Origin of the sequence: Clostridium sp., from assembly GCF_036643715.1 — a bacterium.
In the GTDB taxonomy this organism is placed as follows: domain Bacteria; phylum Bacillota; class Clostridia; order Clostridiales; family Clostridiaceae; genus Clostridium.
This window is the reverse complement of record NZ_JAVXRL010000015.1, coordinates 1-53,586: the sequence shown is the minus strand read 5'-3', so window position 1 is coordinate 53,586 and position 53,586 is coordinate 1. Positions and strand designations below refer to the sequence as shown.

Here is a 53,586-nt window from a genome sequence, read left to right as displayed (position 1 = left end):
CCCATAACGGAGTTAAGCATAGCTGCAATCATTTCGACTGGATAGTACCTCATTAAGTATGCTGTTTGATAACCTACAACACCGTAGGCCGCAGCATGACTTTTGTTAAAAGCATATGAGGCAAAATCCATCATCATATCATATATCTTATTCGCTGCTTCTTCAGAAATGCCATTCCTTAAACATCCTGGCACTTCTACATTTCCATTTTCATCTTCTATTCCATAGATGAAATTCTTTCTTTCCTCTTCCATGACCTTATGTTTTTTCTTTGACATAGCTCTTCTAACAAGGTCACTTCTTCCCATTGAATATCCTGCTAATTTCCTAACTATTTCCATTACTTGTTCCTGGTAAACCATTACTCCATAGGTAACATTTAGGATATCTTCAAGTTCTGGAGTTGCGTACTCCACCTTCTCTGGGTTTCTTTTTCTTTCTATATATCTTGGTATTTCAGCCATTGGACCTGGTCTATAAAGCGAAATACCCGCAATTATATCTTCTAATGAGTCAGGTTTAAGTTCCTTCATGAAGGATACCATCCCCGCTGATTCTAATTGGAATACACCAGCAGTTCTACCTTCCCCAATCATTTTATAAACTTCTTTATCGTTAATATCAATTTTATCTAAATCAATATCTACACCTCTGTTATATTTGATCATTTTAATTGCATCATTCATAACAGTTAAAGTTCTAAGTCCTAAGAAGTCCATCTTTAATAGTCCAAGCTCCTCTAATGTAGTCATACCGAATTGAGTTACAATCATTTCTTCATTTTTTTGAAGTGGTACATACTCTACTAAAGGCTTTGAAGCAATAACTACACCAGCTGCATGGGTTGATGAGTGCCTTGGTAATCCTTCTAAGTCACGGCTTACATCAATAAGATTTTTAACTCTGTCCTCATTGTCGTAAGCTTCCTTAAGCTCTGGATTAAGGTCTAATGCCTTTTCTATAGTTACTCCAAGCATCGTAGGTATCATCTTAGCTATTCTATCAACCTCTGCATATGAATAGTTCATCGCCCTTCCTACGTCTCTTATACAGGCTCTCGCTGCCATTGTTCCAAAAGTTATTATCTGAGATACATTATCTTCTCCATACTTTTCAACAACATAATCAATTACTTCCTGTCTTCTTTCATAACAAAAATCGGAATCTATCTATTACTACCCTTTCTTTCGAAATACTTTAACACTACTTTATGTAGTGGGTATAGACTATATCTTCACCCACCGACCTCTACGGTTTGGGCTGCCCCGCTTCGCTCATTTTATAATTTAATGAGCTACGTGCCTTCGCACTAGTCGTTGAACGTTTCCCTATTGAGGACTTCGCTGCTAATAACCCAATCTATTAATTTTTTAAACCATCACACTTAAGCTTATTTCATCTTTATGTTGTGGTACTAATAGCTTAAGGGCTTCCTAGCAATTCAAGGCTCTTTAAGTATATTATTTCTAATATACACGACTATAATTTAGTTTTTCAACCTAAACCTTAATCTGGCATACTTACTCTTTCTGGATTTAAGAATCTTTCAAAAAGTAAACTATATTTTATTGGATCAATCTTTGTTATTCCAAGAGTGAAAGCAACAATTGATCCTGCAGCTGATCCTCTTCCTGGTCCCGTTGGTATTCCATTCTCATTTGAGTACCTTATAAAATCCCAAACAATTAAAAAATAATCAACATATCCCATTTGACCAATTACAGAAAGCTCATATTCAAGCCTATCAATTAGAACTTTAGCCTCCTCATCAGTATCACCTAAAGCGACTATACTGTCATAATCATATTCACTGCTAACAAAGTCCTTAAATACGGGATATCTTTCAATAAGTCCCATAAAACAAGTATCTCTAAGGTAAATGAAAGGGTCAGTCCCCTCAGGTAACGGGAATTTTGGAAGCTTTGATACGTGAAACTCATAATCAAAGTTACATTCCTCTGCTATCTTCACAGTATTTTCTAAAGCTTCAGGAATATATGAAAACATATCATACATTTCTTCTCCTGACTTTAAATAAAACTGATCTGATGGATATCGTCTTCTATCGCTATCATCAACTGTTTTACCAGTTTGAATACACATTAAAATATCATGTGATTTAGAATCTTTTTGATCTATATAGTGGACATCATTTGTGGCAATTAGAGGTATTCCAGTCTCTTTAGATAATTTTATATTTAATTCATTAACTTTTCTTTGCTCCTCCATACCATGATTTTGAAGCTCTAAGTAAAAGCCATCTTTAAATATATCCTTATAAATTAGTGCAACCTCTTTTGCCTTTTCATAGTTATCATTAAGTAATGCTCTTTGAACTTCTCCACCAAGACAAGCACTTGATGCAATAATACCATCGCTATGTTTTCTTAAAAACTCATGATCTATTCTAGGTTTATAATAAAATCCATCAATAGATGCTTCTGATACAATCTTCATTAAGTTCTCATATCCAGTTTCATTTTTAACTAATAAAACTAAGTGATTTGTTGTATTATCTTTATCAACATTTTTTATGTGCATTGACTTAGCTGCAACATAAACTTCACATCCAAGAATAGGCTTAATACCTTCTTCTTTAGCTGCTCTATAGAAATCAACACAGCCATACATAACACCATGATCTGTTATAGCCATGCTTTCCATCCCAAGTTCTTTTGCCTTCTTAAGAAGTTTCTTAATCTTACCCGATCCATCTAGCAAGCTATACTCTGTATGCAAATGCAAGTGGCAAAATTTCTTCTCTTTCAATGAACCACATCCCTTCTATTAAAAGAGAAAGGTCATTAGTATGTACCTGACCTTATCTCTTCTGCTATTTTTTCAATTTTTCTTAATCTATGATTAACTCCTGATTTTCCAACAGGAGGATCTAGTATCTCTCCAAGTTCCTTTAAGGATTCCTCAGGATACTGTAATCTAAGCTCTGCAATTTCTTGAAGATTTTTTGGTAATCTTTGAAGTCCTATGCTTGATTTTATAAGTTTTATACTTTCAACTTGTCTTACTGCTGCATTAACTGTTTTTGAAAGATTTGCAGTCTCGCAGTTAACAAGTCTATTAACGTTGTTTCTCATTTCTTTTTTTATTCTTATATTTTCTAATTCAAGAAGACAAGTATGAGCACCTAATATATTAAGTAAATCTACTATTTGTTCTCCTTCTTTTATATAAATTATAAAACTATTTTTTCTTTGAATAACTTTAGAATTAAGTCCACAACTATTTATAAGATCACATAAATCATTTGCATACTCTTCACTATGAGTTACAAATTCTAAGTGATAAGTTTTCTCTGGGTTACTTATGCTCCCACCACCTAAGAAAGCTCCTCTAATGTAGGCTCTCTTTGATTCATCAGTACTTACACCTTCTGGATCTATTGAATAATTTAAACTCATAACTCCATCAACTTCTCTAAGTATTCCTGTTTCTTCAAGAAGTCCTCTAACACCCATTTCTTCATCTATAACAACCATATATATATTGTTTTTCTTTAATGAATTACTTTTTTTAACCATTAATTTAGAATGGATATTAAAATGCTCTTTTAGTAATGTAAATATAAGTCTTGCACTTGCAGGATTTTCTGTTGTAATTCTAAATGCTAATCCTTTTCCCGTAAAAGCAATAGTTCCACTAACTTTCATTATCCCTGAAATTTCTGCTAATGCTTCTTCTTTGCTAATGCTACTATATCTACAAATTTCTCCTTTAACTTTTGATGAAAACGACATTTATTGCTCTCCTTTTTATATACAATTATTAAAAGATATATCTCACTATATACATTATAAAATTATATCATAAATCTTCATAAATAATCACAATTCTACAGGTATATAATATATAATATATCTAGAATTTTAGGAAATATATTCTCAAGTTCTAATACTAAAGAAAATTTTATAAATTACAAAGGAGTATTTTTTTATGAAAGCATATTTATTCCCTATAAAAGTGGCACTCTTACTTTTTCCATTGTTAGCTGCTTTAATATCTCTACCTTATGCAGTTCACGATTATAGAAAGTACGGTAAAATAAATAAATTAAAGACATTCTTATTCTTTAGTTTTGTATTTTACATTATCACTGCATTCTTTATGACACTTTTGCCACTTCCAATTGTAGATAAACCGAGAATACCAGCTGGTCATTATATTCAATTAGTGCCCTTTACTTTTGTAAGTGATTTTTTGAGAAATACTAGTTTTGTTTTATCAAATCCTAGTAGTTACTTACATATTTTCTCTGAAGGTGCATTCATGCAAGTATTATTTAATGCAATCTTACTTTTACCACTTGGAGTTTACCTTAGGTATTACTTTAAGAGAAGTTTAAAGCAAACTATAATTATAACTTTCTTAGTTTCATTGTTCTTTGAAATTACTCAATTAACAGGAATATATGGAATTTATAAATATCCTTATAGACTATTTGATGTAGATGACCTTATGCTAAATACTTTAAGTGGCATTATAGGATATTATGTAACACCAATTTTTACATATATATTACCCGATATAAATAAAGTTAAATCCACACAATTTTCAGAAGGAACATACTCCCCTTATCTTAAACGAATTATAGCTTTTGTTATTGACTGGACTATATGCTCATTTTTCTTATTTTCAAATACTATATTTGTATTTATAATAGTAACTTTTGTTTACTTTATATTAATTCCTTACTTAACAAATGGATTTACAATAGGTAAGCGTTTATTAAAAATGAGATTAGAGGGCCATTCTAACCGATTAAGATTTATAGATGTATTTAAAAGATATTCTCTATTGATGTATGGTTATTTCCTTACAAACAACATATTATCAGATGCTAGTACTTATCTTGCTAATATAGAAAAATACGACTTTTTAATTTTAATTGGGTTCTTACAACTTATACTAAATTTATTTGTATTCATACATGTTGTATCACATATAATTAAGCATGACCCTGTACTATTACATGATAAAGTAAGTGGAATTATGGATATTGACATAAAATAATAATATTATTAATATAAAAAAAGAGTGGATTATTAAAAAATCCACTCTTTTACTAATTATTCTCTTTATCTTTTTCTCTCTTTTGCTTCTTTTCACTTTTGTCTCTTTCTTTAATACGTTGTGAAAGATACATATACTCAATTATCTTTCTTCTATCATAAAGAAGCTTCTTCTCCATAATAGTTTCAACTAATACTTGAGCTAAATAATCAGAATCATGCTTAATAGTTCCTTTACTTACTTTAACAAGATTCTTTTCAACTATTTCAATTCCAAATTCCTTAAGTTTACTTCTATCTATAGTAACTACATCAGAACTCTTCTCTTTATATTTACTTCTCATATCCTTACTTATACTTCCATTGTTTGCAATAACACAGTCCACTATATCCTTGCCACCATACTTTTTAAGCACTTTTATATGATCATAAACTTTAAAATTATCAGTTTCACCTGGTTGAGTCATTACATTTGAAATATATATTTTATATGCACTACTCTTTTTAATTTCACTTACTATACCTTTAACTAAAAGATTTGGGATAACACTAGTATATAAGCTTCCAGGTCCCATAACTATAGCATCCGCATCCTTAATAGCTTTAAGTGCTTCTTCTAACGGCTTAGCATCTTCTGGTACAATCATAAGCCTTTTAATTCGTGACTTTTGATTTAATGCTTCTTCTGGAATATCAGACTCTCCAGCAACTACATTGCCATTTTCAAGTTGAGCCATAAGCTTCATATCATCTAAAGTGACTGGGAGTACTTTACCTGTTACAGCAAGAACTGAACTCATCTTCTGAACAGCACCAACAAAATTATCTGAAACCCCATCCATTGCTGCTAAAAATAAATTCCCAAAACTTTGACCTTTAAGTCTTCCTTCTGTAAATCTATATTGAAGTAAGTCCTCCATTAAAGGCTCAGTATCAGCTAATGCTAAAATACAGTTTCTTATATCACCTGGAGGTAACATACCAAGATCCTCTCTTAATGCTCCAGATCCACCACCATCATCTCCAACAGTAACAATAGCTGTTATATTTGATGTATAGTACTTAAGACCTCTAAGCATAGTTGATAAGCCTGTTCCACCCCCAATTACAACAATTTTAGGACCTTTAACTAAAAGTCTCTTTTCTGTTATAAGAGTCTCAATCTTTCTACTATCTAAAGACATCTTTAAATATCCTTTATTCATAAGTGCTATTACTGACTTTATTCCTTCTGTAATTGAAATATATATCACAAAAACTCCAGTAACGTTTAAACAAATATAAAATAGCTTATAGTAAATATCATAAACTCTGTGAGTAACAAGTTCAGTAAAACCAAAGGCAATTAAAAGAACCCCAAATAGCCCGAAGGCCATCCATCTTTTAACCTTTATCCCAGGCTTCAACCAGTCAGACAGCCTCATAGCTTCTTTTCTCCCTTATTGACATCTTCTGATATGTCTCTATGTTCGATTCCAGCTTTATAGCCCTCTTCAAGTAATAATTCATATATCTTATTTGCTATTGCAACAGATCTATGTCTTCCCCCTGTACAACCGATTGATATTATAAGCTGTCTCTTTCCTTCTTTACTGTAATTTGGTATTAAAAACTTAAGCATGTCTGTTAATCTCTCTAAGAAACCAACTGTTTCTGTTTGCTCTAAAACGTACTTTTTAACTGGTTCATCATTACCTGAATACTGTTTAAGTTCTGGTATATAGAAAGGATTTGGAATAAATCTAACATCAAATACTAAATCTGAATCAACTGGTATACCATATTTAAATCCAAAACTTAATACTGTTATTGATAATTCTTTATCTGGTTCCTCACTTGTACCATAATAACTATTCATCTTTTCTCTTAAATCTTTAATTGCATATTTAGATGTATCAATTATTACATCTGCTCTATCTTTAACTTCTCTTAATTTGTTTCTTTCTTCAGTTATTCCAGTAAGCACACGCGCTTTTGGTGCTAATGGATGACTTCTTCTAGCTTCTTTAAATCTTCTAACTAACACTTCATTAGAAGCTTCTAAGAATAGTATTTCATACTTGAAGTCATTGTTCTTTAAATAAACTAAGCTCTCAAATAAGTCATCAAAGAATACTCCACCTCTTATATCTATAACAATTGCTACTTTTTCTATACTTCCATTATTACAAGCTTCTGCAAACTTAGGTATTAATTGTGGTGGTAAGTTATCTACACAAAAGTATCCTAAATCTTCTAAACTTCTAGTTGCTTCTGTTTTTCCTGCTCCTGATAGTCCTGTAACTATAACAAATCTCATAATTTGCGCCTCCTTTTAAAGCTTAATTTATACTATTATATCATAATAAATTTAAATGGCGCTATGATTTATGCATACCGCCAAAATATATCTATATTACTAATTATCTCTTAACTTAATTGCATCTTTTAAAAGAGAAACAAACTCTCTATTATCCTTTTCTTTTCCTATGGATACTCTAATAAATCCTGGCATATTAAGTAAAAATCCCGGCCTTATTATGAAACCTTTTGATAATAAATATTCATGTATTACTCTATCATCTCCATTAACATCAACCATTATAAAATTAGCCTGTGATTCTAAATATTTAAGTCCCATATTATCAAATTCACTTTTTAAATATTCTCTCTGAATACTATTTTGTCTTATTACAAATTCAGTATGCTCATAATCCTTAATTGAAATAACACATGCTTTCTGTGCATAAAGATTACAATCAAAAGCATTTATTACTCTATTAATATATGATACAAATTCCACATTTGCTATACCGTAACCTATCCTTAAAGATGCTAATCCATATGCTTTAGAGAAAGTTTTTAATAAAACTATATTATCATATTTCTTCATAAGCTCTAAAGTATTTGGAAAGTCTTCTCTTGAAACAAATTCTTCGTAAGCTTCATCCATAACTATCATTACATGACTTGGTATCTTATTTATAATTGATTCAAATTCTTTTTCTGTAAATATAGTTCCAGTTGGATTGTTTGGATTGCAAAACCAAATAACTTTTGTTTTATCTGTTATTTGGTTTACCATCTCTTCTATGTCAAGCTTGCCTTCTTTTAATGGAACTAATATTGGAGTTCCCCCCATCAAAATAGTATTTGATTCATATCTTGGGAAGGTAATATCACCCATAATGCTTTCATCACCTTTATCTAACATAGTTAAACAAATATCTTTAATTAACGAATCTGATCCTGCCCCACAGAATACCATCTCTTCTTTAACATTAAATTTATTTGCTATTGCTCTCTTTAGATCATAAGATGATGCATCAGGATATAATCCTGTATCATTTAATATTTCATTTATAGCCTTTAAAGCTTTAGGCGAAGCACCATAAGGGTTTTCATTTGATGCAAGCTTTACTACTCTGTCTATTCCATACTCCCTCTTTACTTCATCTATAGGCTTTCCTGCTATATACGGTGCAAGGCTTTTTATCTCTTTTCTTATTGCTCTCTTCATAAATTCTACTTCCTATACTGGAAGCGCCCCCTTTTTAATTAATATATATTTCTTCTTAGCTTATCATTAATACTGCTACTAAGTGCTGAATAAGCAAATGCTGCAATAACAACAAGACCAAGACCTATGTACAAGCCAACTTTCCCAACAAAAATAGTTAATGCTGCTGTCGCAAAACATGCAAGTGCCATAAATAAATAATGAACCCCAAAGTCTATTGCTACCTTCTTTTTTCTCCTCACTTGTTTTACCTTTCCTTCTGTCATTGCAGGTATAAGTGAAATATTCTCATTTATTCCAACTAAAAATGCTAAAACTAGAAATACTGCTCCCCCACCAATTGTTAATACATATAACATATAATTCCCCCATTCCCTTTTTTTATAATATAATTATATCACCTTTATAAAAAACTGTAATACTAATTTATATATCAGTGTATAAAAAAATAGCCTGCATTAAAGCAGACTATTTATAAAATTCTTACTTTTCTTCACCTATTATTCTTACTTCAGTGTGAAGTTCTACGCCAAATTGGCTTTTAACTTCATCTTGTACGTGATGAATAACATCTAAAATATCTTGAGCTGTTGCTCCACCTTTATTAATAACAAAGCCTGAATGTTTGTTTGATACAGCTGCGCCTCCAACTGAGTAACCTTTAAGCCCTGCATCTTGTATTAGCTTTCCTGCAAAATATCCTTCTGGTCTCTTAAATGTACTTCCTGCTGATGGATATTCTAGAGGTTGTTTTGATTCTCTCTTATAAGTTAAATCATCAACTCTAGCTTTTATCTTTTCATGTTCTCCATTTGGCAACTTAAATGTTGCACTTAAAACTATAGCTTTCTCAGTCATAACTCTTGATGTTCTATATCCTAACTGTAATTCTTCTTTTGAATAAGTTATTATTTCTCCATCTTCAGTTAAAACTTCTGCACTTTCTATAACATCTGCAATTTCTCCATTATATGCTCCAGCATTCATAAATACTGCACCACCAATTGAGCCTGGTATACCACATGCAAATTCTAATCCAGTCAAATCATTTTCTAAAGCTGCTTTTGAAGCATCTTTTAAAAGTACTCCTGTATCTGCAATAACTCTGTCATCTTCTACTTTAATATTTTTAAGCTCAGTAAGTTTAATTACTACGCCTCTTATTCCACCATCTTTAACAAGCAGATTAGAACCATTTCCTATTATAAAATATGGAACTTCATTTTCCTTGCAAATTTTTAATGTTTTAACTACTTGTTCTTTAGTTTCTGGTATAAGTAGTAAATCTACAGGGCCACCTACTTTAAAATATATATGCTCGCTCATCTTTGCGTTAACTTCTATTTGATTTTTTGAATATATGTCTTTGAATAATTCGCTATATTTATTCATTCATGAAAACTCCTTGAAATATATTTTTTACAATTATTTAGTATATTCTAAATTGGAAATTAAAACAAGCCTTATAAGTTTACATTTCCATTACTTTTACTCTTTTTTAACACCATTGAAATATTCTAGTATACTTTTTGCTGATTTTCTATCAATACTTGGTGTCTCTAATAATTCTTCTAATGTAGCTCGTTTTACCTTATCTACACTTCCAAATTTTATCAAGAGTTCTTTTCTTCTTCTCTCACCGATATAAGGTATATCATCTAATATAGAATGTAATGTTCTCTTATCACGAAGTGATCTGTGATAAGTGATTGCAAACCTATGGACCTCATCTTGAATACGTCTTATTAACTGCATCAAGTTAGAACCTCTGTTTATTATAATTTCTTCATTATTATATATTATTCCTCTAGTTTGATGCTTGTCATCTTTAACAAGACCACAAACAGGTATTTCTATACCTAGCTTTTTTAGAACTTCTAGTGCAATATTTACCTGTCCTTTTCCACCATCCATCATTATCAAATCAGGAAAATTAGAAAATTTACCATTAGAAAATACTAGTTCTCTCTCCTGTATCTCTTTGATTTCTCTGAGCCCATGAGAGAATCTTCTTTCTAATATTTCTCTCATACTATCATAATCATTAGCACCTTTTACAGTTTTTATTCTAAATCTTCTATAATTACTGTTTTTTGCTTTACCATCTTCAAATACAATCATACTTCCTACAGAGTCTACCCCCTGAATATTTGATATATCATAAGCTTCAATTCTATGTGGTAACTCCTCAAGTGATAACATGTTAGTTAGTTCCATTAATGCTATATTATTTATCTCTTTTTCCATAACTATCTTTTCTTTAAACTGTTCTAAAGTTATTTTGGCATTTTCTCGAACCATTTCTAACATACTTTTCTTATCACCTTTTTGAGGTATCTTTAAAGTAACTTTTGATTCCCTCTTAACAGATAAGAACTCTTCAAGAACTTCTTTATCTGATACTTTTGGTATATAAATAGTTTTTCCTATCTTAGTTGCTCCTCCATAAAAGTTTACAATAAATTTAGAGATTACATCAGCAGTATCTTCTAATACTGTATTCTCTATCATAAAATGTTCTCTTCCTGTAATCTTTCCACTTCTTAAAAAGAATATTTGTATGCAACTATCTTTCTCATCACTATATATATTTATGAAATCTTCATCCTCATCTGTTACTTTAAACATCTTTTGCTTTTGAACTAATGCATCTATTGCTAAAATTTTATCTCTATAAGAAGCTGCCTTCTCAAATTCTAAGTTCATAGATGCCTCTTCCATCTGCCTTTTAAGTTCTCTATTAACATCTTTATCCTTACCATTTAGTATATCAATAACTGAATTTATCATCTTCCAATAATCTTCTTTAGCTACGTAACCACCACAAGGTCCATTACATTTACCTATATGAAAATTAAGACATGGTCTTGTAGGTTTCCCACCTTCAATAATTGACTTTTTACAAGTTCTAATTGGAAATACTTTTCTTATTAAGTTAATAGTTTCATATACAGCTCCGCCATCTGTATAAGGACCAAAGTACTTATTTCCATCCCTTGCAAAGTTTCTTGTAACAAATACCCTTGGAAAATCTTCATTTGTTGTTATCTTAATAAAAGGATAAAACTTATCATCCTTTAATGCTATATTATATTTAGGACTATACTTTTTTATTAGATTACATTCTAATATTAAAGCTTCCATCTCCGAGTCTGTAACTATATATTCAAATTCAGCAATATTTCTAACCATCGCTCTTACTTTTTCTGAATGGTTTTTAGATTTTCTAAAATATTGTCTTACTCTATTTTTTAAATTCTTTGCTTTACCAACATATATTATCTCACCTAAGGAGTTCTTCATTAAATATACTCCTGGCTTTTCTGGTAATATTTTAAGTTGATATTCAAAATCAAACATCCCTTAAACCCCTCCTATTCTTTTGTATATACCCTCATTTTATAATTATATCACTTATTTCCCATATTTTTAGTATCATTTTTAAATATTTTATAGGAAGATCCTCTTTCTTTTTTAGCTTCATACATAGCTATATCTGCTTCTTTTATAATATTTGAAGCATCTTGTTTAATATCATAAAACCTACTTATACCAACACTTGTAGTTACATTGTACTTAACATTATAAATTAAAAATGGCTCTTTAAAAAGTTCTATTATTTCTTCCCCGTAAATATTTAAATTATTTCCATCTTTTAATATTTTAATAAGTAAGAACTCGTCTCCTCCAGTTCTAAAAGCTCTAATCCCTTTGTAATCTAACTTTTTTAATCTATTTGCAACTTCAATAAGAACATAATCCCCTGCTTCATGCCCTAATGTATCATTTATATTCTTGAATTTATCGATATCAAGAAGTGCAATAGCTACTTCTTTATTTATTAAATCTATATCTTCTTTTATATATTTATTAAAACTAAGTCTATTCTCTATTGATGTTAATTCATCAGTAATAGCCTGTTTATGTAGCTCTTTATTTCGTTCTATTGTTTTGTTTAACATTACTTTAAATTTAAATAGAAGCATCTCGAAATTTCCTGTAAGTACTGCAATCTCATTAATATTACTTTCTGGCCACTTAATATTTCTCTTACTCTCAGTCTCTTTAGATGCATCACTAATTACATATACAAGATCTTCTATTTCTAATATCAGCTTCCTACCTACAAAGTACGCACATACTGCAAGAATAGATGTAATTATAATAACTATTTTAGTCTGTATCAATCTTTCCGCTAATATTTCATTCATGTATCTTTTTATGTTTTCATTAGGTAATTCCATTACAACTTTATAATAGGCTTCTACTTCACTATTATTATTTCTTCCTACTAAAACAAAGTTCAATGTAAATGGAATTATTACAAGTACTGCTAATATATAAAATATAACTTCTTTAAGTACTATCTTACCCTTTCTTCTTTCATTGAACGCTTTGCTTGATGAGACATAAAACAAAAGTAAATCTGCCATTAATGCATCTAATATAATATTTGATACTCTATCTATTGTTTGCAATTCAGATAACACATCTGTTTTATATATTATTGAAGCTATAAAATACATTATTAGCGCATATATAATCGCTCTCATAGTTACTCTAATTTTCCCATTTAATACTTTACCCAATCCCCATATAAATAATATTTCTAATATATATCCAACATAATAAAACCTTGTATATCCAATTATCATCGTAGTCACTGCTATTGTAAGTATTGTTGCTAATGCATATATAATTCCATAAAACTCCAGAACTAATATAATAAATATTGATGCTAACGAAAAAAATGTGTTATATATATTGAATTTATAAAAATATGTTATTACTGATAATATAATTAATATAAGTAAAAAAACTAATTTTCTTTTAGTTTGATGTCCATCGAATTGTATCTTTTCATACATCATCTTCACCTCTAAAAAATATTTCCTTCTTTTAGTATTTACTTACATATAATTATTTATTTAGTTATATATGAAAACCTCCTAATACAAAAATATATTAGGAGGTTTATCAATTATAAGAAATTCAAATTATTTTAATGCTGCATTTATAACTTTTCCAGCAACTGTTGCTGCTTTTCCAGCTCCATATCCACCATTTTCTACAATTACAGCTACTGCAATCTTTGGATCATTTGCTGGTGCAAAACTTATAAACCATGAATGTGGAGTTGCAGGTGATCCATTAGGAAGGTTATGATCAGCTGTTCCTGTTTTACCAGCTGCGCCTGTTCCTGCAAAATAGCTCCATGTACCACTTTTAATATTTTTATCAACTAATGCCTTCATATATGATTTTATTGTTGCTGCATCATCTTCTGACATTGCTCTTTGATATTCTTTTGGTTTTTGAACTTCTATTGTATTTCCATCTTTATCTATAACTTTACTAACAAGATTTGGTTGCATAATAACTCCGTTATTTGCAACAGCACTTGCAACTAATGCCATTTGCATTGGTGTTGCCATTACTGTACTTTGACCTATTGCAGATCTTGCAATATCTCCGCTATATGTTAATTCAGGGAAAGTGCTTTTATCAATTACGAATCCATTTGATGGCACTTGCTCATTAAATCCAAACTGCTCCGCAGATTTCTTTAACTTAGAGTTACCAAGATCCATACCAAGTGTTCCGTACACTACGTTACTTGATACAATAAATGCTTTTTCTAAATCTATATTTCCATTTGCTTCGTTAGTTGAGTTATTTAAATCCTTATCCCCTGGGAACTTTAACTTTCCAGTATCATTGAAAGTCTTATTTTCAACTCCTGGAATATTATCAAGCGCACTTGCTGTTGTTACAACTTTAAATACTGACCCTGGAGGATATTGTCCTTGAATTGCTTTATTAAGGAATCTACTGTCCCCACCATTTCCTTCATTAGCTTTTTTCATTTCTGCTGCTAAATCATTAGGATTATATGTTGGTTTTGAAACCATAGCTAATACATTTCCTGTTTTAGGATCCATTGCAACAACGGCTCCTTTATTATCTCCTAATGCATCATAGGCAACCTTTTGAAGCTTGTTATCTAAAGTAGTAACAACTCCATTACCAATTTTATCTTTATCTTCTTTTCTATCAAAGAAGGCTGATTTTAAATTATCTATACTAGGATCATCCATTAGCTTCTTAAAACTAGCTGTCATATTTGATGTAGTTGTAAGCTCTTTATCATAAGCAGCTTCAAGACCAGTTATCCCAAATCTGCTATCAACGAATCCTAGTGGTGGTGCATAAACTGCACCTTCTGGATATACTCTCTTTTGAGTATTATTCTTTTCTCTAACACTCTTTGCTAGTACATCATTGTTTATGTCATAGATTGTTCCTCTTAATACTTTGTTTCTTGCTGCCCATGACCTTTGATTTCCTGGCTTTGCAGCTATCTCCGGAGCCTTAAAAACTTGGAAATATGCTATATATGTGATTAGGGCTATTAAGCAAAATAAGAAAACTATCATTACTTTTTTTACACTATTTTTTATGTCGTCCTTCATCTTAGCCCTCCTCTGATACTTTTTGCAATATTCCTAATGCAAAGAACATAGTTAACATTGATGAACCACCATAACTTATAAGTGGTAATGTTATACCTGTTAAAGGAATTACAGCAAATATTCCACCTATTATAACAAGAACTTGACATGCTATCATGGCACTAAATCCAACTGCTGTAAGTTGTGAGAATTCATCATCTGTAACAAATGCAGTTCTTATACATCTGTAAAATAAAAGGAAGTATATTATCATTATTCCTATTCCAAATACCATTCCAAATTCTTCGCAAATTATTGCAAATATGAAGTCAGATGTATTTATAGGGACAAATCCCGGATACCCCTGTCCAAGCCCAGAACCCATCATTCCACCTGATGAAATTGCATATAATCCTTGTACTAACTGATAACTTTGATCTTGAGTATATTCCCAAGGATTTCTCCATATAAGAACTCTTTCTCTTACATGACCAAATAGTTTATATGCTGCAACAGCTCCAACTGATGATAAACCTAAACATGCTAAAACATATCTAGCTTTTGTAGTTGCTATATAAAGCATTGTTACTGAAATACCAAAGAATATAAGTGCTGATCCTAGGTCTTTTTGAAGTACCATACAACCTAAACTGTACATTACAACTAGACCTGGTTGTATAAGACTTTTAAAACTTCCTTTTGAATTGTTTCCACTACTATACTCTCTAAGTGATGCTGATAAATACAATACTAACGCTATTTTACCAAACTCTGATGGTTGGAAACTTACCGGTCCAAACACAACCCAGTTTTTTGCACCATTAAGCTCTGTACCAATTAAAAGAGCCATAGGCATAAATGCTAATACTAAAATCATATATATATTTTTATACTTAGCAAAACTTTTAAAGTCCGGGAATACTTTAAGTACAACCATAAATACAACTATACTGACTAAAAACCAAACAAGTTGCTTCTCTGCAACTTTTGGATCAATTCTATATAGCATGGCTATCCCAATTACTACTAATATGCATGAAAATGTAAGTATAAACTTATCACCATCTGGGTAGAATTTCCTCACAACAAAATGTGCAATACCAATAACTACACATAATATTAACCCAAAGTATAGGGCATTCTTATCCATAGGAGTTTTTAGAATAGCTAAATTAGTGAACAGAGCAAGACATAGTATGTATGTAAGTACAAGCATTATGCTCTCTTTTTTCTTCTTTCTCATTTAATCACCTCATCGCTATTTAAGATAATACTTTAAATACTACAGTACCTATAGCTATTTGATCTTTAGCAAACAACTTAACTCTACCGCTTATTTTTTGGCCATTTAAAAATGTCCCATTAGTACTTCCTAAATCTTCTAATATTAATGTATTATTTTTTACCATTATCTTAGCATGATTACCTGATGCATATTGATCAGTTAATACTATTGAATTATTGCCTCGTCTACCTATTGTAGCCTCATCTTTAATCGGAATTACCGACCCAACCTTTAATGACGTATTATCCCCAATTTCTATTATCTCTATTCCATGATGTCTTCTAGAAGGAGCTGGTCTTCTTGGCGCACCGCCTTTGACATTCCCACCGCTTTTAACATCTTTTGCCATTATCTTTAAGGCATATACGATTATAACGTATAGTACTATGATAAATATTATTCCAAATACGCCTGCCATAAATTTTGAAAAATCCATCTTTTCACCTCAAAAAATTACTTTATCTTTTTGATTATACACCAAAATAATATTAAATTCACACATTTATATTACAATTATTGCACATTACAACTATTAACTAACTTATATAGTAAACTTTTATATAAGCTAGTTAATTTATTTATAATTTTTTACTTTTTTTATTTACTTTAATATTTTACTCAAGTATTGTCCTGTATATGACTTTTTAATTTTACATATTTGTTCAGGTGTTCCAGTGGCTACAATAGTACCACCTTTATCTCCACCTTCTGGTCCTAAATCTATTATATAATCTGCACATTTTATCATATCTAAGTTGTGCTCTATAACAACTACAGTGTTACCTGCATCAACAAGTCTTTGTAATATATAAACTAATCTATTTACATCATCTATATGAAGTCCTGTTGTTGGTTCATCTAATATATATAAAGTTTTCCCTGTACTTCTTTTTGAAAGTTCAGATGCAAGTTTAATTCTTTGAGCTTCTCCACCTGAAAGTTGAGTTGATGGTTGACCTAATCTTATATATCCAAGCCCTACATCATATAAAGTCTGTAATTTATTTTTTATTCTTGGAATGTGTTCAAAGAATTCTAGACCTTCTTCAACAGTCATGTTTAGTATGTCATCTATATTTTTGCCTTTATACTTAACTTCTAAAGTTTCTCTATTATATCTTTTTCCTTTACAAACTTCACATGGAACATAAACATCTGATAAAAATTGCATTTCTATTTTAATTATTCCATCCCCAGAACAAGCTTCACATCTACCACCTTTAACGTTGAAACTGAATCTTCCTGGCTTATAGCCCCTCATCTTAGCTTCTTGAGTTTGTGAGAATAATTCTCTTATTATATCAAATGTTCCTGTGTAAGTTGCAGGATTTGATCTTGGAGTTCTTCCTATTGGGCTTTGGTCTATGTCGATTATTTTATCAATATTTTCATATCCCTTTATTTCTTTGTGCTCACCAACTGGATTTTTACTTCTATTTACTAGTTTATTTAACCCTTTATAAAGAATTCCATTTATAAGAGTACTTTTACCTGATCCTGAAACTCCAGTAACCATTGTTAATACTCCAAGCGGGAAATCTACCGTAACATTTTTTAAATTATTTTCTTTTGCTTTTGAGATTGTTATTTTATTACCATTACCTTTTCTTCTTTCTTCTGGCACTTTAATTTCTTTTTCTCCAGTTAAATATTTAGCTGTTAGTGATTTATCACATTTTTTAATTTCTTCTACAGTACCTGCAGCTACAATCTCTCCACCGTGTTCACCTGCGCCTGGTCCTATATCAACAACATAATCTGCTTCTCTTATAGTATCTTCATCATGTTCAACAACTATAACAGTATTTCCAACATCTCTAAGATTTTTTAAAGTTTGAATCAATCTATCATTATCCCTTTGATGAAGTCCTATACTTGGCTCATCTAATATATATAAAACTCCCATAAGTGCTGAACCAATTTGAGTTGCAAGTCTTATTCTTTGAGCCTCTCCTCCTGATAATGTACCTGAATTTCTTGAAAGATTTAAATAATCAAGTCCTACATTAACTAAAAATTCTAGTCTACTTATAATCTCTTTTATTATTTGCTCACTTATAATTTTATCTTTTTCTGAAAAGTTAATACTCTTAACAAAGTCTAATTCTTCTTTTATTGCCATATTAGTAAATTCTGAAATATTCTTATCTCCAACAGTTACGGCAAGTGCTTCTTTATTTAATCTTGCACCTTTACATTTTGGGCAATGATTATTACTCATATATTGTTCTATATCACCTTTTATAAGATCTGAATTTGTTTCTCTATATCTTCTTTGAAGTGAGTTAATTTCGCCTTCCCAAGCTGAGTTATAAGTTGCTTTAACTCCTTCTTTTACATAATTAACTTTAAGTCTCTTTCCATCTGTTCCATATAAAATTATATTTACAATATCCTTTGGAAGATCCTTTATAGGAGTCTTTAAGTCAAACTTATACTCTTTGCTTAAAGCTTTCAAAAATGCAAAAGTCCATGAATCATCTTTAAGTCTTGCATCGCCCCAACAAGCTATAGCACCTTCCATAATACTTAAATCCTTATTTGGTATTATTAGATTTTCATCTATCTCTATTAATGAACCAAGTCCATCACAATAATCACATTTACCGAAAGGAGAGTTAAATGAGAACATTCTTGGTGCTAATTCTTCTATACTTATTCCGCAATCTGGGCATGAGAACTTCTCACTATATAAAGTATCGTCTCCTCCAATTTGATTTATAATTACTAATCCTTCTCCAATTTTTAAAGCTGTCTCTATTGAATCACTTAATCTTCCTTCAATTCCTTCCTTTATAACAAGTCTATCAACAACTGCTTCTATTGAATGCTTTTTATTCTTCTCAAGAATTACTTCATCTTCTGTTAAATCATATATTTCTCCATCTATTCTAGCTCTAACGAATCCGTTCTTCTTTATATTTTCTAATATTTTATCGTGTGTTCCTTTTCGTCCTCTTACAACTGGTGCTAGAACTTGTATCTTTGTTCTATCTTCTAATTCCATAACTCTATCTATTATTTGGTCCACTGATTGTTGTGTTATTCTTTTTCCGCACTTTGGACAATGTGGTACTCCAACTCTTGCATATAGTAATCTTAAATAATCATATATTTCAGTTATTGTACCAACTGTTGATCTTGGGTTTTTACTTGTTGTTTTTTGATCTATTGAAATTGCAGGTGAAAGTCCCTCTATATATTCAACATCAGGTTTATTCATTTGTCCTAGGAATTGTCTTGCATAAGCTGATAATGATTCAACATACCTTCTTTGTCCTTCTGCATAAAGAGTATCAAATGCTAATGATGATTTTCCTGAACCTGAAAGTCCTGTAAATACTACTAATTTATCTCTTGGTATTTCTAAGCTAACATTTTTTAAATTATGTACCTTAGCTCCTTTTATTATTATTTTATCCTTCATTTTGTTGTTACCTCTCTTTTAACTTATATCTTTATTTTAGACTTATAATTACTAATTAATCCTCGAACATAAGTTCCCGTATAATAATTTTAAGTTTCTCACCCTATATTGTCAATTATATCACTTGTTTTTTTTATTTATTGATTACTATTTTTTATTAAACAATATTTCATTTTTTCTTTATAAGTTCTTAAGATTTGACTATATAAATAGGCTATACTAAAGTAACTTTCATCAAAAACACTAGGTTTTCTCAATTATTTAGTATAGCCTTTTACTTATTTCTAATATGCTCTCACTACTTTACCATCTGTATTTAAGTAATAATCTTCCCCATTATTTAATCGTATATTAATTACATTTTTATTATTAACTTTTCCAGTATAAATATATCTTTCATCATATTGATATTCAAAATATCCGAATACTTCTACTTCATCACTATATAGTAACTTCATATTTTTATCGTGAATATCTACTTTTTTACTGTAATCTCCATTGTCGTCTATTTCTTTAATAATAAAGTTTCCATTAACTACGTAATTCTTACCTTTATCTTTAGTAACTATTACGTCACCCTTCGTATTAATTATTTCTTCCATATCATAAGAGTATATAACTCTAATTAAATCCTCACTTTCAAAGTAAGCATCTTTTACATAGTCATCAAGCTCCACTATTTTATTACCTTTTATATCTACCATATAATTTTGTCCATTTTCACGTACAAAAAATGTTTCAAACTTACTATTTGAAGATATATTATCATATTTTGGCTTCAATATTATTTTACCTTTTTTATCAACTATGCCATATTTTGAGCTTCCTCTCTTTAATACTATTATTTTATTGTCTACAACATCTTCACTTTTATATTGGCTGCTAATATTTTTAATTTCATTTTTGTAATAGTCAAAAACTATTCCTGTTTCATCTATATATACTCCATCTCTATATTTATTACTTAAAAATTTCTTATCTAATATATTACCATTTCTATCGATTATTTTATCACCTGATAAAAATTTATGTGCTGTTGCAATTCCATCCACATAATCTGTTAAATCTGAATATATTGCTTTAACTACAACTTTACCTTTTGTATCTATTACTCCACTTTTTTTACCTATAGTAAATACTGCCCTTCCTTCTCTAAAATTATTACAATAGTCTATTCTTTCATCTACTTTAAATTCATTACCTTCAATATCAAGAACATAAAACTGATTATCTACTTTTGCTGTGGAGTATCCTCCAATAAAATCTCTTATCTCATCATATTTAAAATCAAAGATAGTCTTACCTTCAGCATCTATTACTCCAACTTTCCCATCTTTACTAGCTACAGCAACTCCACTTGAAAATTCATTTGCAAAATCATACTGTGGCTCAATCTTAACATTTAACCCTTCATCATAATAACCTGCATAATCCCCCTCTGAAAAACTATACAGTTTCTTATCACTATATTCTAACGGCTTAAACTCTTCTGGTTTTACTATTTCATCCGCTTCTTTAAATATCCCATTACCACTTATATAACTCGTTACAAGTATTGCTACCATTATAATAAGGCTTATTACTAAAGTAATAACTCCAATTAAAATAGTAGCCGCTTTACCATTTTTCAAATTAATCCCCCCACATATATTACTTCCCTATGATTAATTATATATTGAATTTAACTTTTTTACTATTTTTCCCTTTAATCTAAAAGGAAATAGGCTATTGTAAAATAATACAATAACCTATTTCCTTCATATAATATATATTAAAGTTCTTTTGATTCTCTAATTATTATCTTTGCAGCTTCTTCAGCCATATCACCTGTAAATCTTACGCATTGATTCATATGCTCTTTAGAACCTTTTTCCATTCCTTTAGTTAATATTCTGCAACATGTAAGTTTATTCATTTCAACGAATTTATCATGTAACTCTTTAGATAATTCCATTGTCTTTGCAACTTCTGAACCTTTAGCTTCACTTCTACCAAATATCATTCCTAGTGCCATAATTGCTCCAGCTAATGCTCCACAAGTACATCCAGCACGTCCAATTCCAACTGGAAATCCTGATGCAAGCTTTACAACATCATCACTTACTTCTGGCATGAACTCATCTTTTAATGTTTTAACTATAGCTTCTGAACAGAAGAAATCACCATTTCTATAATAATTTTCAGCTGTTTCTCTTATTTTCTTTATATCTCTATTTGTCATTTTAATCTCTCCTACTTTCATATGTATATAACATTCTATCATACTTTTTTATATTGAAATATAAAAAGAGCGTTAAAACAAATTTAACGCTCTTTAATAATATTATTTTCTCTTAACTACTTCTTTCTCTTTTTAATTAATACAATTCCAGATCCAATTGAAGCTAATGCTACAAGTCCTGCAAATCCGAAAGTATACCCTGTAGGTGGAATAGGCTTGCTATTATCTACATTTGGCTTATTATTGTTATTTCCAGAATTATTATCTGAATCTGGTTTGTTATCTGGTTCTGGCTTACTTGGTTTATTATTATCATCTGGATTAACATCTGGTTTATTATCTTCTTCTACATCAACTGTTGGAATAGCTATTCCAGTTTGAGATGTTGTATCTTTTGATGTTAATGTATTTTGATACATTAAGTAGTAAGCTGATGCTGACCAACTAAAGTTCTTAGTATGAAGTCCTGCCCCTGTTTCTGGATTATAATTTTCTCTTATAGGTCCATCACCCATTAATCCTTCTGCATTATTAAATAACTTTTTAGCCATTCTTTCTGCATCTTTATCAAATCCATAATTTTGAAGAGCTTCTACCCCATATAAAGCTTGATCCATCCAAACAGGTCCTCTCCAATATTTATCTGGATTATACTTGTCATTATCTTTTGATGCTGTTGGGAATGGTACAAAAGTATCAAATTTACCTGGATCAGTCATATTATCTTTAACCTTTTCAGCTTCCTCCTTTGTAGCCATTTTAGCCCATAAAGGAATCCAACCTTCAGTACCCTTTCCTCTTTCATCTAATACATTTTTCTTCTTTCCATCCTCGCTTATTTGAAGATCATAGAAGAATCCTGTCTTATCATCAAACATATTTTTACTTACGTATTCTCTTACATGATCTGCTTCCTTCTTGTACTTGTTAGAATCATTTGTTTTACCAAGTTCATCTGCCATTGATTTTAAGAAAGCTTTTTCAGCATAAAGATATGCATTTAAATCAGCAGATTCCTGATTAATTGAGTAACCAATAAGTTTTCCATTCTTATCTTTGTTCTCAAATACTTTTACTCCAACATCTTCACCGCCTGCTCCTTCTTTATCGAATCTAGTAGCATTATCCATACCACTTTCCCAAGCTGCAGCTAAGATTACTTCGTCCTCGTTATACATTGGATTTCCATCTTTATCTTTTACAATATTACCATTATCATCATATAGCCAATGTAAGTCATGAACCATTCCACCATATTCAGCTATACCATTTTTATCATGATCTCTATTTGTATACCACCAATTATGATAATCAACAAGCTTTGGATACATTTCCTTTAAGAAATCCTTATCCCCCGTTGCTTTATAAACATTCCAAACTGACCATGCTGCTAAAGCCGGCTTAGAATTTCTCTCATTCCAGTTGCCACCGTCGTCTCCTCTAGCTCCATCTTTGTTATAGAATATAGCATCAATTATTGCACCTTTATCTTGTGGTCTAAGATCATCATTTCCTTTTATTTGATAATCAAATAGTGCTCTAATATTATTTTGTGCAAGTTCTCCATTAAAGTTTGCTGTTGCAACTGCTTGCTTCCATGAATCCCAAGCCCACATTCCTATAAACCATTTGTATGACATTGAAGGTACTATTCCATCATGTTTAATAGCACCTGCTGCACTTCTCCAGTTAGTAGTTAAAGTCTCAATTGACTTAACTGCAGCATTTTTATACTCAGGATTTCTAGTGCTTTCAACTTTTTCAAAAGTCTTATCTAAATATTCTTGCCAACGTATATTATTTTCCTCAAACTGCTTATCTCCGTCTTTTATTAATTTATCTAATTTACTATTCTCTTTATTAAGTTCCTCTGTTGTAAATGTGTAACTCTGAGTTGAATATGTCTTAAAGTCGCCCTTAGGTTCAATCTTAACATTATCATTTAACTTAGTTTTATACTTTTTACCATCAACTTCTGTAGCTACATCACCATCATACTTTACAGTGAATTTTGTTTCCTCTGTGGAGAAGAAATTCCAAGTATCTCTTAAGTTAGAGAAGTTAACTTGAACTCCATCCTTTGTAGCATTTAAGCTTTGCTTTAAATCCATAGATTTATTGCCACTTGTATATTCTCCGAATATACTACCTGTCCACTCTATCCCTAAGTTTAATTCCTTTTCTGTTTTATTTTCAATTTCTGTTCTTATAAGCGCACTCCTATTTGATGCAAATATAAGCTCCATATTTAAATTAAAATCTTCCATTTCATATTTTTGAACTAATTTCCCTGGATAATAATCAAAACTTATTTTTTTAGCCTTAGTTAAATCATAAGCTTTATCAGTATCTCCATTTCTCACAATAATCTTACTTATTGTATCTGACATATTTACAGGATATTCTTCTCCAATTATTACTGGACCTGCAAATCCTCCATAAATATTTGTTGCTTCTTTATTTGGAAGGTAGTACCCATGCCAAGCTCCCATATCTGAAAAATTGTTATATTTGTTAGTTGAATATGATCCATATATTTCTGAGCTAGGATTTGCAGTTACGTTAAGTACATTCTTGAAATCAGAAACCTGATCACGCCTGTCCTTTGCAAGTGCATTTATCCCTCCTAAGTTCCCAGCAATTACAGTTGCTGCTAGTACAGTAGCTATAAGTGTTTTTTTACCAATTCTAAAAGCCATAAAATAGTTCCCCTCTCACATTTTATTTTATAATTAATTAGTCGCGACAACATTATTAACTTAAATCTTTTAAATTAGTTAGAATCAAAAAATACCCAAATCAAAGTCATTCTAATATTAAAAACACACTTAATAGACTAAAAAATTATTCTTTTAAGTGTACAATATAAGAATTAAATTTTGACTTAGGTATTGCCTCTTTCGAGTAACAATCCAATTATTAACTTGTATAATAATTCTTTACAATACAAATATTAACATGTAAAGGTTTTTAATTCAATATGTTTTTTCATTTTTTCTAATATATTATTAAAAAAAGTATTATACTTCTGTATAATACTTTAAAAATCTCTAACTAAATTCAAGTGTTTCATTAGTATTTCTTGCAATACCGAATTTAAAAAATATCTTATCTATTAATACTATAATAAAAGATAACCCTATAAATGCAATAATAAGATATACTAAATAGTTTAAAAATCCACCGATAGTAATACTGTTTAAATCTAAAAATGGATATGGATATACTCCTATTATTTTTCCAATTATAAGTGCTACAAATAAATATATTATAGGAAATATAACCCAAACTTTAATATCTTTATATTTATATTTTCCCTTTTCACCAAAAATAATCCAATCTGCTACAAAAGCAACTGGTGCAAATCCATGAAGTATATAACTTTCTATCTTTGCAATTCCTTCTTGATTCCAAGCATTATTTAACACTAAGAAAAATACAATGCCTGCAACTATTATATAAAGAGTTATTGCACCCCTTATACTTCTTTTATTTAAAAATTTTATTCTTCTATTTAATAATGAATTATTAAATAACCATAGCATTACTAATATGTTGCTATATTCTGTAAAATATGAAAAATATCCAAGAATCCTTCCACAATAACTTTGTATTTCAGGTGCTGTAACTTGTCCTACAAACGATATAATAAGTGCTGCTAATATTAATATTCCAGCAAATCCTCTCCAAATCTTTTTACTAATGTTCATTAAATCACCTTTCTCTTACGTAAACTTTACTTGTAAGATTATAAATGAAAATACTTTGATTATCAAAATATTTTTAATGAAAATTTTATTAATTATTATTTCTACTTAATCAATCTTCGTTGCTTTCAAAACACTTTTATTACTTACTAATAGACTAATAAGCTCATTTGATCCTATCGTCTGGGGTGCAACTAAAGTATATATGCATTCTTTATTATCTAATGAATCATCATTAAAAAATTCAATATTTCTAATAATTATTTCGTCCTCTTCAAGGCAATCATTAATATCCTTTATAACATCGCCCTTATCTTTAAATACAATTTTATACTTAACAACATCACGTTTATTTATAAACCTATCTTCAAACTTCTTTAATAATACAAGTGCTACAACTATACTTATTCCACTTAATATACTTATTGTATAAAATCCCATTCCTATAGCAATTCCAACGCAAGCTACTGCCCATATTGATGCTGCTGTAGTCAATCCTTTTACAGAAGCTTTAGTTCTTATTATTGTACCCGCTCCAAGAAAACCTACTCCTGATATAACTTGACATATAACTCTTCCACCATCTATTTTTAATACATTTCCAAGTTCAGGTGTCTTTAATATTTCACTAACTGCATAATATCCAAGCTCTACTTGAATTAAAGCTGCCACTGTTGCACCTAAGCAAACAAGTACGTGAGTCCTAAATCCAGCTGGTCTATTTTCATATTGCCTATTATATCCTACTGCACCTCCTATTAATATTGCTAATGCTATCCTTATTGCTACATCATAAACATCCATTGAACACCTCTAATTTTTATTTCTTTAATATATTAATATTAAAAAAGACTGCTTCAAATAACTTTATAGAAAAATCTAAAAGATTTTTCTTATTATTGAAACAGCCTTTTTATATATGAACTATCTTACAAACAACAACCCTATTGTAAGTGGCCCCATTATTGTAATTAAAATATTACCTACTGCATAAGATGGGGTGTAACTTAATGCAAATATACTACTACCATTTTCTTCAGTAATGGCATTTAAAGCAGCAGTAATTGTACCAGCTCCACACAAGGAACCTATTATATCTACTGGTTCTAACTTTAAAGCATATTTTCCAAAGTATAATGATAGAACATGTGGTACTAATGATACTAGTATACCTATTAGTAATATTGCCCATCCCATAGATTTAAGTGCAGGAACAAAAGCAGCTCCAGCTTGTAATCCAACAATAGCAATAAATAAATTCAATCCTACACTCTTTAAGAACCAACGTGTTGGAGCTGGTATTTGACCAAAGTGTGGATGTTTATTTTGGTACCATCCAAATAGTAAACCTGAGAATAATGCTCCACCACCACTACCAAGTGTTAATGGCACATTATGTATTGTTAATGCTAATGCTCCAAACAGTACACCAGCTACAATACCAAATGTTAAGTAACTAACATCTGTTTCACTTCCTGTATCTTTTACATATCCAAATTCTTTTATTATTTTAGATAATGCATGTTTAGGTCCAACAATTGTTAGTATATCACCATTCTTCATTTCAGTTTCATCTTCAATTGTCTTACCATTTCTTTGAACTGATACTAACATTATATTGTTGTTGTATAAGTCAGTTAAATTTTTTATATTAAATTCTTTAGTTAACATAATTTCTGATCTTTGTAATATAACATTTCTATACTTTTCATCAGAAGTTTCAGTTAAATTAGAACTTGAGGCTTCAATCATTTCTGTTAAAGTACCTATTATTGTAATGTAATCACCTGAATTAATAACTGTACTTTGATTAAAATTAACTTCTTCACCACTTCTAAACACCTTTTCAAATGTTAATTTATTTTTGAAGTTCTTTTCTATTTCTGAAATAGTTTTTCCAATATATTGTGATCCATCATTAACTGAGAATGAACGAATTTTTATATTACTCATTATACTTGAATCATCTGTATTATCACCTTTAAAGTGAATTTTTTCAATCATTCTCTTTGTTTCTTGTTTTAAATTTACTCCTAAAAGCATTGGAGCAATATTTTTTAAGAATATAAGTATACCAACTGTTCCAAAAACATATGTTATTGCATATGCAATTGCAACTTTGGATTCCATTGCTGTCTTTTCAATAGCTGAAATATCAAGTCCATTAATTGCTGAAGCTGATGTCCCTATAACTGCTGATTGTGTAAGTGATCCTGCAATTATTCCAGCACCTTCTCCTGCACTAACATGGAATATTTTAAAGCAAATCATTGCAACTGCAAAAGCTACAACACTGAAAAATACTGCATGTATTACTAGTTTTATACCTGACTTTTTCAAACTATTTATAAATGCTGGTCCAACTTCATAACCTATTGTGAATATGAAGAAACTAAAAAATATGTTTTTTACAATTGGGGATACGTTGAAGAGCCCAAATTGGCCTATAATTAGACCAATTATAAGGGTTCCAACGGTTGATCCTAAACTGAAAGACTTATATTTTAATTTTCCAACTAAATATCCAAGTGCTAAACAAATAAATATTGCAACACTAGGATTTTTTTGTAAGAAATCAATAACTACTCTCATAACAAAAACCACCCTCTGATTTTATTTATACATTAAAACTTATTTTTGAGTCTTATATTTATTGTAGTACTCTGATAATAATTCTAAGACTTGTTTTGCAATTTTACTGTATGCCTCATCAGGTAAATTAGCTTGAGATACACGTAAAGTACCAGGTGTTGCACCAAATCCTACACCTTCCATAAGTACTACACCATTCTTTTCTGCTAAACTTAATAAGAAATCAATTGGCTCAAAATTATCTTTTAAGTATTCAGTAAACTTATCATCATATAAGCTACTAGCTAATTCATATATATCTATTAAAGAATAGTACTTAGCATTTTCTCTACTATCATCTTGTTTTACTCCAAGTGTCTTAAATAAATCATGATATCTTGAAGCAACTAGCTCTTTAGAACTTTCTATATATGGATCTTTTTCTCCAGATGTTAAATCACTTAATGCAAATAAAGCCATTTGTATTTGTTGAGGTGTTGATAAACCTGAAGTATGGTAAAGTCCAACTGAACGACTATCAGCAACTAATCTATCAATGAATTTCATTTTACGTGGTTCTAATGTAACAAGTCCATATCTCTTATCAAGATCATCTAACTTGTCTTCAGGTAATTTTGAAATTAAATCATCAAATACATTCTTTTCATTTGCTGCAATTAAACCAATTCTCCATCCTGTTGCACCATATAGTTTTGAGAATGAATATACAAGCAAAGTATTATATGGAGCTACTGCATATATTGTTTGGAATCCATTTACGAATGTTCCATAAACATCATCTGTAATTATAATTAAATCTTTACGAGTTTTAACTATTTTACTTATTTCATCAAGAGCTTGCTTATCTAACGCTTTTGATCCTGGATTTGATGGATTTACAAAGAATAAAGCTTTAATATCTTTATCATTTAACTTGTCTAATTCATCTGGTGCTATAACCCAGTTATTTTCTTCTTTTGATCTTAAATCTATTTCTACCATTTCATAGTCTTGTAATTCTGGTATTTGTAAATATGGAGTAAATATCGGTGTATTTATAGCAATCTTATCACCTGCTTTAATTAATCCATTTTCTTTTAATGAATTGAATATATAACATATTGCTGCTGTTCCACCTTCTGTTGGAAATACTGAAGTTTTACATGCAAGGTCAACCCCATTATATAATTCTTTTTGTAGATACATATTTAAAATCTTTTCTGTATTTACTAAACATCGGCTTGGAACAGGGTAGTTATTTGCAATTGCACCATCAACAAATTCTTTAACAAGTTCATCCTTATTCATTTTCAAAGTATCTACACAATAACTTATAGCACTTCTTATAAATTCATCTATTTCATGTGTTCCGTCTAAAAACAAATCAAATCTTTCACTAATTTTATCTAATGTTGTATAACCAGCTAAGTTTCCTTTATGCATTGTTCTTCTTGATTCTAGCACTCCAAATTCAACTATTCTTGCAAGTGCTAATCTTCCTTGAGTGTTTACCCAATTAGGATTTCCTCTTCCTGCATTTAAAAAGGCATTATGCTTTTCATTATTTTGAGCGAGCTTTAACATCTTACTACTAATTTCAAAAGCTCCAAGCCCTTCTAATTCTTTTTCAAATTGTTTTGTAATCATGAATATCACTCCTTATTAGTAATTTTCACAATATAACTAATATCCACATTTCAGTTCTTCTCTTTGAAATACATATATTAAACATATTGCTTAAATCTTATGTTAGTCTAATTACTATTTTTTAAAAGAAGTTAATTATACACTTTTTGCAATTTATGTATCAATTTATAATAAATATTGCAATATTTCCATCTTAATTATGTAACCAGTTTCAATTTAAACCTACTTTTAATCATTTATTGTATTTTTTCCATTTTTTTGTTTATATTTTGTGACTGCTTAAAACATCGTTAATATAACTCTCCTTTAAAAGGCTTTCCTCCTTATACCTATGCCTTTCATCATTCTCTAAATTTTGTTAACAAATAAGTGTTATCCACAAATACACACTATTTATTCACAGAAAAATAAGGTTACTCACTTTTAACTGTGAGTAACCTTATTAATATTTTTTTACTTTTTATTTTTAAGATTTTCTATTATATCTCTAAGTTCTGCTGCTCTTTCAAACTGAAGATTTTTAGCTGCATCTAACATTTCGTCTGTATATTCTTTAATTAATTTTTCTCTTTCTTTCTTATTCATCTTCTTAGGCATTGAATCTATATCATATTTAGTTTCCTCTTCAGCTACTTTAGTAGCTTCAATTACTTCTCTTACATCTTTAATAATTGTTTGAGGAACCATATTATGCTCTTCATTATACTCTTCTTGAATAGCTCTTCTTCTTTCTGTTTCACTTATAGCTCTTTCCATAGATCCAGTTATTCTGTCTGCATACATTATAACTTTACTTTCTGAGTTTCTAGCTGCTCTTCCTATTGTTTGAACTAATGAAGTTTCAGATCTTAAAAATCCTTCTTTATCAGCATCAAGAATTGCAACAAGTGCAACTTCTGGAATATCAAGACCTTCTCTTAATAGATTGATTCCAACTAGAACATCAAACTTACCAAGTCTTAAATCCCTTATAATCTTCATTCTCTCAATTGTATCAATGTCAGAGTGCATATAAGTTGCCTTTATTCCAAGTTCAGTTAAGTACTTTGTTAAATCTTCTGCCATCTTCTTTGTTAATGTTGTAATAAGAGTTCTAAATCCAGCCTTTGTAGTTTTACCTATTTCTCCATATAAATCATCAATTTGACCATCAACTGGTCTTATAATAATATTCGGGTCTAATAGACCTGTTGGTCTAATTATTTGTTCTGCTATAACTTTAGCATGTTCCGCTTCATACTTAGCTGGAGTTGCACTTACGAATACAACTTGATTTATCTTTTTTTCAAACTCTTCAAACTTTAATGGTCTATTATCATAAGCACAAGGAAGTCTAAATCCATATTCAACTAATGAATCTTTTCTTGATCTGTCACCAGCATACATAGCTCTAACTTGAGGAAGTGTAACGTGACTTTCATCAATGAACATTAAATATTCATCTTTTGGGAAGTAATCAAGAAGTGTCTTAGGTGGTGTACCGGGTGCTCTTCCATCTAATATTCTTGAATAATTTTCAATACCACTACAATATCCCATCTCTCTTATCATCTCAATATCAAAGTTAGTTCTCTGTCTTATTCTTTGAGCTTCTAATAATTTATCTTGAGCATTAAGTTCTCTAAGTCTTTCTTCAAGTTCTTCCTCTATTACAGAAATAGATTTCTCTAATACTTCCTTTGAAGCAGCAAAGTGAGATGCTGGATAAATTTGAGCATGACTTCTTTCACCTAATATCTTTCCTGTTAAAACATCAAACTCTCTTATTCTTTCAATTTCATCCCCAAAGAATTCTACTCTTATTCCTTGGTTTGAAGATGATGCTGGAATAATATCTAAGGAATCTCCTCTTACTCTAAATGTTCCTCTTGAGAAATCAATGTCATTTCTTTCATATTGAATTTCTATAAGCTTTTTAATAATCTCATCTCTATCTTTTTGCATTCCCGTTCTAAGACTTATTGTAAGTTTCTTATACTCATCTGGATTACCAAGACCGTATATACAAGATACGGATGCTACTATTATTACATCTTTTCTTTCAAAAAGTGCTGATGTGGCTGAGTGACGTAATTTATCAATCTCATCATTAATGGATGCATCCTTTTCTATAAATGTATCTGTTTGTGGTACATAAGCTTCTGGTTGATAATAATCATAATAAGAAACAAAGTACTCTACTATACTGTATGGAAAGAACTCTTTAAACTCTGCACATAACTGCGCTGCTAAAGTTTTGTTATGTGCCAGCACTATTGTTGGCTTCTGAGTTCTCTCTATTATGTTAGCCATTGTAAAAGTCTTTCCTGATCCAGTTACACCTAATAATGTCTGAAATTCATTTCCGTCTTCTAATGACTTTACTAATTTATCTATAGCCTGTGGTTGATCACCCATTGGCTTAAATTTTGATTTTATTTTAAAATCTCCCATAAATTCACCTCAATTCAATTGTTCTAATACTTATTATTTATACATTAGTCTAAATTAATTGAATTTGCAACTAGTAATCAGGCTAATTTTTATTTCTATAAGCAATTAAATCTATAATTATTAATGTATATAAATGTACATTAAGTAAATAATTTGTATATTTTAGCAAAACTCTTACAAATAGACTTGATTTTTTTGTATAATCTTTATGTTATAAAATTATATTTTAAGCAAAATTCAACCTTGCTGAAAAAAATAGATTTTGTATAAATTAAAAGTATTTGAACTTGATACTACCTAAAGGAGATATTATGATTAATCAAAACTTCAAACTAAAAATTCAATCTTTATCGAGCTTTAAATTTATAATTTTTTCTTTTTTTATTGCTTTTATTTATTTAGCTTATAACTTATTATTAGGTTTATTATTTAATACTTCTAGTTCATCTTCATTAATAATATTAAATTCTTTACCGCTAATCTTTTATTCTATTTTTTGGGCACCGTTTATAGAAACATTTATTTTTCAATTTATTATAATTAAGATTTCTAAAAAAACTATTCAAAAACTATTTTTGAGGTATCCTAATTTCAGCATTAATTTTCAATATATCTCATAATTTCTCATTATGGGATCATATTGCTTTTATACCAATTTCCTTATTCTTCCCATATATTTTTTATGTATATGATGAAGTTGATAAAAACCCGATTCTAAGATTAACTTTTATTCATTTTTTAATAAATTTAGTTTTAATATTATTTTGTAAATTATTCTAAATAAAAATATTAACTATATTGAGAATTATTGAAAGGAGTATTTTATGATTTTTATTTCCTCATTTTTTTGTATATTAAATTTGATTTTAATGTATTTCAGTGAATTTAATACCTTATATTATATAGCGTTTTTTGAAGGATTATTTTTACTTTTGCTTTTATTTAAATTATCAACTAATAATATTTTTTACCCATTCAAAAAAAATGTATTTATCCATTTAAATAGCCTAAAATATATAAAATTTTATTTGATTATTTCATCCTTAATTTTTTTAATATCATCACCTTTATATGTTTTTAATATTATTTCTGAAGATACAAGCTTATTTATTTTAGGCGCAATTCCAGTATTACTTTCTGGACTTATATTTAGTAAATTCAGAAACTATAAGAAATCCGATAAAATATAGATACTTAAAATAAAGCTATCACTAACTGATAAAAATCTGTTAGCGATAGCTTCATTTATATATATAATAATATTACTAATAACTAAGTCCTATGTTTTTTTATTATTTTCACTATTATTATTATATATGGAATAACGAAAATTAATGTTATTATTTGTTCTAGTCTTGTATTCATAAGTATATCTTTACCCTGACATAAATAAACCATCATATTATTTAAAGAATGCATTATTATTGGCGCTAATAACGATTTAGTATATATATATATTATTCCAAAGGATATACCAAGTATAAATGTATATATTTTTTGTTCTGTATTAGAATGAAGTATCCCAAATATAAAAGCCTGCGCAATTAACGCAATCTTTATATTATAACTCCTTAATAATTTTGAAAATATTAATCCTCTAAATATTATCTCTTCAATTATTGGTATTATTATAGAATCAATAATTACGCCCAACATTGTTACATCTAATAAAGTTGTGTTTAAATTAGGTATATATATATTAAATATTTTAACTATATTTATTGATACCGATGTACTTACAATGCTTGTTAATATAAAGAAAATAAGAATCAAAATTACTATCTTAAAACTAATTTTATTTACAGAAAACCTTTTTAATAAACCGCTCCAATTATCTCTATAATGATATTTTAAAGATAATATTATAAAAATTAACACAAAAATTGTTTGAAAAAATGTTGCAATATTCTTTTCTTTAATTAATACACAAAAAATTAATCCAATTATATTTGAACCTATATATAGAACTGCAACTTTAAATAAAAATTTTATAGCATCTAAAAATTTGCTAATTTTTCTCACTCCTTTAAAAAAATACTATATTTATATCATACTATAAATATATATATATTGTAATTTTTTCAATTATATTATATTTTTCTGCAAAATTATGTTATAATTTGTTTGTAATTTATTTGAAAAAAAGGAGGTTATTAATAATGAACGAAATATCAAAAAATGAATTAGAAAATTTAAATGGTGGAAATTGGCCTGGAAAAATTGGATAATGGTGGGGAGATTTAGGCGCAAGAATGAAAGCTGCCGCTACTAATACAGCAGAAAGATATACTAGAAACGAAACTGGCCTAACTCATGAAGAGTATGTAAAAATGTTTGGTAATTAAATATAAGGGGGAAATTTATAATGAATAATTTTACTACTATAAACAATAAAGAACTTTCAGAAATCAATGCTGGAAAAGGCATATTCGGATGGCTTGGAAAATTAAGTAGTGCATTTGATATAATTGATGACTATGAAGATGGTTATTCAAAAGGTGCTTCTAATTACGATAAATATAGATTACATAACTAATAACTATGTATAACTCATAAAATATTAATTAAAAAGAACTTTATTCCCTTTTATTCTTATATATACTATAATTATTCAATAAAATTCTATCAATTTTCTCTAAAATCATATTATTAAACTTATACCTTATAAGATTTACTCTTTTATACTAAAAAACTTCCATTAACATATAATTGGCAATAAAATACAAAAAGCTAATCTCTGCTTAATACAGAAATTAGCTTTTAAATATTCTAATCACTTTTTAAATTATTTATTTATCTTACTATTCATAACTTCCATAGCTTTTTTAAGTTGTGCATCATTATTTCTATCGTATGGTTTTGCCATTACTTCTTTTGGAATTTCAACTTCGTAATCTGGTTTAATTCCTTTATGATGAATATTCTCTCCATTTGGTGTGTAATACTTTGAAATAGTTACTTTTAAAGCTCCACCATCTTTAAACTCTACTGGCGCTTGAACTATACCTTTTCCAAAAGTATTTGTACCAACTATAGTTGCAACTTTATAATCTCTTAAAGCTCCTGTTACAACTTCTGAAGCACTTGCACTTCCTGAATCAACAAGTACAACTAATGGCATTCCTTCTGCAATACCACCTTCTGATACTTCTTCCACTCTCTTATCATACTTATCAACAGTATAAGTTATAAGTTTACCTTTCGGAATGAATTGTGATGCTACACCAACAGCTTCTTTAAGATATCCGCCTGGATTTCCTCTTAAATCAAGTATTAACCCTTTCATTCCTTTAGACTTTAAGGCTTCTATCTCTTTCTTAAGATCATCTGTAACTCCAGCATTAAATGATGTTATTTGAATATATCCTGTATTATCTTTAAGCATCTCGCCCTTTACAGATTCTGTTTTAATAACATCTCTTGTAACTTTAACATCAAAAGGTGCTTTACCGTTTCTTTCTATAGTTAATGTTACTTCTTCTTTCTTCTTACCACTTATAAGTGATGTTGCTTTTTCAACATCAGCTCCAACTTTTTCTCCATTTACAGCAATAATTACATCGTCACTTTTAAGCCCTGCCTTTGCAGCTGGTGAACCATCAACAGGTGCTATTACTGTAACTTTACCATTTTTAACTCCAACATAAACTCCAATACCCATGTATTCTCCAGAGTTCTGTTCATTAAATTTATCAAATTCAGCCTTATTCATATAAGTTGTGTATGGATCACCTAATGAATTAGTCATACCTTTAATTGCACCCTCTAATAAAACCTCATCATCAACTTCTCCATCATAATTTTTTATTAAAGCTGATCTCACTTCAAATAATTCCTTATACTTATCTATATCATTTATTTCCTTAAAAGTATTTTGAACCTTTGAATTAGTCTTTGTCAGAATTACTCCTTTAGTTGCTAAAATATTACCAACAAAAAAGCTTCCTGCACATAAACAAATAACAACAAATATACTACCAATAATATATATAAATTTCTTGTTACTTTGATTATTCCCTTTGTGATTATCCAAACTTTCACACCATCCTCTCTACTCTCAATGTATATTGTGCCTATACATAGTATATATTATAGGAATAAAAATATCCATATTAAACCAAAATCAGTAGGAAATATATTCCTACTGATCTTTATACATATATTATATTCAAATTTACATAGTTTTATACTATTAAGAATTTTCTTAGTGCAGCGTAACTTGCTACTCCACCAACTACTAAGCCACCTATAGCAAATTGCCATAATAATGCTGTTCCTACATAACTTACATTTATTAGTGATACGTATAGCATCTTACTTGCAATCCAACTAACAAATCCCTTGTATGCAAAGAATACTAGCGCTGTTGATAAAACAGACCCTACAAGACCTATTATCATACCTTCAATAATGAAAGGCCATCTAATAAACCAGTCTGTTGCTCCAACAAACTTCATTATTCCAACTTCTCTTCTTCTTGAGTAAACTGTTAGTTTTGTTGTATTCATTATTAAGAATACTGCAACTCCAACTAGTATTACAAATAATACTGCTCCTATTACTTTAACACCATTTACTACTTTAGTAATTGTATTTATTAAATCTTGTTGGTTACCTATACTCTCTACTCCTGGCAGATCTTTAACTCCATTAGTAACAGCTTCCGCATCCTTCGGATCTGTTAATTTTACGATAAATGATGCTGGGAATGGATTCTTTTCTAGGCTATAACCTTCTAATAATCCTTTATTGTCTTTTGTGCTATCTTCAAAGCTTGTGAAAGCTTGTTCTTTTGATTCATACTGAACTTCTTTAACACCTGGAAGCTCATGTAATTTTATTTCAACTTCTCTTTGCTCTATTAATTTGATGTCGTCTTTTAAGAAAACCTTAAGTTCAACTTTTGATTGAACATCATTTAATGCTAATCCTACATTTTTAGTTATAAGTACAAATATACCTAATACGAAAAACGTAATTATAACAGTAATTATTGAAGCAAAACAAATAGTTTTATTTCTTCTTAAACTTTTAAAGGCATCAGATATAAAATGATTAACTGTATTAATTTTCATCATTGTACCTACCTTTCTTTTCATCTCTTACAACTTCTCCTCTTTCCATAGCAATAACTCTCTTCTTCATGTCATTAACTATATCTTGAGCATGTGTTGCCATAAGAATTGTTGTTCCAGCTTTATTAATATCATCTAGTAATTCCATTATTTCATTTGCTGTATCTGGGTCTAAGTTACCTGTAGGCTCATCAGCAATTAAAACAGATGGATTGTTAACTATCGCTCTTGCAAGTGATACTCTTTGCTGCTCTCCACCTGATAATTCATGTGGGAACATCTTATACTTATGTGATAATCCAACTAGTGATAACACCATTGGAACTCTTCTTCTTATATCTTTAGGTGAAGCTTCTACTACTTTCATAGCAAATGCTACATTTTCATATACATTTAAATTTGGTATTAATCTAAAATCTTGATATACCATCCCTATCTTTCTTCTGTAATAAGGTGTTTGTTTTCTCTTTATGTCAGCTAAATTCTTGTCTGCAACAATAATTTCTCCTGAAGTTGGATCTACCTCTTTTAGCAACATTTTTATAAATGTTGACTTACCAGCTCCTGATGCACCAACTAGAAACACGAATTCTCCCGCTTCTATGTCTACACTTACATCTGATAGAGCTTTTACATTATTATCATAAATCTTAGATACATTCTTAAATTCTATCATCATCTAAACACTCCTTATAGATTTGGACTAACTCCATAAACCCCTTGTCCATCGTACGTAATCATTATATCATATGTATTCGACCATATAATATAAGATTTTATTAAGTTTTTAATTTTATTACTAAATTTTCATATTTGTCGAATTTTACTGTGAATTATGAACTTTTAAGTTCATTGAATCCTTCACCTAATACTTCGTGAACTTCTCCTACAGTAATAAATGCACTACTGTCTACATCTCTTATATGATTTTTAAGTTTAATAAACTCATTTCTATTTAGTACTGTGTATATAATATAGTTTTCTGATTTAGAAAAACCTCCAACACCTTTTAAGCAAGTGCAGCCTCTCTCTAAATCCTCTAATATATATTTCATTATAGGTTCTGTCTTTTTACTTATTATAATTACTTGCTTACATACATTGAAACCTTCTATAAATTTATCAACAGTAACACCTAATATAATTACACTAAGCATTGCGTAGAATCCTAAGTCAATTCCAAATACATAAGCACCAGCAAGAGTTATAACAAAATCTACAATTAATAAACCTTTACCAATATCAATATGAATGAACTTATTTAAAATTTTTGCTAGAATATCTGTTCCTCCTGTTGAGGAATTATTGTTAAATACTAATGCCATTCCAAATGCAGAAATAAGTGTTCCAAATATAGTAGCTATCATCAAGTCTGTAGTTACTGCAAAAGGATTAAAGAATTTCTCAATAAACCACATTATTGCAGACAACATTAGACTTGCATATATAGTCCTTCCTCCAAAATTACCATCAATAAATATAAATGCTACTGCAAATAAAATTATATTTATTATAAGTGTTATAATACCAACACCTAATACTGGGAAGAAATCATTTATAACAATTGCAAGACCAGTTACCCCTCCAGCTGCTAATTCATTTGGTGCAAAGAAGTATTCTACAGATATAGCAACTAGAATAATTCCAAATGTTATAATAGAATACTCTTTCAAATTTTTCTTATTCATATAACCACCTCTCCTTACTCTTAGTTATTATAATAATAGCTTTCCTATTTATTATTATACTATTCTATATCTCCAAACCCTTTACCAAGCACATCATGTGCATCACTTACAATAACAAAGGCTTCTGGTTCGTTATCTTTTATGAACTTTCTAACTTTCATAAGTTGTGATCTTCCAAGAACACAATAAATTGCTCTCTTTTCATCACTTGTATAACCACCCTCGCCTTTGAAAATTGTACACCCTCTATCTATATCTTCTATTATGTATCTTTTTAACTTATCTACCTTTTCTGTAAATATTATAACTTGATGACATGTATTAAAACCTGATATAACTTTATCTATAACGATTCCATTTAAAAGTACACATATACAAGCATATATTCCTTTTTCAACTCCGAATGTAATTCCACTAAATATGACAACTAAAATATCAACCATTTGCATTCCTTTTCCCATATCTATATGAAAAAATTTATTTAGTATTTTTGCTATTATATCAGTTCCTCCAGTTGATGCATTTTGGGTAAATACAATTCCAAGACCTAGTCCTAGAAGTATACTTCCTGCAATTGTTGCAAGCATTGGATTATTCGGAATTCCAACTGGTTTAATAAAAGCTTCTGAGAACCAATTTAAAAATGACAACCCCATTGCTGCATAAATAGTTTTCCCTCCAAAGTTTCTTCCTATAAATATAAACGCTACTATAAACAAGAATACATTCATTATCGCCATTAGAATCCCAAGATTAGCACCTGGTATATAATTGTTTACTACTAATGCTATTCCTGTAACGCCTCCACCAGTTATACTATTTGGAACATAAAAATACTGAATAGCAATAGCAACAAGTATTATTCCAATAGTAATTATTCCATACTCTTTAATTTTCCCTTTCATTTACCCCTCCTATTTAATCTTTTATTTTTCTTTTATAACCCTTAATATTTCTATACATAAAAAATAACAGTATAGTATCCCTACTATACTGTTATATCATATTTATAACAAATTTTGTTATTATTTTTTACAATTAACTGCTTTTTTAGCTTTTTCAGCAATATTCTTAGCTGTTAAACCATAAGCTACTAATAATTCATTTGGCTTTCCGCTTTCTCCAAATGTGTCTTGTACTCCAACTTTTAATACTGGTACAGGACATTCTTCAGTAACAACTTCAGCAACTGCTGATCCAAGTCCACCAATAACACTATGTTCTTCTGCAGTAACAATAGCTCCAGTTTCCTTTGCAGCATTTATTAATATTTCTCTATCAATTGGCTTAATTGTATGGATGTTTATTACTCTAGCATTTATACCTTCTTTAGCTAACATTTCTGCTGCTTCTAAAGCTAATTCTACCATTATTCCAGTAGCAACTATTGTAACATCAGTTCCTTCTTTTAAAGTAATACCTTTTCCAAGTTCGAACTTGTAAGTTGCAGCATCATTTATATTGTTAACTGCAAGTCTTCCAAGTCTTACGTAGCAAGGTCCATCTAATTGTGCAATTGCTTTTATAACCGCATCAGTTTCAACACCATCTGCTGGATTTATTACTGTCATATTTGGAATACTTCTCATTAATGAAATATCTTCGATTGCTTGGTGAGATGCTCCATCTTCCCCAACTGTTAATCCAGCATGTGTAGCACATACTTTAACATTTAATCTTGGGTAGCAAATTGAGTTTCTTATTTGTTCAAATGCTCTACCTGCTGCAAACATTGCAAATGTACTTACGAAAGGAATTTTTCCACAAGTTGAAAGACCTGCTGCAACTCCCATCATATTACCTTCAGCAATTCCCATGTTGAAGAATCTTTCTGGTGCAACTGCTTTAAAATCTGCAGTTTTTGTTGATTTTGAAAGGTCAGCATCTAAAACAACTATGTTTTCATTCATTGATGCTAAATCTTTTAACGCTTTTCCGTATGCTTCTCTTGTAGCCATCTTATTACTCATATTACTTTTCTCCTCCAATTTCAGCTATTGCTTTTTCACATTGTTCCTTACTTGGAGCAGTACCATGCCAGCTTGCGTCATTTTCCATAAATGAAACGCCTTTTCCTTTTACAGTCTTACAAACTATTGCTGTTGGTTGACCCTTATGATTCTTAGCTTTTTCAATAGCTTCTAATATTTCGTCATAATTATGTCCATCTATAACTAATACATTCCATCCGAATGCTTCAAATTTCTTATCTATTGGTGAAGGGTTCATAACTTTTGTTATATCTCCATCAATTTGTAGTCCATTAAAATCTATAAATATAGTTAAATTATCTAATTTGTAGTGAGCTCCACACATTGCAGCTTCCCACACTTGGCCTTCTTCTAATTCTCCATCACCTAGTACTGAATATACTCTGTAATCTTTTTTATCAACTTTTCCTGCAAGTGCCATTCCAACTGCTGCTGAAATACCTTGACCTAATGATCCTGTTGACATGTCGATTCCTGGTAGGTCATTCATATTTGGGTGACCTTGTAAGTTTGATCCAAATTTTCTTAAAGTTAATAATTCTTTAGGATCGAAAAATCCTCTTCTTGCTAAAGCACTATATAAAACTGGTGCTGCATGACCCTTTGATAGAACAAATCTATCTCTATTTTCCATTTTAGGATTTTTTGGGTCTATGTTCATCTCATTAAAGAATAGTGTTGTTACGATATCAGTTGCAGATAATGATCCACCTGGATGACCTGACGCTGATTCTGTAAGCATTGTTACTATGTCTTTTCTAATAATTTTAGCTATATCAATTAGCTCTTCTTTATTCTTTTTCATTTTATATCCTCCCAGCATTTAATTTAACCTTATAGATTTAGTTTTCCGCTTTTCACAGGTTTTATTTTATCATATTTTTGGATGTTTGTATACACTATTTATAGGCCAAAACTCAATAGTATTGCACATTAAAAGCATTAGCGTATGCTACTTCCTTTTAGGTATCCTTTACATGCATTTTTCGACATTTATTCACTATATAATGAATGTTATACAATAATAAAAGCTACGCCAATGTAATCATTTGCGTAGCTTATATTTAAATTAAATTTAAACTTATTAATAAAGCTCTGTTCACTTTTCTCATATCTTCATCTGTCATATGTCCTATTTTTTCTTTTAATCTTTTTTTATCTAGAGTTCTAACTTGTTCTAAAAGAACAACTGAATCTCTATTTAAACCATATTCTTCTGATGAGATTTCTACATGAGTTGGTAATTTAGCTTTATTTATTTGTGATGTTATAGCCGCTACAATAACAGTAGGACTATATCTGTTACCTATATCATTTTGTACGATTATTACTGGTCTGATTCCGCCTTGCTCTGATCCTATAACAGGGCTTAAATCAGCATAAAATATATCTCCTCTTTTTACAACCATTGTAGTCATAAGAATTATCACTCTCCGCGAAGCCATATCTCATAATCATTAACATCAATTAGTTCATGTTCCGTCATCGAAGCTAACTGCAAATTAAGAAATGCCATTTCTTTATAGCCTTCTTTCATCTGCTTCTCTGTCTCATTACTAATTTGTTTATCTATATATACTATTAAATTATCATCATTATATTTACAATTATTTTTTTCTAAATACATTTTTTCCAAATCCTTTAAATATGACATAATAATTCCTCCTAGTTTTACAAAGAGTTTATGTATATTTAAATTATATATAAAATTGTGTCATTATGTCAAAGGATTTGTCAAATTTGTTTCTAAATTATAAATATTCTTCAATTTTTTATCATTTTTTGTGGTTTTATAATTAATAGTATTATTATTTTTAAGTTAATTCAAAAAATATCTTGTCCTTAAAATTAACTACTTATTGATTTAGCATTATGAATGTTAGTCACATCTTTATATAACTTATTCCATAACTTATGTACGGTACTCTATTTACTTCTTTAAGATGAACTCACATTACCTTTCAATGTTAATGCTCGTTGGCTTTATTTTTATTTTTATAAACTTTTAAGTATTTAGCTTTGCACATATACCATGCCGCATCCTAATGTTTATTATTTTCTAATCTTTTCAATGCTTAACTTACTAAGTTTATTAAGCAATATGTATTTTTTATAATTATTATCGAAACCCAATTTTTCTTAAAGAGTCTTTTTTAATATATTATTGTTTTCCTTGGTTAGGTAAGAATTTTTCTTCATCACATTTTTTCAATTCAGAAAACTCTCTATAATCCATTTTAACTCTTTCTTCACCTTTATTATCGTAAATTTTTATTAACATTGGTTCTTTTTTTGACTTATTTACATATAAAGTTGCTTTATCTAAATGATCATTGTTAGAAATTAGATCAATATCTACTTTTAAATATTTCAAATCTCCCCACTCATCTTGTCCCTCTTCAACCCCTATAATAGGGTTTTTTAGAAGTTCACTCATTATGGACAGAGTGTAGAAATTATCTAAATTCCTTTTTACTTCATACACTTTATTTTTCTTATTATAATTCATTATTATTATATCATCTTTGTAAATTTTGGTAAGTTCTTCTCCAAAGTCAATTCTTATTCCATGATCATTACAGAACAAAACCTTAGTCTTTTCAGTGTATTCACCCTTATCATTCTTTATTGTGTATTCTACAATAGATTCGTAGTTATCCTTATTTTTTAATTTTTCTAAAACATCTTCATTAGTTGGTGACAAAATACTTCTAAACATGATAACTAATATTATTGATATAAAAGGTATTGTCATAATAAACGTAATTAGTAATTTATATTTTATTCCTTTTTTATCTTTTTTATCATTTTTTTCTTTATTTAGCTCTTTGACTCTATTTAATAACTTCATAACCCCTCCATAGTTTTATTACTCCTTAATAGTAATATTAAACTAGGTGGTTAATTATTCTCTTTTTCACATAATTCTTGTATTGTTTTAGGTAAGTTCTCTATTATATCTCTTGCATTTACTATATATCTACTCCTTGAAAGCTCATCACCTATTAATCCATGAATATATGCTCCAAGTAATGCTCCTTCTAAAAGAGTCAACTTCTGTCCACAGAAGGATGTTATTATTCCTGTTAAGCAATCTCCCATTCCCCCTGAAGCCATCTTACTGTTTCCAGTTGGATTTATAAAAACTTCTTTTCCATCTGTTATTACTGTGTTGTACCCCTTTAAAAGAAGTATTATATTATGATCATTCGCAAACTTTTTAGATAAATCTATTCTATCTTCTGAAACTTCTTTAATTGTTTTATTAGTAAGCCTAGCCATTTCTCCTAGGTGGGGAGTAAGAACTGCCCTACCGCTTATTCCTTCAAGTAAACTTCTATCTTCACTTATTATATTTAGCGCATCTGCATCTAAAACCAAATTACATTTAGTCTCATTAATAACTCTATTAAGTAATTCCTTACTATTATATGAAGTGCTAAGTCCTGGTCCACATGCAATAATATCATAGCCATTAAAATCAATTATATCTTTTGCATCTTTATATTCTATAATCATACTTTCTGTAAGCCTTCCTCTTAATGAATCAGCTACAGTTTTATGAGTTAATAAAGTAACTAGTCCACTGCCTGTCCTAACACAACTTTCAGTTGAAATAAAAGCTGCTCCTGTATATTTTTCACTCCCTGCAATAACTAATACTTTACCGTAATTACCTTTATGTCCATTCTTGTTTCTTACTTTTATAAACCCTTTATACTCTTCCCTTGATAATAAGTAAGTCATTTCACTCATTCTTACCTTTAGGAAACTTGGAACATCAATATTTACTATTTCTACTTTTCCAATCATATCGATTCCATCATTTATAAAGAATCCTTTTTTTAATACTTCTATTGTATATGTTATGTCTGCCTTTATAGATACTCCAAAACTTTTTCCACTGTTTCCATCTAACCCTGATGGTATATCAATGGATATAGTTTTATTCGAATATGTATTTATTAAATTTATTACTTCTTTAAATATACCAGTTATATCTCTATTTAATCCTACTCCAAATAATGCATCAACTACATAATCAGCACTTAAAATACTATTCTTTAAACAATTAACATTACTTATGTTACTAACTTCAGTAATATTAATATTCAAATTCTTTACTATATTTAAGTTTGTTTTAAAATCACAACTTGCCTTATTCACATTTCCAACTATTATTATTTGAACTTCTTTTCCATATAAATTTAATTTCCTTGCAATAGCTAATCCATCGCCTCCATTATTACCTGTTCCACAAAAAACAACTATACTATTTCCCATATTTTTAATAGACTCCGTTATTTTATTAGCTGCGTTTTCCATTAGAACTATTGATGGAATCCCTATATTTTGAATTGTATAATCATCTAAATACTTACACCCTTCATTACTTAGAATTTCCACAATTATTCCTCCTCAATTACAGCAAATGCTATGGCACTATCATTATTATGAGATATACTAACTTTAACTTTTAAATTTTTATTCATTAGTTTAGTTATTTTATCGCTAAGTATAACTTCAGGTTTACCAAGAGAATCTCTTAAAACTTCAATATCACTAAAGGCAAAACCTCTAATACCTGTTCCGAGTGCTTTACTTATAGCTTCCTTTGCACTAAAAGATCCCGCTACTGTTTCACTTTTCAAATTTCTACTTTTTAAAAATTCTATTTCTCTTTCAGTAAACATTTTCTCTAAAAATTTTGGATTTCTTTCAACTGCTTTTTTAACTCTTTCAATTTCAATTATATCTGTACCTATACCAAATATCATTTTGCTCATCCTCTCTTATTATATATTTTACTATAATTTAAGGATGTTTGTTTTTAAATTAATCTAAACAATTTGCATAGATTGAAAATCGATGTTGTTAAAATCGCTAACAAACTTATCAACATAATCGCCTATTATGTCAATTAAGTGAATTGGTGAAACTTGATTATCGTAAAGCATCTTTAATAATCCTTTTACCTTTTCTTCTACAGGTGAAACATATTCAACTGAATCTTTGTATGAATCAATAACTAATTCACCTTTGTAGTCTACTCTTTCCACTTCAATTCCAAAAATTTCATTTTGACCAATTAATGTTTTTGTAAGCTTGTACTGATATTTTCTTTCGATACCATTTGTCACTCTAGAAAAAACAAATTTTTCCTTAATCATATTAATCTCTCCCCCCTCAAGAAGTAACATTACCTCTCTATGTAATAAAATATATCATAGTTCTAATGTGAAATATGTCAAAGGGTGTTCGAGTTATATTTTTTTTACTGACATCTTTCGTAGTATTCCGAAGAAAATTCTTATGTTTAACAGATTTATTCCATGTTTTAGTATTTTTAAAGCATATTTTTTTGTCGTTTATTAGTTTTTTTTATAAAAAAAGAATGTTTATAAATTATATAAATTAATTTTTTTATTAAGTTGTGCTTAATTCTCTATTATAATTACACACTTTGCCCTTATTTTGTATTTTTTTACATAAAAATAGAGCAATATAATTTGCTGTATTTTAAATATACCCAAATTAAAATTACTCAAATATAAAAATAAAAAAGAGCTTCTCAGCTCTCTTTTCTCGTATCCCTAAATAACCATAATTGAAAACGTGAATACGTTATCACTACCCATGTGTTAATTATATCACATTAACCCTTATAATTACAATAATTTTATTTTTTTGTATTTACTCTATAGCTTTATGTTCTGTATTTCTTCTATTATTTATAAATTTAAAATCTTCTGCAACAACTTCTGCAATATATTTCTTATTTCCATCTTCATCTTCATAACTTCCTGTTCTAAGTCGTCCGCTTAAACTTATGTAATCACCCTTTTTTAAATATTTACATATAACTTCTGCTCTCTTTCCCCATACTGTTACAGGAATTAAATCTGACTTCCTAGTTCCATCAGCAGCTTTAAAACTTCTTTCTACAGCAACTATAAATTTACTATTAACCTTATCATTAAACTCTAAATATCTAAGTTCAGGGTCCCTAATTAATTTTCCTACTAATACTATTTTATTCATCTTAATACCTCCTGAATATTTATATATACAATTATTTCCTTATTCATATAAAATATTCATGTTATGGTATAATATTTTTATATTTATTAATAGGGGTGATGCACATGTCAATTTTAGTCTGCGGTGGTGCTGGTTATATAGGTAGCCACATGGTAGCTGATTTATTAGAAAACGGTCAAGATGTAGTAATATTAGATAATTTAGAAAAAGGTCATAAAGATGCTTTACTAGGTGGAAAATTATATATAGGTGACTTAAGAGATAAAGACATATTAAATAAAGTATTTACAGAAAATAATATAGAAGCAGTTATAGATTTTGCTGCATATTCATTAGTTGGGGAAAGTATGACTGAACCATTAATGTACTTTAATAATAATGTTTGCGGTACAATTAGTCTTTTAGAAGCTATGAAAGAACATAATGTAAAATACATAGTATTCTCTTCAACAGCTGCAACTTATGGAGAACCTGAATTTATTCCGATATTAGAAGATAGTAAAACTATCCCAACAAACGCTTATGGAGAATCAAAGTTATTAGTTGAAAAAATTCTTAGTTGGTGTGATTCAGCTTATGGTATTAAATATACTAACCTTAGATATTTTAATGCAGCAGGAGCTCACATAAATGGTAAGATTGGTGAAGACCACTCTCCAGAAACACACTTAATCCCACTTATACTTGATGTAGCTTTAGGTAAACGTGATAAAATTATGATCTTTGGAGATGATTACAACACTAAAGATGGAAGTTGTATAAGAGATTATATACATGTAACTGATTTGGCTGCTGCTCATTCACTTGCTCTTAAGAGATTAATGAGTGGTGGAGAAAGTAGAGTTTATAATTTAGGTAATGGTACAGGTTTCTCAGTAAAAGAAATGGTTGATATAGCAAGAAAAGTTACAGGTCACGAAATACCTGCAGAGCTTGCTCCTCGTAGATCTGGTGATCCAGCCGTTTTAATAGCTTCAAGTGAAAAAGCTATGACAGAACTTAACTGGAAACCACAATTTAATTCAGTTGAAACAATTATAGAAACTGCTTGGAACTGGCACAAAAATCATCCAAATGGTTATTCTAAATAAAATAAAAGAAAAAACTAATGTGATGGTATTAATATCATCACATTAGTTTTTTCTTTTCTAAAATGGAATTTACCTCAACTCCAAATATAAATACCATTGAAGTTATAAATAGCCATATCATAAGAGCAAACACTGCCCAAAGACTTCCATATATTCGAGAATAATGACTAAAATTATTTATATAGTAAGAAAAGCCTAATGATACTACTAACCATACTAATGTTGTTATTATGGCTCCTGGTAGTACATTTAAAAATTTTATTTTTTTAGCTGGAGCTACTTTGTATATCATAGCAAAAACAACTATCATCATCGCTATAATTATTACATATCTAAGTATATTCCAAACAAATGTTATTAGATGCTCAAAAGGCAATACTTGATTTAAATAATTTCCTATAAGATCACCAAATACTAACATAGCTAAAGTAGATATTATAGTTAATGCTAATGCAATTACACCAATCATACCTATAATAACTCTATTTACAAAAGACCTATTTTCTTCAACATCATAAGCTTTATTAACACCTTTTATTACTGCTCTAAATGCAGAGGAAGCTGCCCATATTGTTAATATACCTGAAACTCCAAGCACACCAGTATGTTGCGTAGTAACAACTTCTTGTATTGTACTGCTAGTTAATTCATAAACTGCAGTTGGTAGTATACTTTGTAATCCATCTAATACTTCAGCTGAATTAAACTTACTAAAGCCTATTAGAGTTATAAGAAATATTAAAAAAGGGAAAAAAGATAATATCAAATAATATGCAAGTTGGGATGCTAGTGCAAAAATATCGTCTCGTTTTACCTTTATAACTAAATACAAGATGATATCCAATGCCGACTTGTTATTTCCTTTATTCTTTCTACTCATATTATATCCACCTATTATAATTATTTTAAAAGTTCCATTGTATAATATCATTTATTTACCATTGTAGCAAAAAATATTTATTATGGTCTATTATATTTACTTATCCAATGACCAAATTATGTATTTAATAACGTTTTTAACTATAGTATAATTTATTATATAAATTCTAATATGTTAAATTTAATTTTTACATATTAGATATTTTTTATTAGTTTTTTTAAATTTATTTGAAAGGGAGTGTTTAATTTGATATATACACTTAAAAATCCAACTATTAAAATAACAGCTAGCACTTACGGTGGTGAGCTTCATAATTTAACTTCTGAAAAGACAAACACTGAATATTTATGGAATGGTAATTCTAACTATTGGAAATATCACGCTCCAATATTATTCCCAACAGTAGGTAAAGTTAAAAATGGAGAATATAGAGCTTGTGGTGAAACTTACAAATTACCTCAACATGGACTTGCTAGAGTTTCAGAATTTAATATGATTGATCAAAAGGATGATTCAATAACTTTTGAATTAAAATATTCTGATGAAACTTTAAAAGTATATCCATATAAGTTTTCTCTTAAAATAAACTACACTTTAGTTGATAACGGTGTAAAAGTTACTTATTTAGTTAAGAATTTAGATGATAAAACAATTTACTTCTCAATCGGAGCACATCCAGCATTCATGTGTCCTATAGAAAAAGATGAGACTATGAATGATTACTACTTTGAATTTAATGAAATTGAAACTAGCCCTGTAATGATGCTAACTTCTGAAGGCTACTTCGTACATGAAGAAAAACCTTACTTAGTTGATTCAAACATAATACCAATAAGTAAAGAGGTTTTTGCTAGCGATGCTTTAGTTTTCAATAATTTAAAATCAAATAAGATATCCTTAAAATCAAAAAACCATAACAAATCATTAACTATGGACTTTACTGGATTCCCTTACATGGGATTATGGTCAATGGCTACTGGTGCACCATTTGTTTGTATTGAACCTTGGTATGGACATGCTGATTTTGATGATTTCACTGGAGAATTCAAAGATAAGGCTGGTATCCAATCATTAAACGTTTCAGATACTTTCACTTGTAGTTATACATTATCAATAAATGAATAAAAAAATAAGATGATACTTTTAGTATCATCTTATTTTTTATTATTATTTTAAACTATCCATAAGGACTTTATACTTTCCTGATAAATATCTATCATCTATAAATAATACTCTACCTTCATCCTCTTCTGTTCTTATTACTCTTCCCGCTGCTTGAAGAACTTTATTTATACCAGGATAAATATATGAGTAATCATATCCCTTTTCTTCAAAGTAATCTTTTATAATTTCTCTTTCTATTGAAATTTTAGGATACCCAACACCAACTATAGCTGTACCTATTAACATATCCCCTGGCAAATCTATACCCTCTGAGAATACACCTCCAAGGACACAAACTCCAACTACATTTCTATTTTCTCTAAATTTATTTATGAAATTCTCTCTATCTTCTTCAGACATTTCTTTATTTTGAATAATTAATTCATATCCATCAAGTTCACCATCTAAATTATCTATAAATAATTCTAAATACTCATATGATGGAAAGAATATTAAATAATTACCTATCTTATTAGTTACAAAATTTCTTATTTTACTCTCTATATCTTTTATAGTGCTTCTTCTAGACCTAAACCTAGTATTAGCTGGATATACTTCTTTTAAAAGTTTATCTTTATCAAATGGCGTCTCTAACCTTAACCTATAAGAATTTTCATCCCCACCTAAAAGTTCCATATAATAATCTATAGGTGATATAGTCGCAGAAAATATTATTGTTCCTTTAACTTTATCTGTAATACTTTTTATTTTGTCTGATGGATCTATACAAAATAATGTTATATTGACTTCATCCTTATAAGTATCAATATAAGTTACATACTCATCACCATAATATTCACTTATACCTAAAAACTTATTTATATCAAAGTATATATCTAATAGCAGTTCATAATAACCTTCATTTTTAAGTTTAATTAAAAGTTCCTCACTCTCAGCTACAAATCTTCTAAGGTGCTTATATAACTCTTTAGGTGCTTCCTTTTCATAATAATTATCACATTCTCTAGCTTCACACTCTCTTCTAATATTAACAAAATAAGAGTTTATGCTATTAACTACTTTATATAAATTAGGAACCTTTCCTTTAAGTTCCCTTCTAAGTTCTAAAAATTTAGACTTGCTTAAACTTGCTGAGTACATACCTCTTCCACGATCAACTAAATTATGTCCCTCATCAATTAATAATGCTATGTCTTCACCCATATCTTCAACAACTCTTTTAAGACCTACTCTTTTATCAAATATATAATTATAATCGCATATTATTCCATCACACCAATTTATCATATCTAAAGATAATTCAAATGGACAAATTTTTTCCTTCTCTGCTTTCTCTATTATCATCTCTCTATTTATATTTTTATCTTCTTTTAATAAATCAAATACAACTTCTTTACTCTTATCATAATAATCCTTAGCATATATACACTCATCAGGATTGCAGCTAACTTTATCATTTAAACATATCTTTTGTTTTGCAGTTAATGTTAATGTTCTAAATACTAACCCTCTATCTCTAAGTATGTTGAAAGTATTTTCTGCAACTACGCTATTAACAGTTTTTGCAGTTAAATAAAATATCTTTTCTTTAATCCCTTCTCCAACTGCTTTTATTGAAGGAAATAAAGTTGATACAGTCTTACCAATACCTGTTGGTGCCTCTGCAAATAATATTTTTCCATCTCTTAGCGTTCCGTAAACAGCTCTTGCAAATTTAAGCTGACCTTCTCTATATTTAGGGAACGGAAACTCTAGCTCCTTTATTGATAAATTCCTCTTCTCCTTATGATCTACAGTAATAACGACATATTTCTCATATATACTAATAACATCATAAACAAACTCTTTTAATTCCTCAAAAGAGTACTCTCGTCTAAAGCTCTTAACTTCATTACTTTCTAATTGATAGTAACTAAGCTGAATGCTTAATTTATCCTTATTATTTTGAAACCCAAATATATACGCATATACTTTTGCTTGAGCCCAGTGCAATTCATTTTTATCATCTATTTCTAACAATGGTCTATATGTAGATTTTATTTCTTCAATAATGACATCTGTGTCTTCATATATTATTCCGTCAGCTCTTCCATCTATTTTTAAAAGGAAGTCTTTAAGTTCAATTTCTTCACTTAAATAGACTTCCTTTTCATACTTGGTAAACATTTCTTCATTACTCTTTTGAAGTTTTTGATGAGCTCTTATACCTTCAACAGCTCTCTTTGAAGTGGAAAACCTACTATCTATACTACCTGTTTTAAGTACAAATTCCACGAGACCTCTTACAGACTCTTTAATAACTTCTTTTTTCATACTATCCCTCACATAATTTATCTTATGTTTTAATTATAACCTATTTATCAAATTTGCTCATTACATTAGATAAATTATTTATGCTATTTGATAGTACTTCAAGTTTCCCCTCTATTCTCATTAAAAGATATAATGAAATAGCTATAGGAAATCCTACATTGCCTATCACTTGAACAAAACTCTCCATCATAATCCCCTCCTTTAATTTAAATATATGCAATAAAAAAAATGACACTAATATTAGCATCATTTTTCAATCTATTCCTTGTGATATTCTTTTACTATCTTCTGTACTAATTTTTTAATTACGCTAGCCTGAGCTATCAAAGATACTACTAATAAGAATATTCTAATTCTTTCTTCTTCGTCGCCTTCTAAGTTCAATTTATTAACTATATCGTCTAACTTTTCTTCATTATCCGCAGAAGTTGATAAAAATGTCTCTAAACTATCCTTTTGCATCTCCGCAAACATCTTGTATGCATGTTCCCATGATATAATGTCATCTGTTCTATCATTAATTTCATTAAAAGCTAAGCTAAATACCTTTTTAATCTCATCAGTTGTAAGAATTGGTCTCATATAGCTAAGTAGTACTAATTGTACTAAATGAAGTTTTGTATAACCTCTTTTCTTACCATCTTCAGGTTTTGTTATAACTTCACTCTTTATGTAATTTTGAACTATGTTATTTGTGTATTTGTCATCAGCAAATTTATCATTCAAATAGTCGATAACCTGTGATAGAAACAAATCATACCTTGGAAGATCATCATACGAAATCATACTATTTTTAGACATTTCTTCGGCAAGCTCATTTATATAATCAGAATTTATTTTATTACTCATAGTTATTCGCCTTACCTCCATCTAAATCTTAATATTATTATATAGTATAGATAAACTTATTACAAGTTACTTTTACCATTATTATATTTTATTCTTTACCTATTTAGCATATTTTAATCACTAACTATTTAATTCCAATATTTTATACTAATTTATGTTTTTTACATTTTTATTTAATAAAGTAATATTTTTTTGTATTTTTTTGAGTTATTTTCTCATCCTAAATTTCGACTTTTATTAACTGAGTTTAAACGGTCATTTTT

At 29.2% G+C, this 53,586-nt stretch carries 43 protein-coding genes and 2 pseudogenes; 4 read left to right on the top strand and 41 right to left on the bottom strand.

Features of this window, described 5'->3' with window-relative positions:
- The 3 genes and pseudogenes from dnaE (RSF37_RS06355) to whiA all read right to left on the bottom strand — a co-directional run.
- Positions 1 to 1,169, bottom strand: a pseudogene (gene dnaE, locus RSF37_RS06355) (DNA polymerase III subunit alpha); the annotation flags it as partial.
- 340 nt (positions 1,170 to 1,509) lie between these two features.
- Positions 1,510 to 2,769, bottom strand: a pseudogene (gene dnaE / locus RSF37_RS06350) (DNA polymerase III subunit alpha); the annotation flags it as partial.
- Between the two features lie 35 nt (positions 2,770 to 2,804).
- Positions 2,805 to 3,755: a DNA-binding protein WhiA gene (whiA, locus tag RSF37_RS06345; RefSeq protein WP_332563562.1), complete on the bottom strand. Its 951-nt coding sequence runs from the start codon at positions 3,753 to 3,755 to the stop codon at positions 2,805 to 2,807.
- Between the two features lie 196 nt (positions 3,756 to 3,951).
- On the opposite strand from whiA, the gene RSF37_RS06340 reads away from it, so the two are divergent.
- Positions 3,952 to 5,028, top strand: a complete 1,077-nt coding sequence (locus RSF37_RS06340) for a VanZ family protein (protein ID WP_332563561.1) — start codon at positions 3,952 to 3,954, stop codon at positions 5,026 to 5,028.
- Between the two features lie 52 nt (positions 5,029 to 5,080).
- Here the strand turns inward: RSF37_RS06340 and RSF37_RS06335 are convergent, their stop codons facing one another.
- The 20 genes from RSF37_RS06335 to RSF37_RS06240 form a co-directional block, all read right to left on the bottom strand.
- Entirely contained in the window at positions 5,081 to 6,451 is a 1,371-nt protein-coding gene (locus RSF37_RS06335) for a gluconeogenesis factor YvcK family protein (RefSeq protein ID WP_332563560.1), read from the bottom strand.
- Positions 6,448 to 7,326: an RNase adapter RapZ gene (gene rapZ / locus RSF37_RS06330; RefSeq protein WP_332563559.1), complete on the bottom strand. Its 879-nt coding sequence runs from the start codon at positions 7,324 to 7,326 to the stop codon at positions 6,448 to 6,450. The genes RSF37_RS06335 and rapZ overlap by 4 nt, the downstream gene beginning before the upstream one ends.
- 99 nt (positions 7,327 to 7,425) lie before the next feature.
- Positions 7,426 to 8,526, bottom strand: coding sequence for a histidinol-phosphate transaminase (gene hisC / locus RSF37_RS06325; protein ID WP_332563558.1), 1,101 nt, complete (start codon positions 8,524 to 8,526; stop codon positions 7,426 to 7,428).
- 38 nt (positions 8,527 to 8,564) lie between these two features.
- A complete protein-coding gene (locus RSF37_RS06320) occupies positions 8,565 to 8,885 on the bottom strand; it encodes a hypothetical protein (RefSeq protein ID WP_332563557.1) in 321 nt (106 codons plus the stop codon).
- A 124-nt stretch (positions 8,886 to 9,009) separates the two neighbouring features.
- Complete coding sequence (murB, locus tag RSF37_RS06315) at positions 9,010 to 9,918, bottom strand: UDP-N-acetylmuramate dehydrogenase (RefSeq protein ID WP_332563556.1); 909 nt, start codon at positions 9,916 to 9,918, stop codon at positions 9,010 to 9,012.
- A 96-nt stretch (positions 9,919 to 10,014) separates the two neighbouring features.
- Entirely contained in the window at positions 10,015 to 11,886 is a 1,872-nt protein-coding gene (uvrC, locus tag RSF37_RS06310) for an excinuclease ABC subunit UvrC (protein WP_332563555.1), read from the bottom strand.
- 50 nt (positions 11,887 to 11,936) lie between these two features.
- A complete protein-coding gene (locus RSF37_RS06305; protein WP_332563554.1) occupies positions 11,937 to 13,397 on the bottom strand; it encodes a GGDEF domain-containing protein in 1,461 nt (486 codons plus the stop codon).
- 126 nt (positions 13,398 to 13,523) lie between these two features.
- Positions 13,524 to 14,999: a peptidoglycan D,D-transpeptidase FtsI family protein gene (locus RSF37_RS06300; RefSeq protein WP_332563553.1), complete on the bottom strand. Its 1,476-nt coding sequence runs from the start codon at positions 14,997 to 14,999 to the stop codon at positions 13,524 to 13,526.
- Position 15,000: 1 nt separating this feature from the next.
- Entirely contained in the window at positions 15,001 to 16,221 is a 1,221-nt protein-coding gene (locus RSF37_RS06295) for an FtsW/RodA/SpoVE family cell cycle protein (RefSeq protein WP_332563552.1), read from the bottom strand.
- Positions 16,222 to 16,240: 19 nt separating this feature from the next.
- Positions 16,241 to 16,699, bottom strand: a complete 459-nt coding sequence (locus tag RSF37_RS06290; protein ID WP_332563551.1) for an FHA domain-containing protein — start codon at positions 16,697 to 16,699, stop codon at positions 16,241 to 16,243.
- A 165-nt stretch (positions 16,700 to 16,864) separates the two neighbouring features.
- Complete coding sequence (uvrA, locus tag RSF37_RS06285) at positions 16,865 to 19,690, bottom strand: excinuclease ABC subunit UvrA (protein WP_332563550.1); 2,826 nt, start codon at positions 19,688 to 19,690, stop codon at positions 16,865 to 16,867.
- Positions 19,691 to 19,974: 284 nt separating this feature from the next.
- Positions 19,975 to 21,321: a WG repeat-containing protein gene (locus tag RSF37_RS06280; RefSeq protein ID WP_332563549.1), complete on the bottom strand. Its 1,347-nt coding sequence runs from the start codon at positions 21,319 to 21,321 to the stop codon at positions 19,975 to 19,977.
- A gap of 140 nt (positions 21,322 to 21,461) precedes the next feature.
- Positions 21,462 to 21,911: a C-GCAxxG-C-C family (seleno)protein gene (locus RSF37_RS06275; protein ID WP_332563548.1), complete on the bottom strand. Its 450-nt coding sequence runs from the start codon at positions 21,909 to 21,911 to the stop codon at positions 21,462 to 21,464.
- Between the two features lie 116 nt (positions 21,912 to 22,027).
- Complete coding sequence (gene ygjK, locus RSF37_RS06270) at positions 22,028 to 24,610, bottom strand: alpha-glucosidase (protein ID WP_332563547.1); 2,583 nt, start codon at positions 24,608 to 24,610, stop codon at positions 22,028 to 22,030.
- 351 nt (positions 24,611 to 24,961) lie between these two features.
- Positions 24,962 to 25,621: a Pr6Pr family membrane protein gene (locus RSF37_RS06265; protein ID WP_332563546.1), complete on the bottom strand. Its 660-nt coding sequence runs from the start codon at positions 25,619 to 25,621 to the stop codon at positions 24,962 to 24,964.
- Positions 25,622 to 25,726: 105 nt separating this feature from the next.
- Positions 25,727 to 26,422 carry an MgtC/SapB family protein gene (locus tag RSF37_RS06260; protein ID WP_332563545.1) on the bottom strand — a complete coding sequence of 232 codons (696 nt, stop codon included), beginning with the start codon at positions 26,420 to 26,422 and terminating at the stop codon, positions 25,727 to 25,729.
- A 120-nt stretch (positions 26,423 to 26,542) separates the two neighbouring features.
- Entirely contained in the window at positions 26,543 to 28,210 is a 1,668-nt protein-coding gene (gene aspT / locus RSF37_RS06255; protein WP_332563544.1) for an aspartate-alanine antiporter, read from the bottom strand.
- Between the two features lie 39 nt (positions 28,211 to 28,249).
- Positions 28,250 to 29,836 (bottom strand): bifunctional aspartate transaminase/aspartate 4-decarboxylase, encoded by a 1,587-nt coding sequence (locus RSF37_RS06250; protein WP_332563543.1) that lies wholly within the window; start codon positions 29,834 to 29,836, stop codon positions 28,250 to 28,252.
- A 453-nt stretch (positions 29,837 to 30,289) separates the two neighbouring features.
- Complete coding sequence (gene uvrB, locus RSF37_RS06245) at positions 30,290 to 32,269, bottom strand: excinuclease ABC subunit UvrB (RefSeq protein ID WP_332563542.1); 1,980 nt, start codon at positions 32,267 to 32,269, stop codon at positions 30,290 to 30,292.
- 1,272 nt (positions 32,270 to 33,541) lie between these two features.
- Entirely contained in the window at positions 33,542 to 34,291 is a 750-nt protein-coding gene (locus RSF37_RS06240) for a CPBP family intramembrane glutamic endopeptidase (RefSeq protein ID WP_332563541.1), read from the bottom strand.
- 343 nt (positions 34,292 to 34,634) lie between these two features.
- Between RSF37_RS06240 and RSF37_RS06235 the strand changes: the two genes are divergently transcribed.
- Positions 34,635 to 34,805, top strand: a complete 171-nt coding sequence (locus RSF37_RS06235; RefSeq protein WP_332563540.1) for a hypothetical protein — start codon at positions 34,635 to 34,637, stop codon at positions 34,803 to 34,805.
- 249 nt (positions 34,806 to 35,054) lie between these two features.
- Here the strand turns inward: RSF37_RS06235 and RSF37_RS06230 are convergent, their stop codons facing one another.
- From RSF37_RS06230 to RSF37_RS06165, 14 genes are all read right to left on the bottom strand, one after another.
- The gene (locus tag RSF37_RS06230) at positions 35,055 to 36,302 is read right to left on the bottom strand and encodes a S41 family peptidase (protein WP_332563539.1); all 1,248 of its coding nucleotides are present in this window, start codon (positions 36,300 to 36,302) and stop codon (positions 35,055 to 35,057) included.
- Positions 36,303 to 36,453: 151 nt separating this feature from the next.
- Positions 36,454 to 37,344: a permease-like cell division protein FtsX gene (gene ftsX, locus RSF37_RS06225; RefSeq protein WP_332563565.1), complete on the bottom strand. Its 891-nt coding sequence runs from the start codon at positions 37,342 to 37,344 to the stop codon at positions 36,454 to 36,456.
- On the bottom strand, positions 37,334 to 38,020 hold the full coding sequence (ftsE, locus tag RSF37_RS06220) for a cell division ATP-binding protein FtsE (RefSeq protein ID WP_332563564.1): 687 nt from the start codon (positions 38,018 to 38,020) through the stop codon (positions 37,334 to 37,336). The genes ftsX and ftsE overlap by 11 nt, the downstream gene beginning before the upstream one ends.
- A 157-nt stretch (positions 38,021 to 38,177) precedes the next feature.
- A complete protein-coding gene (locus tag RSF37_RS06215) occupies positions 38,178 to 39,032 on the bottom strand; it encodes a YitT family protein (RefSeq protein WP_332563538.1) in 855 nt (284 codons plus the stop codon).
- 59 nt (positions 39,033 to 39,091) lie between these two features.
- The gene (locus RSF37_RS06210) at positions 39,092 to 39,937 is read right to left on the bottom strand and encodes a YitT family protein (protein ID WP_332563537.1); all 846 of its coding nucleotides are present in this window, start codon (positions 39,935 to 39,937) and stop codon (positions 39,092 to 39,094) included.
- 120 nt (positions 39,938 to 40,057) lie between these two features.
- On the bottom strand, positions 40,058 to 41,002 hold the full coding sequence (locus tag RSF37_RS06205) for a transketolase family protein (protein ID WP_332563536.1): 945 nt from the start codon (positions 41,000 to 41,002) through the stop codon (positions 40,058 to 40,060).
- Between the two features lies 1 nt (position 41,003).
- Entirely contained in the window at positions 41,004 to 41,828 is an 825-nt protein-coding gene (locus RSF37_RS06200) for a transketolase (RefSeq protein ID WP_332563535.1), read from the bottom strand.
- Between the two features lie 259 nt (positions 41,829 to 42,087).
- A complete protein-coding gene (locus tag RSF37_RS06195; RefSeq protein WP_332563534.1) occupies positions 42,088 to 42,441 on the bottom strand; it encodes a type II toxin-antitoxin system PemK/MazF family toxin in 354 nt (117 codons plus the stop codon).
- Positions 42,442 to 42,449: 8 nt separating this feature from the next.
- Positions 42,450 to 42,677: a hypothetical protein gene (locus tag RSF37_RS06190; RefSeq protein WP_332563533.1), complete on the bottom strand. Its 228-nt coding sequence runs from the start codon at positions 42,675 to 42,677 to the stop codon at positions 42,450 to 42,452.
- A 507-nt stretch (positions 42,678 to 43,184) separates the two neighbouring features.
- Positions 43,185 to 43,874, bottom strand: a complete 690-nt coding sequence (locus RSF37_RS06185; RefSeq protein ID WP_332563532.1) for a germination lipoprotein GerS-related protein — start codon at positions 43,872 to 43,874, stop codon at positions 43,185 to 43,187.
- Positions 43,875 to 43,924: 50 nt separating this feature from the next.
- Positions 43,925 to 45,430, bottom strand: coding sequence for an NAD(P)H-hydrate dehydratase (locus RSF37_RS06180; protein WP_332563531.1), 1,506 nt, complete (start codon positions 45,428 to 45,430; stop codon positions 43,925 to 43,927).
- Positions 45,431 to 45,432: 2 nt separating this feature from the next.
- On the bottom strand, positions 45,433 to 45,801 hold the full coding sequence (gene acpS / locus RSF37_RS06175; RefSeq protein WP_332563530.1) for a holo-ACP synthase: 369 nt from the start codon (positions 45,799 to 45,801) through the stop codon (positions 45,433 to 45,435).
- Positions 45,802 to 45,864: 63 nt separating this feature from the next.
- Positions 45,865 to 46,194 carry a DUF6514 family protein gene (locus RSF37_RS06170; protein WP_332563529.1) on the bottom strand — a complete coding sequence of 110 codons (330 nt, stop codon included), beginning with the start codon at positions 46,192 to 46,194 and terminating at the stop codon, positions 45,865 to 45,867.
- 523 nt (positions 46,195 to 46,717) lie between these two features.
- A complete protein-coding gene (locus tag RSF37_RS06165) occupies positions 46,718 to 47,065 on the bottom strand; it encodes a single-stranded DNA-binding protein (RefSeq protein WP_332563528.1) in 348 nt (115 codons plus the stop codon).
- Between the two features lie 104 nt (positions 47,066 to 47,169).
- Between RSF37_RS06165 and galE the strand changes: the two genes are divergently transcribed.
- Entirely contained in the window at positions 47,170 to 48,156 is a 987-nt protein-coding gene (galE, locus tag RSF37_RS06160; RefSeq protein WP_332563527.1) for a UDP-glucose 4-epimerase GalE, read from the top strand.
- 37 nt (positions 48,157 to 48,193) lie between these two features.
- On the opposite strand, the gene RSF37_RS06155 is transcribed toward galE, so the two are convergent.
- Positions 48,194 to 49,036: a YihY/virulence factor BrkB family protein gene (locus tag RSF37_RS06155; RefSeq protein WP_332563526.1), complete on the bottom strand. Its 843-nt coding sequence runs from the start codon at positions 49,034 to 49,036 to the stop codon at positions 48,194 to 48,196.
- A 246-nt stretch (positions 49,037 to 49,282) separates the two neighbouring features.
- On the opposite strand from RSF37_RS06155, the gene RSF37_RS06150 reads away from it, so the two are divergent.
- The gene (locus RSF37_RS06150; protein WP_332563525.1) at positions 49,283 to 50,161 is read left to right on the top strand and encodes an aldose 1-epimerase family protein; all 879 of its coding nucleotides are present in this window, start codon (positions 49,283 to 49,285) and stop codon (positions 50,159 to 50,161) included.
- A gap of 42 nt (positions 50,162 to 50,203) precedes the next feature.
- Here the strand turns inward: RSF37_RS06150 and RSF37_RS06145 are convergent, their stop codons facing one another.
- The 3 genes from RSF37_RS06145 to RSF37_RS06135 form a co-directional block, all read right to left on the bottom strand.
- On the bottom strand, positions 50,204 to 52,474 hold the full coding sequence (locus RSF37_RS06145) for an ATP-dependent DNA helicase (RefSeq protein ID WP_332563524.1): 2,271 nt from the start codon (positions 52,472 to 52,474) through the stop codon (positions 50,204 to 50,206).
- Positions 52,475 to 52,514: 40 nt separating this feature from the next.
- The gene (locus RSF37_RS06140; RefSeq protein WP_438519086.1) at positions 52,515 to 52,664 is read right to left on the bottom strand and encodes a YvrJ family protein; all 150 of its coding nucleotides are present in this window, start codon (positions 52,662 to 52,664) and stop codon (positions 52,515 to 52,517) included.
- Positions 52,665 to 52,732: 68 nt separating this feature from the next.
- Positions 52,733 to 53,323 carry a DUF1836 domain-containing protein gene (locus tag RSF37_RS06135; protein ID WP_332563523.1) on the bottom strand — a complete coding sequence of 197 codons (591 nt, stop codon included), beginning with the start codon at positions 53,321 to 53,323 and terminating at the stop codon, positions 52,733 to 52,735.
- Positions 53,324 to 53,586: the final 263 nt, after the last annotated feature.

Excerpts from the sequence above, each read along its gene's own strand:
- whiA (WP_332563562.1), bottom strand. The coding sequence starts at position 3,755 with ATGTCGTTTTCATCAAAAGTTAAAGGAGAAATTTGTAGATATAGTAGC.
- RSF37_RS06340 (WP_332563561.1), top strand. The coding sequence starts at position 3,952 with ATGAAAGCATATTTATTCCCTATAAAAGTGGCACTCTTACTTTTTCCA.
- RSF37_RS06335 (WP_332563560.1), bottom strand. The coding sequence starts at position 6,451 with ATGAGGCTGTCTGACTGGTTGAAGCCTGGGATAAAGGTTAAAAGATGG.
- rapZ (WP_332563559.1), bottom strand. The coding sequence starts at position 7,326 with ATGAGATTTGTTATAGTTACAGGACTATCAGGAGCAGGAAAAACAGAA.
- hisC (WP_332563558.1), bottom strand. The coding sequence starts at position 8,526 with ATGAAGAGAGCAATAAGAAAAGAGATAAAAAGCCTTGCACCGTATATA.
- RSF37_RS06320 (WP_332563557.1), bottom strand. The coding sequence starts at position 8,885 with ATGTTATATGTATTAACAATTGGTGGGGGAGCAGTATTTCTAGTTTTA.
- murB (WP_332563556.1), bottom strand. The coding sequence starts at position 9,918 with ATGAATAAATATAGCGAATTATTCAAAGACATATATTCAAAAAATCAA.
- uvrC (WP_332563555.1), bottom strand. The coding sequence starts at position 11,886 with ATGTTTGATTTTGAATATCAACTTAAAATATTACCAGAAAAGCCAGGA.
- RSF37_RS06305 (WP_332563554.1), bottom strand. The coding sequence starts at position 13,397 with ATGATGTATGAAAAGATACAATTCGATGGACATCAAACTAAAAGAAAA.
- RSF37_RS06300 (WP_332563553.1), bottom strand. The coding sequence starts at position 14,999 with ATGAAGGACGACATAAAAAATAGTGTAAAAAAAGTAATGATAGTTTTC.
- RSF37_RS06295 (WP_332563552.1), bottom strand. The coding sequence starts at position 16,221 with ATGAGAAAGAAGAAAAAAGAGAGCATAATGCTTGTACTTACATACATA.
- RSF37_RS06290 (WP_332563551.1), bottom strand. The coding sequence starts at position 16,699 with ATGGATTTTTCAAAATTTATGGCAGGCGTATTTGGAATAATATTTATC.
- uvrA (WP_332563550.1), bottom strand. The coding sequence starts at position 19,690 with ATGAAGGATAAAATAATAATAAAAGGAGCTAAGGTACATAATTTAAAA.
- RSF37_RS06275 (WP_332563548.1), bottom strand. The coding sequence starts at position 21,911 with ATGACAAATAGAGATATAAAGAAAATAAGAGAAACAGCTGAAAATTAT.
- ygjK (WP_332563547.1), bottom strand. The coding sequence starts at position 24,610 with ATGGCTTTTAGAATTGGTAAAAAAACACTTATAGCTACTGTACTAGCA.
- RSF37_RS06265 (WP_332563546.1), bottom strand. The coding sequence starts at position 25,621 with ATGAACATTAGTAAAAAGATTTGGAGAGGATTTGCTGGAATATTAATA.
- RSF37_RS06260 (WP_332563545.1), bottom strand. The coding sequence starts at position 26,422 with ATGGATGTTTATGATGTAGCAATAAGGATAGCATTAGCAATATTAATA.
- aspT (WP_332563544.1), bottom strand. The coding sequence starts at position 28,210 with ATGAGAGTAGTTATTGATTTCTTACAAAAAAATCCTAGTGTTGCAATA.
- RSF37_RS06250 (WP_332563543.1), bottom strand. The coding sequence starts at position 29,836 with ATGATTACAAAACAATTTGAAAAAGAATTAGAAGGGCTTGGAGCTTTT.
- uvrB (WP_332563542.1), bottom strand. The coding sequence starts at position 32,269 with ATGGGAGATTTTAAAATAAAATCAAAATTTAAGCCAATGGGTGATCAA.
- RSF37_RS06235 (WP_332563540.1), top strand. The coding sequence starts at position 34,635 with ATGAATAATTTTACTACTATAAACAATAAAGAACTTTCAGAAATCAAT.
- ftsX (WP_332563565.1), bottom strand. The coding sequence starts at position 37,344 with ATGAAAATTAATACAGTTAATCATTTTATATCTGATGCCTTTAAAAGT.
- ftsE (WP_332563564.1), bottom strand. The coding sequence starts at position 38,020 with ATGATAGAATTTAAGAATGTATCTAAGATTTATGATAATAATGTAAAA.
- RSF37_RS06215 (WP_332563538.1), bottom strand. The coding sequence starts at position 39,032 with ATGAATAAGAAAAATTTGAAAGAGTATTCTATTATAACATTTGGAATT.
- RSF37_RS06210 (WP_332563537.1), bottom strand. The coding sequence starts at position 39,937 with ATGAAAGGGAAAATTAAAGAGTATGGAATAATTACTATTGGAATAATA.
- RSF37_RS06205 (WP_332563536.1), bottom strand. The coding sequence starts at position 41,002 with ATGAGTAATAAGATGGCTACAAGAGAAGCATACGGAAAAGCGTTAAAA.
- RSF37_RS06200 (WP_332563535.1), bottom strand. The coding sequence starts at position 41,828 with ATGAAAAAGAATAAAGAAGAGCTAATTGATATAGCTAAAATTATTAGA.
- RSF37_RS06195 (WP_332563534.1), bottom strand. The coding sequence starts at position 42,441 with ATGACTACAATGGTTGTAAAAAGAGGAGATATATTTTATGCTGATTTA.
- RSF37_RS06190 (WP_332563533.1), bottom strand. The coding sequence starts at position 42,677 with ATGTCATATTTAAAGGATTTGGAAAAAATGTATTTAGAAAAAAATAAT.
- RSF37_RS06185 (WP_332563532.1), bottom strand. The coding sequence starts at position 43,874 with ATGAAGTTATTAAATAGAGTCAAAGAGCTAAATAAAGAAAAAAATGAT.
- acpS (WP_332563530.1), bottom strand. The coding sequence starts at position 45,801 with ATGATATTTGGTATAGGTACAGATATAATTGAAATTGAAAGAGTTAAA.
- RSF37_RS06170 (WP_332563529.1), bottom strand. The coding sequence starts at position 46,194 with ATGATTAAGGAAAAATTTGTTTTTTCTAGAGTGACAAATGGTATCGAA.
- RSF37_RS06165 (WP_332563528.1), bottom strand. The coding sequence starts at position 47,065 with ATGAATAAAATAGTATTAGTAGGAAAATTAATTAGGGACCCTGAACTT.
- galE (WP_332563527.1), top strand. The coding sequence starts at position 47,170 with ATGTCAATTTTAGTCTGCGGTGGTGCTGGTTATATAGGTAGCCACATG.
- RSF37_RS06155 (WP_332563526.1), bottom strand. The coding sequence starts at position 49,036 with ATGAGTAGAAAGAATAAAGGAAATAACAAGTCGGCATTGGATATCATC.
- RSF37_RS06145 (WP_332563524.1), bottom strand. The coding sequence starts at position 52,474 with ATGAAAAAAGAAGTTATTAAAGAGTCTGTAAGAGGTCTCGTGGAATTT.
- RSF37_RS06140 (WP_438519086.1), bottom strand. The coding sequence starts at position 52,664 with ATGATGGAGAGTTTTGTTCAAGTGATAGGCAATGTAGGATTTCCTATA.
- RSF37_RS06135 (WP_332563523.1), bottom strand. The coding sequence starts at position 53,323 with ATGAGTAATAAAATAAATTCTGATTATATAAATGAGCTTGCCGAAGAA.